The sequence below is a fragment of the Photorhabdus hainanensis genome (assembly GCF_018448965.1).
Classification (GTDB): domain Bacteria; phylum Pseudomonadota; class Gammaproteobacteria; order Enterobacterales; family Enterobacteriaceae; genus Photorhabdus; species Photorhabdus akhurstii.
Map to the genome: position 1 here is coordinate 115,344 of NZ_RCWD01000008.1, position 45,544 is coordinate 160,887.

Genomic DNA, 45,544 nt, shown 5'->3' on the forward strand with positions numbered 1-45,544 from the left:
ACATTAAGTGATTCTCACCGAGCCTCCAACCCAGAATAAATGACAATAAATCCACATTATTTGCCCCTAAATCTGCATTCCATCCCGACCAACCTAGATTATTTGCAAATGAAAAAAATGCTTCATTATCGCGTCAAGGTTCGATGTAATGGGACGTAGAAAAATGAACACTGTAAAAGAACACCAAATGTCACAATTTTTGGCAAAAAATATGCAAAGTCATCAATGTTCAAAGAATCCTCGTTTGCTGGAGGCTGATGCTCGTCACTTGGATTATTTAATGACGTCGTAGATCGATTTTTCATTCAGGAAATTGGAGGCCAGTCCTGAAGCCGGTGAAAATGGACTCCCCTTTACTGAAGAAAAGTTGGCGTTACTTGTGCCATGAGAAACTTGGCGCTCTCCTTTATTGCTTTCGGTAATTAAAGTATAAGAATTACTATGCATTTTTGTATACAGGTCTGCATTTCTTTCCATGTCTTTATGGAGCTCCAGTAGCTGCGCATCATCCAAATTAAGCTTTTTATCCAGATTGCATCCCCATCTTGTCAAGCATACTTCGGCAAAATGACGGACAATCATTCCTGGCTCATACAAAACTTTACCACTGCTGATCCCATCAAGGGATGCGTTACCGACAAGTGTGGCGTGCCGGCCGGGCATTGGATAAATATGTACAGCCGTTGATTTATCCGTTTCCGGGATCACGCAAGAAAAACCTTTTGAACGTTCATCCTTTGCATAAAATGCCACGTATTCTCTGACGTTTTTCCCTAAAGAAACCCTTTCTCGTTGGAAATTTCCTAGGCCAGGTACTGGGTCTATTACAAAAATATTCACCGGGATCGCTTCTAAGTCAGGATCTTCAAGCATCGAATTGGCGAGCATATGGCAACTTATTCCTCCCCGACTCCAGCCTATAAGGTTGACCTGTGTTGGAAGTATTCCGTCCTTACGAAAAGTTTTAATAATTTGCTGCTGTAGTTGTTGCTGCGTAACTTTTCGTTTGCCATAGTCATAGTGTCGCCAGAAAAAGGAACCTGTGACTTCAACATCCTTAATTGGAATTCCCGATTCTTTGAGCTTATTATATTGTTGTTCAGTTAACTTTTCGCGTTGCCAGCCGAAACTACCTTTAATAATATGGGCGGCATGCTTGACATTTTCTTCCCAGCCGTAGCCGAGTGTTTTGCCTGCCCAGTCGTAATGTTCCCCGCTTTTTTCCCAAAGTTCATCATCCTGAAGGTTGCCGCTACCTGGACCATCGATGATTAACCATTCGGCAAACTCGCGTCCCAAGTTATGTGACGCCAGAGTGGAAACCAATTCCCCGTTCCAATAATTAGGGTTTGAATCATCAAACTTGGTGGCTGCTGTCCCGCAGAAATAAATCGTCATTACTGTCATAATAACCTCTGTTGTTTTATCTGTGTGTCAGACTCTGCCTGGTAAAGCGTCTCCCCGGCGGGAGATAAAGCTTAATCGAAATTATTTCTGCACAGCCGGCGACCATTTGGCAGAATGGTTGTTAAGTGAAAACCATATAGTTTATTGCCGACTTTTTTTCCGGCCCGCAATATCTACAAATGAAAACTTATATCGACTCGAAAATAATCGACTTTAAGCCATGCTTGTTCTGGGGAATTAATGTCCTTTAAAATGGGTACTGGGATTTTTTCCTCCGTGTATAAGGTGGAAAATAATTAACCACAGTAAAATATATGTTGATTTTAAATTATTAGGGACTTACAACATGATTAATGCCAATTGTTTTTTCTATTATTTTATTTACCTGTTATATTAATAGGCTACGATGAAGTTTTTAATAACATTAATGTTTTTATTCAAAAATTCAATAAACTAACCTTTGCTCATCTAATTAAATTTTAAGTTGACTATTGATGATAAGTTTTATCCTTAATTCTCAAAAAGACATTACTATTTTTATCTGTCATGTCATTAATTAAGTATAGCTAAAGATCTATTTATTTCCACTAAATTTTAAGATTATTTAATAGCATCCTATTAACCTTCATATTGAGATATGGAAAGCCAATAAAGTTATTTGGTTTTCAAAATAAAGTTAGTGAATCATTGTTCTATTTGCATCGATAAGAAATATAAACAGGATAATATTATGTCATGCTTATTATTATTATTTTTAATAGAATTAACCATCCTAACAATCGTCATATTTAGGTGTATTCGCAATTAATCTTGGAATTATTTTAGTGTTGATGACTTATTAGACGTAGGGCCGATTCGGTATCCTCATCGTAAATGCAGTGGTATTCCTGATACGTGCCGTTCTGATCGTCCATCCCACTGAACAGCATCAGGGTAGGTTAGCCTTTATCCGGATCAATCCACTCCAGTACATAAATGTGTTTCAGATCGGAAGGTGACATATCAAACTGCCAGTAACTCAGTGCTGTGGGTTGACGGTCTATCGTGATGAGCGTGATACTTCATCTACAAAACAGTGGCTTACTGGATGGCGTATGGGGAGTTGTACAATGGTAAACACACCTCACTTACGCTCTGACACGGGATTCATTTTCTGCAAGGCACAACAGGTTATAGATTTCATTTTCAGTTATTGTGGGTCGAAAAACACGATAAATGCAGGTTGCTACAGTCACGCCCGGATTTTTAACTCTACATTTGTGAGATATCTCTTACACTTCATGTAAGAGATATCATTGTTTACTTTTGTGAGTTTCACATTAGTTTATTATTTTCATTTTATTTCAATAGGCTATAAATAATCACAGATTTTATTCCCTGCCCTCATTTACTGGTTCCATTATGTGTAGCTTGTTTCATCGAACGAATTAATTCATGCTGTCCTCAGCAGGAAAGGAATCATTGCGCACAATTTCTCAAGGACAGATAAGTGATGATGGTCAGGATGACACAATGCATAACAGGATCGTATGCAACATAAATAAAATGATGGGTAAGGGATAACCAACAGGGACAATTTGTCAAGGAGTGAGCAAGGAGCATATTATTAGCGGGACTGCTATAAAATCAACTTAAGGGGAGCGCTTGTTCGCTCCCTTCTCTTATTTGGTGGAGCAAGCAAATTTTCAGCTTAAGGGGTATCGATGGTATTCTTGCGAACTTGGTTGTTTTGAGTAAAAACTGAGTCAGGCTGAAAATATGAGTACTGCAAAACAAATTCTGCATAAATTACAGTTAATTGAAGAAGCCATGAGGGAAATTGACCTGTGGCGGAGCCATCCGCCTAAACCGAAAGCTTTCGAAAGTGTTGAGCCATTTTCCATTGATACGATGTTAGCTGAAGAGTGGTTACAGTGGGTATTGATTCCGAGAATGTATGCATTATTGGAGCAGGGATTGGCGTTGCCTACGGCATTTGCTATCGCGCCTTACTTTGAGGAATCTTATAAAGAAGATACTACCGGGCGTTACCAGCGACTGCTTGAACATCTTCGTGCGTTGGATCGCTTATTTATGCAGGATAACGTCTGATATGTTGGAAGTATTATATCAGGATGATTATATTGTGGCAGTTAACAAGCCTGCGGGATGGTTAGTTCATCGTAGCTGGTTGGCGCGTCACGAAACTCTCTTTGTCATGCAGACATTGCGTGATCAGATTGGCCAGCATGTTTTCCCGGTGCACCGTCTGGATAGACCAACGTCAGGTGTATTGCTGATGGCGCTTTCCAGTGATGTTGCCCGTCAGCTTTCCCAACAGTTTGAACATCATCAGTTACAAAAAACTTATCATGCCGTCGTGCGCGGTTATGTGTTGGAATCAGCTATTATTGATTACGCTCTGGTTGAGGAGTTGGATAAGATCGCGGATAAATTTGCACAGGGTGATAAAGAGGCTCAACCCAGTGTGACTTATTACCGACCACTGGCAACGGTGGAATGTCCGGTAGAAATAGGTCGTTATCCTACATCACGTTTTAGTTTGTTGGAATTGACACCGAAAACAGGCCGAAAACATCAATTAAGACGCCATATGGCACATATTCGTCACCCAATTATTGGTGATACGACACATGGTGATTTACGGCAAAACAGAGGGGTTGCCGCTCATTATCAAACCAGTCGATTGATGCTTCATGCCAGTTGTCTTGAGTTAGATCACCCTGTTACGGGTGAAAAATTATCGCTTACGGCAAAATGGGATGCGTCATGGCAGCATTTAATACAACAATTTGGCTGGCAAGGTATTATCCCGGATTTGGAGTGTGATAATAATTAGAGAAAGCCGTCGTCGACTCTCGCCACCCACTAGTACTACAAGCATGACCGCGATATCAACGCGGCGATCAACATCCAGCGTAAGGGCATAACAGAATTACAGGCGGCGGGATTCGTCGTTTCTGCCCACGGAGGCCAGCGTAAATCCGTCATAAAGACGGTGGCGGCCTGAGAAGTGGGAAGCCTCGCCATTTTTTACGGCGGGGAGCAGTCACTAAAGCTACAAGAGAAACGATCTGCTCAAAGTATTATTGCGTTGAGTTAGGCGTAAATTTAAGAACCAGTCTGGTGATACTGCTGAAATTCTGGCTTGTATATGATCTGACTTTGAATATGTTTCGTGCGGAAACAACAAAAAAGCCAGTATTCGCGGCAAACGAAAACAGGCCAACATGAATAGCGCCTATATGGATAAAGTACTGATAGTTGGTTTTAATACGATGAGTAATAAACAAACACTCAGTTTCTACCTTGTTTAGATTAAAAGTTTCCTAGTGTAATATTACGTTAGTATTTAAATAAAAAATGCATGATTTTTTTAAAAAATGGATTTAAATATTATTTTTGTAAATATTTTGTTCGATTTAAAAAAAGATGTTTTTTTCTACAAGGAAAATGTAACTTTTTGAAATTTATGAACAAGATAAGATTTTTTAAATAATAAAAATGTAAATAAATGTAAAGGAAATTTTGTTTTAAACTAAAAAAATATAAATTACCTGAACCAAATTGGTTTTTATTATATTAACTATATTAGAGTAGGAAGATGACATATATTAAGGAAATTAAACCTGATCAAAATGAAAGTAAAGTGATTAAAGGTTTAATAGATCATATTGTTTTTGATGAGAAATTAGATAATCAATATGACTTTCTAGAAAGAGCTCCAATTTTCGCACAAGAGTTGCCTCGTAGTATTAGAGAAGAGTTTTATCATTTTAAGCGGCATGAGAAATATGCTGCTATTCATGTTAAAGATAACCCTGTTTTACTTAATGGTGTTCAACCAACTCCGAGAAAATTAATAGAATTAGAAGATGGATATAAAATTAATGATGCAAAAATATTATTAGGTCTATATGGATCTTTATTGGGAGAAGGTATGGGATTTACCTCCCAACGAAATGGTAGTATATACAATAATATTATCCCTTTCGAAGAATTACAAAATGTCCCTAATTCAAGTAGTGGTTCAAATAAAGATTTTGGGTTTCATGTAGAAGATGCCTTTCACCCAGCAAGAGCTGAATTCTTGGGGCTTGTCTGTATGCGAAATGAAGAAAGAGCACCAACAACAATTTCTTGTATTGACGGTATTGAACTTACTGACAAGGAAAAAGAACTGCTTTTTCGGGACAGGTTTTATATTTCTCATAATCCAATTCATTCAACTTCAAATATTGTTGATGAAGAAGGTCAAGCAATATTATTTGGTGCAAAAGAAGAGCCTTATGTAAGAATTAATGCTGCTGCTTTGAACCTAGATAACAATTCGTTAGATGAAATAAAAGCAGTCAATAAGGTAATTGATTTTTTTAATAAAAATAAGGAATCAATTGTTTTAAATACTTCAGATTGCATATTTGTTGATAACTTTAGATGTGTACACGCCAGGGATGCATATGAACCTTTCTTTGGAGAAAAAGCACGTTGGTTAGCAAGAGTTGTCTTTACAACTGATTTAAAGAAATCTCGAGGAATGCGAGGATCTGTTCAAAGTCGAGCTATCATTGCGTAAGAGGTTTTTATGTTAGTTGAAGATACGATTATTTTAGAAAAAAAAAATATAGAATTTTACAATTCTAATGGTGATTCTGTAGAAAAAATAAATACCGATACCCCTAGAATATTGATTTTTGATTCGGGAGTTGGTGGTTTATCAGTATCTAAATATGTAGAGAATTTTTTTTTAGGTACTGACGTCGTTTATATTGCTGATAATAAGTTCTATCCTTATGGAAATAAGGATAGAACTTTACTATTAGAAAGAATAGAAGATCTGTTAGAGCAAGCAGTACAAGTATTTAAGCCAATTGGTTTAATTATTGCCTGTAATACAGCATCAACTTTATTGAGTAACAGTTTTATAGAAAAACTAAAATTGCCTTGTATTAAAGTGCTCCCTCCTATTTTAGAAGCCTTTCAGATCTCTTCAAAAAAAAATGTTCTTCTGATTGCTACACCTAATACAATTAACAGTGAATATGTTAATAATATATGTGAAAAGTTAATTTATGATAAGTTCATCTTTAAAAAGTTAGGTTTAACAGAGCTGGTTAACTTTTCAGAGATGAAATCAAGAGGAATACTATTAAAAACCAATGACATAGAAAGTTTAATACTAAAATCAATGACAAAAGAAGAGATTGATAATGTAGATGTAGTGATTTTAGGGTGCACTCACTTTCCTAATATTAAAGATGAATTAAAATATATTTTTAAAAATGTTAATGAATGGGTGGATCCTGCCTATGATGCCGTTAACTCCCTTTATCAAGCGATTAACCAAAGTAACTCTCAAAAGGGAATTCAGAAATTTTTATTCTTAACAGAACAAAGTAAGGCCGATAACTTTACTTCTCCATATTCTTATAGTGGTTTTTTATAAAGATCTTCTAGGATAGTTAATTCGTGATAAATCAAAATATTGAAAATTATAAATGGACAGTGTTATTTATAGCTACGATAACTCAGGCATGTGCGTGTTTTTTTGTTCAAGGGATAGGTTCTATCGCTCCACTATTGCAACAACAGATGTCGTTATCTGCATTCCAAATTGGGTTACTAGTATCGTCTGCTCAACTTGCACCATTAGTTGGTTTACTAGTAGCTGGAGAATTACTTGATAGGTTTAATGAAAAGTACGTGGTAAGTATAGGTGTTTTCTTAGTTGGAATGACTCTATGTTTTACCCTATTTTTTGATAACTATTATGTGATTCTCATACTCTTATTTATTCTTGGGATTGGGTATAGTTCTGCGCAACCAGGTGGGGCCAAGTCTGTTTCTAATTGGTTTCCAAAAAGCCAGTTAGGTTTTGCTATGGGGATTAGACAAGCAGGATTACCTCTAGGAGGGGCTTTAGCAAGTTTAATCTTACCATTTTTGGCAATACGTTTTAATTGGCATTTCGCTTTCTTTGCCAGTGGATGTATTGCTATTTTTGGGGCTACACTTTTTTTTATTTTTTATAAAGATAAAGATCCTAGAGCAAAGCAAATACGGCACATTAATATTATATCGACTATCCGAAATAAAATGTTAATGGTTAAAGAACCTGCTATGTTTAATATTATGTTGTCTGGGGCTTGTTTAACAGCCATTCAATATAGTGTGGTTATTTATCTGATTTCTTATTTTTATGAAGAGCTAAAGATTTCTCCATCTATAGGTGCAACTTTATTATTCTCAGCTCTTGTCTCTGGGGTTGTAGGAAGAATAGCCTTAGCTGCTTGGAGTGACAGAACAAAAACAAATAGATATTTTCAAGTATTATGTTGCTTATTTTTCTCTTTAATTGGAATCACTATTTTATTTTCTATTAAAACTGATAGTTATTATTTTTTATTCCCATTAATGATCTTACTTGGTTTCTTTGGAGTAGGTTGGTATGGCCCTTGGGTAGCTTATATAGCAGACACAGCCCCTAAAGATAGGATGGGATTTGCTTTGGGTTTGGCTATGACTGCTAATCAAGTATCTGTGATTGTTATTGCGCCATTAGTAGGGATATTAAGAGATATTACAGGTAGTTATAACTTAAGTTGGATATTACTGATACTTTTTACTTTCTTTACTTTACTAAGTACTTACTTTAGAAATAAAAAGGTATTAGCAAGCTAATGTAGGGTATGATTATTGTCTCTTTACTGCTTATCATCAATGGTTGTATAAAAAGCACTTTAGGGTGCTTTTTATCCTTCATAATTACCAAACTAACCATTTGTAATAGCGTATCTTTCAATTGTGTGGTATCTATATCATCATCATCACTTGGCATAAAATAAATACTTTCTGTAAGTATAATAAGTATTTGAATTTTTTAGATGATATAATTGAAGAGTATGAATGTTTCTTCTATTGAGAAAAGGAAGTTTGGTTGTATTATTAGTCAGTTCGGTTGATTTGTATTCGGGTGAAATACCTATCATTATTATGCTTCTTCATCGCTCCATAAGTATTTTAATATAATAATTACGCTGGCTTTATTGCTTTTTAGAGTTAATGGCAAAGAGAAAAACAGTAGAGATAACTATTGAAGAAATTAATAATATTATAAATACAGAAATAATTTCTTCAACGCCAACACCTAAATAAATAGTATAAAAAAGAATGATCATAGTAATAAATACATAAATCCCTGATTGCATACCCAAAGTATAAAGAGAGTTTTTTGAATACAATCCCAAATAAGAGAAAAAAACAGGTTGTATAATGGTATTAGCTAAAAATACCATAATTGTAAATAGCAAATAGAGTATGCCAGAATTTATCATAATGCTAAGTAAGCAGAATCCGAGAGAAAATAATTGTAGGATATTACCTATCATGATTCTTTTGGTTAAAAGTGCGGATTTAATGATTTTCATGATCCCAATTGCACAGGGGAACCATATAACCACTAATATGATATACATTTGAATTATATCAATATGCTCAAAATATTTTGTTCGCATCGCTGGCATAATCATTAAGGATAGGAAAAAGCAAACATTGATTATAACTAAACTGGAAAAGGCAAAGAAAATAATTGATTTATTGGTTGTTTTCACAGAATATTTAATATCCTGTTTTTGTTTTTTTAAATTATGGCTTTTAAAGCCAGTGAAATAGATAATTGAAGCAATAGAGTAAATAAAAGCAGCAAAAAAGTCTGCTGATGTACGGGAATTTAAACGTAAAAGAGAGAAAATAATAGGGATTAAAAATGGTAGACTTAATAACGCCAGGCTTAAAATAGAAAAATCACTATTAGTTTTCTTTTCATTTCCTGCGGTTATAAGGATATTTCTTCCCATTATGACAATAAATCCACTTATTACTCCCCATAATATTCTATGCAGAGCATCCAACCAAACTGGAATAAGAGTTATTTCTTTTGCAAAGAGAGTACAGTTTATCGTTGCTAGTAATAAGAAGAAGCCAAAAATATTTCTTTCAAAAAAAACAATATTCATTTTTCGAATAAAAAAGGATATGGTCATACACCCCAGAGATAATCCCAATAAATAGGAAAAAACAGGAACGTAAGCGTTTAAAATCATGCCTCCATCTTTAAGCACGGTATCTACCCAAATCATTAGACCCGATGAGCCGGTAATATTTGCGGTACTTAATAGTATACTCAGCACAACAGCTCTATTGTTAAACATAGTGATGGTTTTCCTTTATTTAGTGTTTATTTTCGTTATTCTATTAACCTCATAATACTATTTCTCATCTTGAAATAAAGTATATGGTCATTTTTCATATTAATATCAATAATATCAGTTAAAGTTGTTTAAAAAAATGATTTTAATACTGAATTATTATTGGTTAAATAACTTGATCTAAGACGACATCACTTCTGTCACTTTATCTTGGTTGTTACAGAAAACGAGGCTTTTGATGATTATCTGTTACCGTTTTATGTAGAATAACCACAGTTATTGATCGATACGTCTGTTCGTAATTAGCTTAACAGATATATGATTAGTCATTAGTGCTGATGGGATACTGTTTACATGACAGAATGAGCTTAATAGTGGCAATATTTGATTTGATACGACGACTTAGCTGGTAAAGGTAATTATCCCTGATTTGGGAAGGGTTGAGTTTTCTGCTGTTGCCAGCGAGGATAACTAATAATTCCTTTAAAAAGAGATAATAAGTTATGGCAAAGATAGGTATTTTTGTTGGTACTGTTTATGGTAACGCGCTTGCTGTTGCAGAAGAAGCACAGCAGATCCTTGAACAACAAGGTCATGATGTAGAAGTCTTTGAAGAAGGGGAGCTGGAACAGTGGCAATCCTATCTTGATCAAATGGTTTTAGTTATCACTTCAACTACCGGGCAAGGAGATTTGCCCGATAATATTCGGCCTCTTTACTGTGCCTTGCGAGATGAGCAGGGGTATCAGCCTGAATTACGCTATGGCGTGATCGCTTTGGGTGATAGCAGTTATGAAAATTTTTGTGGCGGGGGACGCGCTTTTGATGAGTTGCTACAAGAACAAGGGGCGATAAGAATCGGTGAAGTTTTGATGGTGGATGCGGTGGAAGAAGCTGAACCGGAAGTTTTTGCTCAGTCTTGGATCAAGCAATGGGGAGAGTTAATTGAATAATCTCAATACACCGCTTATACCAAATAAGATATAGGCGGTGTAATTAATAGAACCGTTTTATTTACGGGTTAGTTTTTCCAGATCGGCTTCAATCTCGGCAATCTTGTTGGCAACAACGTGCTCAAGATGACGCAAATCATCGAGAATTTTGTGTTTCAAGTCGACTTCTGCTTGGTCGCGTTTGCAAATTTGATCTAACTCTTCAATCACATAACGCAGGTTAGTGTTGATTTCGTTGATCTCTTTGTATCCTTGCTCTGTATTGTTTGCAGTTACAGTCTTGCGTTGACGCGGATATTTGAATTTCACGCTTTTAGCAAAAAATTCACCTTTATCCTTGCGGAAATAGATTTTCAGAATATCGTTGTTAGCTTCCTGACGCAGACTATAGCGGTCAATTTCTTCGGGATATGTGATCCCCAGGCTCTTTAAGTTATCGTACATAGCACCACCTTAAGGGTATTTTTCCCAGTAGGTTATTTTATGTGTCATTTTGAATCCAGAGCGTCGCTAAACGCCTTACGTACTCTGTGTACGTTTCGGGTTGTGCACGTTGTCTGCATTCAAACTCCCTATATTAATAACACTGACTGAGGTCGGTAATGATGATAAAAAGCAAAAAAATAGCGGACTTATTTATTATCCGCTATTTTAAAGTTTAATCTATCGATCTGAGTAGTTCATTAATGCCCACTTTTCCTCGTGTTTTGGCATCCACTTTTTTGACAATGACAGCACAATACAGGCTGTAACTACCATCTTTTGATGGGAGGTTGCCAGAGACAACAACGGAACCCGCAGGGACGCGGCCATAATGGATTTCGCCTGTTTCACGATCATAAATTTTGGTGCTTTGACCGATATAGACACCCATTGAAATCACTGAACCCTCTTCGACAATGACACCTTCCACAATTTCAGAACGAGCGCCAATAAAGCAGTTGTCTTCAATAATAGTTGGGTTGGCTTGCAATGGTTCCAATACGCCGCCGATGCCGACGCCACCGGATAAATGGACGTTTTTACCAATTTGGGCGCAGGAGCCGACAGTCGCCCAGGTATCTACCATTGTCCCTTCATCAACATAAGCGCCGATGTTGACATAGGAAGGCATCAGTACGCAGTTACGGGCAATGAAAGCCCCTTGACGTGCTGCCGCAGGAGGTACCACGCGAAAGCCCTCTTTTTCAAATCTTGCCTGATCATAATCAGAGAATTTCATCGGAACTTTATCGAAATAACGGCTTTCTGTGCCATCGATGATCCGATTTTCATTAATACGGAAAGAGAGCAGTACAGCCATTTTTAGCCATTGATGAGTGACCCACTGACCGTCAATTTTCTCTGCAACGCGCAGTTTTCCACTATCCAGCAGGTTGATGACTTGAGTAACTGCATCCCGTATTTCATGGTTGACTGTTGCTGGAGTAAGCGTTGCGCGGTTTTCAAATGCACTTTCGATAATGGATTGTAATTGCTGCATTGCATCGGGTTCCTTGGTTATCGTCCGAATCATGGGCTTATACCCGTCATCTTTCAAGTTGCCTCTTTGTTGGCTGCACTCACTCACCCCGATCACATAGTTCTCTATGCTCTCGGGGATTCGCTCCCTTGCCGTCGCGATGCATCTTGAAATCCATAGGGTATATACTGAGTTATATTTTATCCTTTGGATTTAGGGTTGCTGTCAACCTTTCTGATAATTCTTCTCTGACTTTTTTATTTAATGCTTTGTGGTCCTTATCCGCCAGAACAAAAAAATCTTCGACACGTTCACCGATGGTGGTGATATGCGCGCCATGTAGTGAAACCTCCATTTCAGCGAAAATATTACCGACTCTTGCCAGTAATCCCGGTTGATCCAAGGCAAATAGTTCCATATAGGTTCGTCGTTCGTTATGGGTAGGTAAGAAGGTCACTTTTGTTGGTACGTTGAAGTGGCGCAATTTGGTTGGTAATTTTCGTGTTTTCGGTGTCTTGGTGTAAGGGTCCAGAACGACTTGTAAAAGTGCGTTACGTATTATTTCATGGCGATCCAATGCTAAAGGATGACCATTGGGTTCCAGTACTACGAAGGTATCCATTGTCATACCATCACGATTGGTAAATATTTGAGCATTATGAACACTCAGGTTACGTCTATCCAGTTCGCCGACAACAGCTGCAAACAGGGAAGGACGATCTAAGCTCCAGATAAAAATTTCTGTGCCGCCGCGGGTTGGCTTGGTACTTATCAGTATCAGTGACTCTTGAGAATCATGTTGCACTAGATGACGGGCGTGCCAGGCAAGTTGTTTTGGCGTGTGGCGAAGGAAATAATCTGCGTGACAACGACTCCAGAGCCGATGAAGTTTCTGTTCGTTAATATTATCTTGGCGCAACAGAGCAAGTGCTTGAAAACGGTTGTGACGGATACGTTCACGAAAATCTGGTGTATTTCCCTGGCGTAATTGATGCTCTGTAGAAAAATAGAGTTCCCGTAACAAGCTCTGCTTCCAACTATTCCATAGGTTGATATTGGTTGCGCAGATATCAGCGACTGTCAGGCATATTAGGTAGCGTAACCGTGTTTCATTGAGGATTTGATGGGTAAATTGCTTGATGATTTCTGGGTCCTGAATATCTCGTCGTTGAGCTGTGACTGACATTAACAGATGATGACGAACCAGCCAGGAGACCAAATCAGCTTCTAGTGAGTTAAGCCCGTGTTGCAGTGAAAACGCTAGCGCATCGTCAGCGCCAAGTTCAGAATGGTCGCCGGTACGCCCTTTGGCGATGTCATGAAATAGCGCAGCAAGGCGTAGAAGCTCAGGTTGAGGCAGACGAGGGTATAGCTCAACACAGAGTGGATGGGCTGGACGGTTATTCTCATCGGCAAAACTTTCCAATTTTCTCAGTACGCGGATGGTATGTTCATCGACAGTATAGGCGTGAAACAGATCAAACTGCATCTGACCGACAATATTGCCCCAAAGCGGTGTGTAAGCGCCAAGAACACTGTGACGATGCATGGGCACAAATGCGCTTTCAACCGCCCTGGGGTGACGTAGAATATCCATAAAGATTTGGCGAGCTTCCGGCAATTCACACAATGGCTGAGACAGGTTGCGGCGCGCATAACGGAGGTGGCGTAACGTAGTAGAATAAATGCCTTGAACTTCCTCATATTCTGCCATGCGATAAAACATCCGCATAATAGCTGCGGGTTCTTTGATAAACAGGGTTTCGTCGATGAGATCAATAAGTTGCCCCCGTAGCTGGAATTCACTGTCCAGTGGGCGGGATTTTTCATTGGTTTCCAGTGCCAGAATAGCTTCATCAAACAGTTGCAGTAGCATATTGTTGAGTTCGCTAACGCGGCGTGTCATCCGATAGAAATCTTTCATCATTCGTTCTACCGGTTGATTACGTTCCCCTTGATAACCTAATAATTGAGCAATACTGAACTGGCGATCAAATAACAAGCGATTATCATAACGGTTGACTACCAGATGAAGAGCAAAGCGGATACGCCAAAGGAAGCTTTGGCATTCATTTAATTCATTACGTTCTTCCACTGTTAGGAAACCAAAGTCGACCATTTCATCTATGGAGGTTGCACCAAAATGGCGACGGGCGACCCACAGTAGGGTATGAATGTCTCGCAACCCTCCGGGGCTGCTTTTGATATCAGGTTCCAGATTATAACTTGTACTGTGATAGCGCTGGTGGCGTTCGTGTTGTTCAACAATTTTGGCATCAAAGAAGTCAGTAGAAGGCCAAAAACCATCACTGAAGGTATGTTGCTGTAATTGAAGAAAAATGGCTGGATCGCCACAAATTAACCGTGATTCGATTAAATTCGTCGCGATAGTTAGATCTGACAGCCCTTCCAGCAAACACTCTTCAAGTGTGCGAACACTGTGACCGACTTCCAGCCGGATATCCCATAGTAAAGTGATAAATTGTCCAACATTCTGAGCTTGAGGCGGTGTGAGCGACTGTTCGCTGAGTATCAGTACGTCAATATCAGATAGCGGATGCAGTTCCCGTCGGCCATATCCGCCGACGGCAATCAATGAAAGTGATGAAATCTTATCAAATCCATAGGCATGCCATAATTGTTGTAATAACTGGTCTATGTAATCACTGCGTGCAGAAATCAAGGCTTCTGCGGAAATCCCCGCTTTAAATGCATGCTCTAGCCAAAGTTGAAATTCTTCGAGGTGCTGTTTCAACACAGGGTAGCGAAGTTCTTCACTAGAAAAATCAGCGGGAGAAAGTGGCGGGATAGGGGCCCGAATTGTGGCGATATCTGCTGGCATAAGCATAAACCTATGAGAAGGGCGAATCATAAGGCCAGATTACTGAGAAAGTAGGGGGTTAAACAAGAGGATATTGCAGAGAAGAGATGAGAAGCCTTGTATGATTTCAGCAAGGCTTCGTAGTTTGCTATTTTAATTATTCATTTACCAAGACTGCGGAAAGCTCTGGCTCTTCTTCTTTACGCAATGTCATGATTTCACAGCCGTTATCAGTAACAACAATGGTATGTTCATACTGTGCGGACAGGCTGCGGTCCTTCGTTTTGACTGTCCAGCCATCTTTCATGGTACGGATGCGGTAGTCACCGGTGTTAACCATTGGTTCAATAGTGAAAGCCATACCTTTTTGCAGAACAACACCACCATCATCGGCGTCATAGTGCAGTACTTGTGGTTCCTCATGGAAGCCTTCGCCGATGCCGTGACCGCAATATTCACGGACCACAGAAAAATCGTTGGCTTCAACAAATTGTTGGATGGCTCTACCAAGAGTGCGTAGACGAATGCCGGGTTTCACCATTTTTAAGGCCAGATAGAGGCTTTCCTGAGTGATGCGGCATAGGCGCTCACCTTGAATGGTTGGTTTACCGACAATGAACATTTTTGATGTATCACCGTGGAAGCCCTCTTTGATGACAGTCACATCGATATTAACAATATCGCCATCTTTTAATGCTTTATCATCACTTGGGATACCGTGACACACTACGTCATTAACAGAAATACAGACGGATTTTGGGAAACCGTGATAACCAAGACAGGCAGAGACAGCTTGTTGTTTATTGGTGATGTGATCGTGACAGATACGATCTAATTCACCTGTTGTTACACCGGGTTTGACGTAAGGTTCAATAATTTCCAACACTTCTGCCGCCAGTCGACCGGCGACGCGCATTTTTTCAATATCTTCAGAGGTTTTAATTGAGATTGCCATGAAACTTGTCCATTCAATGCCAGCGAATCTGCTGGTTGTATGTTTTTCAACAAGGAAAGAATTATTGAACTAATGGTATCAGCCTACAGAATATCTGCCAATAACAGTTGGCGGCCCTATTTCCCTCGTTACCTTTTTGCCTATCAAGAATACCTTTCGTAACCCTGCCTTTCTTTTCACATTGAGCTATCGGAAAGCGGCAACAAAAGTTGGTGTCTTAGGCGGGTTTATGATATAAAGCGCGCCGGCGTTCTCTGTATTTGCCACTGAGGTAAAACAGAGTGACGTTAAATATACTCATTGTGTAATAACACACACGGGTCGGCACATACACCGGGGTGCTCTCATGCGGAACATGCAGCTAAGGAGTCGGTGTTATGGGGCTCGTGGAGGCATAACCCCAACTTAATATTTTACAGAGGTTTACAATGGCAACTGTTTCCATGCGCGATATGCTGCAAGCGGGCGTTCACTTCGGTCACCAGACTCGTTACTGGAACCCAAAAATGAAACCATTCATCTTTGGCGCTCGCAACAAAGTGCATATCATCAACCTGGAAAAAACTGTTCCAATGTTCAATGATGCGTTAGCTGAACTGAACAAAATTGCTTCACGCAAAGGCAAAATTCTGTTTGTTGGTACTAAGCGCGCTGCGAGCGAAGCGGTTAAAGAAGCAGCTCAGGGCTGTGATCAATACTTCGTTAATCACCGTTGGTTAGGTGGTATGTTGACTAACTGGAAAACCGTTCGTCAGTCCATCAAACGTTTGAAAGATTTAGAAGCACAGTCTCAGGACGGTACTTTTGACAAACTGACCAAAAAAGAAGCGTTAATTCGTTCTCGTGAACTTGGTAAGTTAGAAAATAGCTTGGGCGGTATCAAAGATATGGGCGGCTTACCTGACGCTCTGTTTGTTATCGATGCTGAACATGAACACATTGCTATCAAAGAAGCAAACAACCTGGGTATCCCAGTATTTGCGGTTGTTGATACTAACTCTGATCCAGATGGCGTTGATTTCATCATCCCTGGTAACGATGACGCAATCCGTGCAGTAAAACTGTATCTAGGTGCTGTTGCTACTGCTGTTCGTGAAGGTCGTTCTCAAGATCTGGCTGTTCAGGCAGAAGAAAGCTTTGTAGAAGCTGAATAATAAGGCAAGCTCATTATTGAGCCCTTATTAACCAGGTATTGAAATATATTGGTTAGGGGGGCCTGTTATGGCCCCCTTTTACGTATCTAATATAAGAACTATCCATGCGGAATACTCTCTTCCTGCGGGATACATCGAGGAATAAAACAAATGTCTGGAATTACCGCTGCTTTGGTAAAAGAACTGCGTGAGCGTACTGGCGCAGGTATGATGGAATGTAAAAAAGCGCTGGTTGAAGCTAACGGCGATATCGAGTTAGCGATTGACAACATGCGTAAATCAGGTCAAGCGAAAGCGGCTAAGAAAGCTGGCCGTGTTGCTGCTGAAGGTATCATCCTGGCGGAAGTGGCTGCTGATGGCAAATTCGGCGCTTTGGTTGAGCTGAACTGTGAAACTGACTTCGTTGCTAAAGATGCTGGCTTCATCGCTTTCGGTAAAGAAGTTATGGCGGCAGTATTGGCTGATAAAGTTTCTGATATTGAAACGCTGAAAGCTAAGTTCGAAGAGCAGCGTACTACACTGGTTGCTAAAATCGGTGAAAACATCAACATTCGTCGCGTTTCTGTATTAGAAGGCGAACAACTGGGTACTTACCTGCATGGTGCGCGTATCGGTGTTCTGGTTGCGGCTGAAGGCGCTAATGAAGAGCTGATTAAGCATGTGGCTATGCACATCGCTGCAAGTAAGCCAGAATATGTTAACCCAAGCGATGTACCTGCTGACGTTGTTGAGCGTGAGCACCAAATCCAACTGGATATCGCAATGCAGTCTGGTAAGCCACGTGAAATCGCAGAGAAAATGGTTTCTGGCCGTATGAATAAATTCACCGGCGAGATCTCTCTGACAGGTCAGAATTTCGTGATGGATCCGAGCAAAACTGTCGGCGATCTGTTGAAAGAAAACAATGCTAAAGTGACCAGCTTCATCCGTTATGAAGTGGGTGAAGGTATTGAGAAAGTTGAGACTGATTTCGCAGCAGAAGTTGCTGCAATGAGTAAATAGTCTTAATTTTTACAAACAGGGCCGCCAAATGGCGGTTCTGTTTTATCTAATCTAAACTGCCTATCCCAGTAGGCATTGAGTTTTAGCGTCTGGTCAGAATGACCCGGATGTATGTAAATCCCCAATATACTTTTCTGCTTAGGACAGAACATCATGGCAACCAATGCAAAACCCGTATATCAGCGTATCCTGCTTAAACTCAGTGGCGAAGCCCTGCAAGGTGCAGAAGGTTTTGGTATAGATGCCAGCGTTTTAGATCGCATGGCTCAGGAGATCAAAGAACTGGTTGAGTTAGGCGTACAGGTCGGTGTCGTCATTGGCGGTGGTAATCTGTTTCGTGGTGCTGGCTTGGCAGAAGCAGGAATGAACCGTGTAGTCGGCGACCACATGGGCATGTTGGCAACAGTAATGAATGGTCTGGCAATGCGGGATGCATTACACCGCGCCTATGTGAACGCCCGTCTAATGTCTGCAATTCCTTTAAATGGCGTTTGCGATAACTATAGTTGGGCAGAAGCGATTAGTTTGTTACGTCATGGTCGTGTTGTTATTTTCTCTGCGGGTACCGGCAATCCGTTCTTTACTACAGATTCGGCAGCGTGTTTGCGCGGTATTGAGATTGAAGCAGATGTTGTGCTAAAAGCAACTAAAGTAGATGGTGTTTACTCGGCTGATCCGGCGAAAGATTCAGAAGCGGTATTGTTCGATAAGCTCTCTTATCAGCAGGTATTAGAGCGTGAATTGAAAGTTATGGATTTGGCGGCATTCACTCTGGCTCGTGATCATAGCTTACCCATTCGCGTATTTAACATGAATAAGCCGGGGGCGTTACGTCGTGTGGTGATGGGGGAAAATGAAGGTACCCTGATTTCTCATGAGTAATGTTCAAAGACACCAGAGATGTTTGGCGGTATGATGAGTCGCCTGATACGCCAAATTTAACAAATCATGGTCATAATGATTTATGGCTTGAAAACAACCAGTTCCCAAGGGTTTGTAACGTGATTAATGAAATCAAAAAAGACGCACAAGACCGTATGGAAAAGAGCGTCGAAGCACTTAAAAACCAAATTAGCAAGGTTCGTACCGGCCGAGCTTCTCCTAGTCTGCTGGATGGTATCACTGTTGAGTATTATGGTGCGCCAACGCCTTTGCGTCAGCTTGCTAACGTTGTTGCTGAGGATGCACGTACCCTGGCTATCACGGTATTTGATCGTACTATAACGCCGGCGATTGAAAAGGCAATCATGGCTTCTGATTTAGGGCTGAATCCATCTTCTGCGGGGACAACGATCCGCGTTCCTTTGCCGCCATTGACAGAAGAACGCCGTAAAGATTTGATTAAGGTGGTTCGTGGCGAAGCTGAGCAGGGGCGTGTCTCTGTGCGTAATATTCGTCGTGATGCTAATGACAAAATCAAAGCGCTGTTGAAAGACAAAGAGATCAGTGAAGATGACGAGCGTCGTGCGCAGGATGATATTCAAAAGCTGACGGATAATTTCATCAAAAAAGTTGATGAAGCTTTAACGAAGAAAGAAGAAGAACTGATGGAGTTCTAATCTCTTTCATAAGATAGATCAAGCGCTGCTATCTTGTGGCGCTATTTTTATTCGGCATTTCTCTGAAGTCATGAGCGTTCATAGCCAGGCAAATCAGACAAGTATTAACACACACCAAATAAAACAATTCAGAGCATCAGTATGAAAAGGTTGACCATCCTTGGTTCCACAGGTTCCGTAGGCAAAAGTACACTTACTGTAGTTCGCAATCATCCGGATAAATTTAAAGTAACAGCGCTTGCCGCTGGAAAAAATATTCAGGTTATGGCTGAACAATGTCTGGAATTTCGGCCTCAATATGCTGCAATGGTGGACGAAGTTTCCGCAAAAGAGTTGCGTCAGTTGCTCATTGAACAAGGCTGTAAAACCGAAGTATTTTTCGGGGAACAGGCTGCGTGTGATTTGGCTGCTTTGAATGATGTTGATCAGGTTATGTCTGGGATTGTCGGTGTTGCTGGTTTATTACCAACGCTGGCTGCCATTCGAGCGGGTAAACAGATTTTACTTGCTAATAAAGAGTCGCTGATTACCAGCGGCCGGTTTTTTATGGATGCGGTGGCGCAACATAATGCTCAATTATTACCCATTGACAGTGAACATAATGCTATTTTCCAGAGTTTACCTGAGGTCATACAGCGAAACCTTGGGCGCGGAGATCTAAAACAACATGGAATTGCTAATATCATTCTGACAGGATCTGGCGGGCCTTTTCGTCATACCCCTTTGGAACAATTAGCTTTTGTCACACCGGACCAGGCTTGTGCTCATCCGAATTGGTCGATGGGGCGTAAGATTTCGGTAGATTCTGCGACAATGATGAATAAGGGGTTGGAATATATTGAGGCGTGTTGCTTGTTCAATGCATCTGCTGCGGAAATGGAAGTAGTAATCCATCCTCAATCGGTCATTCACTCTATGGTCCGTTATCAGGATGGCAGCGTTATTGCTCAATTAGGAACGCCGGATATGTGTACACCGATTGCCTATGCAATGGCGTACCCAAATCGTATTGCTTCTGGTGTTGAACCTCTTGATTTTTATTCTTTAGGTACACTGACGTTCTCGAAACCAGATTATGAACGGTATCCATGTTTGAAACTGGCTATTGAAGCTTGCCACGCAGGCCAGGCTGCAACGACAGCCTTGAATGCAGCGAATGAAGAGATCGTTAAGGTTTTTTTACAAAATGGAATCTCTTTCACAGATATTGCAATTATAAACCGGCAGGTTGTAGAAAAATTAAATTTGCCGGAACCTCAGAGCATTGAGGAGGTCTTACAGATTGATAATCTCGCAAGAGAGTTGGCTATGAAGACTATTCGTTCATTTATCAGGTAGTCTTGGATTGGCAAATGGGTATTTGTCCGCATTTTTACCTGATGGTATAGTTTGCGTATAACTGTTGGTTGATATAATTAACGGTCCAGATTTTGGAAGTTCTCTTCCAGATAATTAGGCTTTTACCCAGGCCGTGGATACCAGACACGGCTTTTTTACGTTTGGATGCCTGAACTTGTAAGAGAATTACCCTGACCAGTAAAGGATTAATTGAGTGATATTATCCAGCAATCATCATCAGAACGATTTATCGTCATTATTACCTAAACATGTTGCCATTATTATGGATGGTAACGGCCGTTGGGCAAAGAAGCGAGGGAAATTAAGAGCCTTTGGTCATCGTGCGGGGATTAAAGCGGTACGGAGTGCGGTGAGTTTCTCGGCTAAACATAAAATAGAGTCACTGACGTTATACGCTTTCAGTAGTGAAAACTGGAATCGACCAGAGCAAGAAGTCAGTTCTTTAATGGAATTATTTATTTTTGCACTAGATAGCGAAGTCAAAAGTTTACATAAGCATAATATTAGATTATCTGTTATTGGTGATATCAGCCGGTTCAGTGAGCGTTTACAGGATCGTATCTGTCGCTCAGTTAAGTTGACTGCTAATAATACGGGGCTGCGACTTAATATTGCTGCAAATTATGGTGGTCGTTGGGATATTGTTCAAAATATTCAGAAAATTGCTCAGCAGATTAAAGATAATTCCCTTGAGCCACAGGATATTACTGAAGAATTAGTTAATAATTATATGAATCTAAGCCAGCAGCCTCAGGTTGATTTAGTCATCAGAACCGGAGGTGAGCATCGTATCAGTAATTTTCTGTTATGGCAGATAGCTTATGCAGAATTCTATTTTACCGATATACTCTGGCCTGATTTTGATGAAACTGTTTTTGAAGGTGCAATTAATGCCTTTGCTAAAAGAGAACGCCGGTTTGGCGGAACAATACCAGACGATGCCGATGTGGGATCATAGGAGGAACTCTTGCTGAAGTACCGCCTTATAACGGCTGTGATATTAATCCCTCTTGTGATTGCCGCTCTGTTTTTGCTGCCGCCAGTAGCGTTTGGGCTGGTTATTATCGCTGTTTCAGCCCTTGCCGCATGGGAATGGGGGCAATTCGCTGGCTTATTCAGCCAAACGAAACGGGCTATTCTGGCGGCTCTGTTTGCTATTGGTTTATTAGCCCTACAGTATACTCTGCCGGACTTCACTGATTTGATTGGACAGCCGCAAATCACTTTTGCCCTATGGGGGGGGATGATTTGGTGGATTGTCGCGACGCTTCTGGTTGTTACTTATCCTTCTTCCGCTGCAATTTGGAAGAAATCCATTTTATTGCGCCTTTTGTTTGGTATCCTGACATTAGTGCCGTTTTACTGTGGAATGATGGTCTTACGAACTCAGGGATATGGTGATAATTCGTATTATGGCGCATGGTGGTTACTGTATGTCATGTTGCTGGTATGGGGGGCGGATTCTGGTGCTTATCTTTTTGGGCGTACTTTAGGTAAACGTAAAATGGCGCCGAAAGTTTCTCCAGGAAAAACGCTGGAAGGATTAATCGGAGGATTAATGACATCGGCCATTATTTCATGGTTGTTTGGGAAATATGCTCCAGTACCTGCAATGCCTGAAAAACTTATGTTGTGTTCTGCTATTGTTGTTATCGCTTCTGTATTTGGTGATTTAACTGAGAGTATGTTCAAACGTGAATCAGGTGTTAAGGATAGCAGCCAGCTAATTCCGGGGCATGGCGGTGTTATGGATCGTATTGATAGTCTGACTGCTGCGATCCCTGTTTTTGCCGGCATGATATTGCTGGTGTTTTGATCTCTCTGTTTGACGGCGTTTAAAAAATATGATGGGAATTCTCTGGAATCTGGCGGCTTTTATTATTGCGCTAGGCATATTGATCACTGTGCATGAGTTCGGTCATTTTTGGGTAGCCAGAAAGTGTGGTATTCACGTTGAACGTTTCTCCATTGGTTTTGGTAAAGCGCTATGGCGGCGTATGGATCGCCAGGGTACGGAGTATGTTATAGCCCTTATTCCACTGGGGGGATATGTGAAAATGCTTGATGAGCGTGTTTCACCTGTTTCTCCTGAACACCGTCATATGGCATTCAATAATAAAACGCTTGGTCAACGTGCCGCGGTTGTCAGTGCCGGGCCAATTGCTAACTTTTTATTGGCGGCTGTGGTTTATTGGTTAGTTTTTATTATTGGCGTGCCGGCAATACGTCCTGTTGTTGCGGATATCAAACCAGATTCTATCGCCGCGCAAGCAAATATTTCATCGGGAATGGAACTAAAATCCGTAGATGGTATCGAAACGCCTGATTGGAATTCAGTTCGTTTTGCTCTGGTGGGCAAGATTGGTGACGATAATATGGCCGTTCAGGTTATCTCTCCTGGTTCATCATATCCGGTAGAGAAAATTCTGGATTTGCGGCAATGGAGCTTTGATCCTGATAAGCAGGACCCTGTGTTATCTCTAGGGATTATGCCTGTCGCTCCTCATTTGGATTCTCTGGTGGAAAAAGTTATTCCTGGTTCCGCAGCGGAAAAAGCGGGTTTGCAAAAGGGGGATAGGATAGTTAAAGTCGGTGACCAGGAAATAGATGCTTGGCATACTTTTACATCCTTTGTCAGCAATAATCCTAATGTCCCGCTGGAACTTTCCGTGGATCGGGCTGGTCATATTATTTCTCTCTCTATGACGCCGGAAGTAAAACAACAATCCGGTGGCAGGAAAGTTGGTTTTGCCGGTGTGGAACTGCGAGTTGTGCCATTAGCTGATGAATATAGAATCGTTCAGCAATATGGGCCTTTCTCTGCCATGTATCAGGCTGGAGATAAGACTTGGCAACTGATGCGATTAACTGTCAGTATGATTGGTAAGCTGATCGTTGGTGATGTGAAAATTAACAACCTGAGTGGGCCTATCTCTATCGCCAAAGGAGCGGGGGTGTCGGCTGATTCCGGCTTGGTGTATTATTTGATGTTTTTGGCGCTGATAAGCGTCAATCTTGGGATTATTAACCTAATCCCATTACCTGTGTTAGATGGTGGACACCTGCTCTTCTTGTTTATCGAAAAGATAAAAGGGGGGCCGGTTTCCGAGCGTGTACAAGACTTCAGCTATCGCATCGGTGCCATGATACTGGTGTTATTGATGGGGCTTGCACTTTTCAATGATTTCTCCCGTTTTTAAAGCGGAAGACTGGTTAGGAAGACGCATTACAACGATGGCGATGAAAAAGTTACTCATAGCGTCGCTGCTGTTCGGCAGCGCCACTGCATACGGTGCAGACGGATTCGTAGTTCAGGACATTCACTTTGAAGGTCTTCAACGCGTCGCCGTAGGTGCAGCATTATTGAATATGCCAGTTCGCGTAGGTGATACGGTCAGCGATGAAGATATCGGTCGTACCATTCATGCACTATTTGCTACTGGTAACTTTGAAGACGTTCGTGTCCTGCGTGATGGCAATACACTTATTGTTCAGGTAAAAGAACGGCCGACTATTGCCAGCATCACTTTCTCCGGCAATAAATCGGTGAAAGATGACATGTTGAAACAAAACCTTGAAGTATCTCATGTTCGGGTCGGAGAAGCCCTTGACCGCACGATGCTGTCCAATATCGAAAGAGGATTAGAGGATTTCTATTACAGTGTGGGTAAATACAACGCCAGTGTAAAAGCGGTTGTTACGCCACTTCCACGTAACCGTGTCGATTTAAAACTGGTTTTCGCTGAAGGTGTTTCGGCAAAAATCCAGCAAATTAACATTGTCGGTAATAAATCATTTTCTTCTGATGAGTTATTGAATCGTTTCCAACTTAGAGATGATGTGCCGTGGTGGAATTTGACTGCCGATCAGAAATATCAGAAACAAAAACTGACTGGTGACCTTGAAGCATTGCGCAGTTTTTACCTTGATCGCGGTTACGCCCGTTTCAACATTGATTCGACTCAGGTCAGTTTGACGCCAGATAAAAAAGGTATTTATGTCACGATAAATATAACTGAAGGGGATCAATACAAAATATCAGGTATTGACCTGAACGGTAATATGGCGGGTTATCAGTCAGAAATTACTAAACTGGCTGTCATTGAGCCTGGATCTCTGTATAACGGGACTCAGGTGACTAAAATGGAAAATGACATCAAGAATTTGCTTGGTCGCTATGGTTATGCTTACCCACGAGTGATGACGCAACCTGAAATCAATGATCAAGACAAGACAGTAAAACTGCATGTCAATATTGATGCGGGTAACCGTTTCTATGTTCGTAAAATTCGTTTCTCTGGTAATGACACCACTAAAGATTCTGTTCTGCGTCGTGAAATGCGTCAAATGGAAAGAGCATGGTTAGGGAGTGATCTGGTTGAACTGGGTAAAGAGCGTCTTAACCGTTTGGGGTATTTCGAAACGGTAGATGTTGAAACTCAGCGTGTACCAGGCAGCCCTGATCAGGTAGATGTTGTTTATAAAGTGAAAGAGCGTAATACCGGCTCTTTGAACTTTGGTGTTGGTTTTGGTACAGAAAGCGGCGTTAGCTTCCAGGTTGGCGCTCAGCAAGATAACTGGTTAGGTACAGGTAATGCTGTGGGGATTAATGCTAGTAAGAACGATTATTCAACCTATGCAGAGCTCTCCTTCACTGACCCATACTTCACAGTTAACGGAGTGAGTCTTGGTGGCCGGGTATTCTACAACGATTTCAGAGCCGATGATGCTGAATTATCCGGCTATACCAACCAAAGTTATGGTATAGATGGTTTCCTCGGTTTCCCGGTTAATGAAAATAACTCCCTGCGTTTTGGGTTAAATTATGTGCATAACTCACTGTCTGATATGCTTCCTCAGGCAGCTATGTGGCGCTATCTGAATTCTATGGGTGAGAAACCAGATTATAAAAGTAAAGCTGAGTTCAAAGCGGATGACTTTGCTTTGAATATAGGTTGGACATATAACAACCTTGACCGTGGCTTCTTCCCAACATCCGGCGTGAAATCGACTCTGAATGGTAAAGTGACTATTCCTGGTTCGGATAACGAATTCTATAAAGTGACTCTTGATACTTCTGCGTATTATCCGATCAATGACGATCATACTTGGGTGATTTTAGGGCGTGGTCGTTTAGGTTATGGGGATGGATTAGGCGGTAAAGAGTTGCCATTCTATGAAAACTTTTATGCAGGTGGCTCTAGTACGGTTCGCGGTTTCCGTTCTAACAATATTGGGCCTAAAGCGATTTATCTGAATGGAAAAGATGATCCTAAGAAAGATAGCCCATCTCGCGATGCCGTGGGGGGGAATGCAATGGCGGTAGCTAGCCTTGAGCTGATTACTCCAACGCCGTTCCTTGATAGTAAGTATTCGAACTCTGTCCGAACTTCATTCTTTATTGATTCAGGTACGGTTTGGGATACCTATTGGAATGATTCTGCTGCTATGAAGAGCAGAGGCATACCTGATTACAGTAAACCAGGTAATATCCGCGTTTCGGCGGGTATTGCATTGCAATGGATGTCTCCTTTAGGTCCGCTGGTATTCTCTTATGCTAAGCCGATCAAAGACTACGAAGGTGATAGATCAGAGCAATTCCAATTTAATATTGGCAAAACCTGGTGATAATGCGTTTTTATCTTATTATTGATAGAGCAAGCTCTGAAATCGTAGGTTTCAGAGCATTGACTAAGTTTTCCAATAGGTTACAGATAGCGTGGTTTAAGGAGTTTATAGTGAAAAAATGGTTGTGTGCAGCAAGCTTTGGTATTGCATTAGCTTTCTCTGCTGGCGTTCAGGCAGCAGACAAAATTGCCGTTGTAAATGTTGGCGAGATTTTTCAGCAGCTGCCAGCCCGCGAAGCAGTTGCGAAGCAGTTGGAAAATGAGTTTAAAAACCGCGCATCTGAATTGCAACGGATGGAAACTGACTTGCAATCCAAGATCCAGAAATTACAGCGTGATGGTTCCACTATGAAATCCAGTGAGCGTACTAAGCTGGAAAAAGATGTGATGGCTAAGCGTGAAGAATTTGCCAAAAAAGCTCAAGCTTTTGAACAAGATCACCGTCGTCGCGAGATGGAAGAACGCAACAAAATTCTAAGTCGTATTCAAGACGCAATCAAAGTAGTTGCTGGCAAAGAAGGCTATGATGTCGTTATTGATGCGAATGCTGTTGCTTATTCAGTATCTGGCAAAAATATTACTGCAAGTGTATTGAAACAGGTTAAATAATAGATGTTTTCAATTCGATTGGCTGATTTAGCTCAGCAGTTGAATGCACAATTACATGGTGATGGCGATATTGTTATCACCAGTATTGCACCAATGCATTCTGCCAATAGCGAGCAGATCACTTTTTTGTCTGACAGTCGTTACCGTGAACGTTTAGGTGAATGTCAGGCAGCCGCTGTCGTTCTCCAGGCGTCAGATCTTCCTTATTGCAATATTCCTGCGTTGGTTGTCGCCAATCCTTATCTGGCATATGCCTATATGGCTCAGATTATGGATACAACACCGGTTCCCGCACAGGATATTCACCCTTCTGCGGTGATTTCACCTCTGGCAACTTTGGGTAAGCATGTCGCTGTTGGAGCCAATGCGGTTATCGAGTCTGGCGTTGTGCTTGGTGACAATGTGGTTATCGGCGCAGGCTGCTTTATTGGTAAAAATACGCGTATTGGCGCGGGAAGTCGTCTTTGGGCGAATGTCTCTGTTTATCACAATGTTGAAATGGGTGAGCAGTGTCTGATTCAGTCAGGAGCAGTGATTGGGTCTGATGGTTTTGGCTACGCGAATGATCGTGGCAAGTGGGTTAAAATCCCTCAATTAGGTTCAGTCATTATTGGTGACCGGGTTGAGATTGGCGCTTGTACGACGATCGATCGGGGCGCTTTGGATAATACCATTATTGGCAATGGCGTCATTATCGATAACCAGTGTCAGATTGCTCATAATGTTATCATTGGTGACAATACGGCGGTTGCTGGCGGTGTGATCATGGCCGGTAGTCTGAAAATTGGTTGTTACTGTATGATTGGCGGCGCTAGTGTAATTAATGGACATATGGAAATCTGTGATAAGGTAACAGTCACGGGAATGAGTATGGTGATGCGTCCTATCACTGAACCTGGTGTATACTCCTCTGGCATTCCGGCACAACCAAATAAAGTTTGGCGTAAGACGGCAGCTTTAGTCATGAATATCAATGAAATGAATAAACGTCTTAAGTCAATGGAGAGTAAACTGGAAGGCGAAAACGAGTAATTGCACTATATTTAATTGTACTAGATTTAGTTGCACTATATTTTTATTTTTGGTTGTGTCTTATTTTGCGGCCTGCCTGGGAACTCTGGATTTGGGGTTTAAGCGGGCCGTGTCGTTAATACAATTAGTCCTTTTTGACAGGAAGAGTATTTAGATGAGTGATAATCATACTCTGCACATTGAAGAAATTTTAGATCTACTTCCACATCGTTATCCATTTTTATTGGTGGATCGCGTTCTTGATTTTGAGGAAGGTAAATTCTTACGTGCAGTAAAAAATGTATCTTTTAACGAACCCTTCTTTCAGGGACATTTTCCCGGCAAACCTATTTTCCCTGGCGTTCTGATCCTTGAGGCTATGGCACAGGCTACCGGAATTCTGGCATTTAAGAGTGTGGGTAAATTAGAGCCAAATGAGCTCTATTATTTTGCCGCTATCGATGGTGCCCGTTTTAAACGTCCGGTAGTGCCTGGGGATCAAATGATATTAGAAGTAGAATTTATTAAGGAGCGTCGAGGGGTTGCGCGTTGTAGAGGCGTAGCGAAAGTCGATGGAGAAATAGCTTGCGAAGCAGAAATGATGTGTGCTCGCCGTCGTGAGGTTTAGTCTATGATTGATGAAACCGCTTATATACATCCTAGCGCTATTATAGAAGATGGCGCGGTTATCGGTGCTAATGTTCGTATTGGACCGTTTTGTTGTATTGGTTCTCAGGTTGAAATTGGCGAAGGTACAGAGCTGAAATCTCATGTTGTTGTCAATGGAATAACCAAAATCGGTCGTGATAACCTGATTTTTCAATTTGCTTCTATTGGAGAAATGAATCAGGACCTGAAATATCACGGTGAACCAACCCGAGTTGAAATTGGTGATCGTAATCGTATCCGCGAAAGTGTCACCATTCATCGTGGTACCGTGCAGGGTGGTGGTGTAACGAAAATCGGCAATGATAATTTGTTGATGATTAATGCCCATATCGCTCATGACTGTATTGTCGGTGATCGTTGTGTCATTGCGAATAATGGTACTTTAGGGGGGCATGTTATCCTGGGCGATTATGTCATCATTGGTGGTATGAGTGCGATTCATCAGTTCTGTCAGATAGGCTCTCATGCTATGGTGGGAGGGTGTTCCGGCGTGGTACAGGATATTCCGCCATATGTTATCGCTCAGGGGAATCACGCAACACCTTTTGGCACCAACGTCGAAGGTCTGAAACGTCGTGGTTTTGATAAAGATTCATTGCATGCAATTAGAAATGCGTACAAGATTTTGTATCGTAACGGAAAAACGTTAGAAGAAGCACAACGAGAAATTGCTGAGCTGGCTGAAAATAATCAGCATGTAAAAATTTTCAGCGATTTTTTGGCAAATTCTACCCGCGGCATTATCCGTTAAGTAGATGAAGGATACTCCTTTGGCTACCATTTCTTCTATTGATAGTCTGCGTCCGTTGACTATTGGATTAATCGCCGGAGAAACCTCCGGTGATATCCTTGGTGCAGGTTTAATTCGTGCTTTAAAAGCAAAAGTACCTCATGCCCGTTTTGTTGGTGTGGCAGGTCCACTTATGCAGGCTGAAGGTTGTGAAGCTTGGTATGAGATGGAAGAGCTAGCAGTAATGGGGGTTGTTGAAGTTCTCGAACGTTTGCCTCGTTTGCTGAAAATACGTAAGGATCTGACAACCCGTTTCACTGAACTGAAACCTGATGTATTTGTGGGCATCGATGCACCGGATTTTAATATCACCCTGGAAGGTCGGTTAAAACAGCGAGGCATTCGCACTATTCATTATGTTAGTCCGTCGGTATGGGCTTGGCGGCAGAAACGTGTTTTCAAAATTGGTAAAGCTACAGATATGGTGCTGGCTTTCTTACCTTTTGAAAAAGCGTTTTACGATAAGTTTAATGTTCCGTGCCGGTTTATTGGACATACGATGGCGGATGCCATGCCATTGCAACCAAATAAAGCAGCGGCGCGTGAACTATTAGGTATTCCTCCAGAGGCTGTTTGCTTGGCTTTATTGCCGGGGAGTCGCCATTCTGAGGTTGAGATGCTGAGTGCGGATTTTCTTAAAACTGCTCAGTTATTGCAGCGAAGCATACCAGATCTGCATGTATTTGTGCCGTTGGTGAATGCTAGACGGCGTGAACAATTTGAGCGCATTAAGCAGGAAGTTGCGCCAGAACTGAATGTTCATCTTGTGGATGGCAAAGCGCGAGAAATCATGATCTCAAGTGATGCCGCACTTTTGGCCTCTGGTACCGCTGCTTTGGAATGTATGTTGGCAAAATGTCCAATGGTAGTTGGTTACCGGATGAAGCCATTAACTTTTTGGTTGGCAAAACGTCTGGTAAAAACACCTTATGTTTCATTGCCTAACTTATTATCCGGTGAAGAGTTAGTTAAAGAATTATTGCAGGAAGAATGTCAGCCGCAAAAACTTGCAGATGAGTTGTTGCCGTTATTACAAGGCAATGAAAGAGTTGAAGTATTGAAACAGACATTTTTGCATTTGCATGAAAGCATTCGTTGTAATGCTGACGAACAAGCAGCACAAGCCGTGTTGGAATTGGCAGGAAAATGATGGAATTTATATATCCTCAGGTGGGTCTGATTGCTGGGGTTGATGAAGTTGGTCGAGGCCCATTAGTGGGGGCAGTTGTGACTGCCGCTGTGATTTTAGATCCGTTACGGCCGATAGTGGGTTTGGCTGATTCTAAAAAACTGAGTGAAAAACGCCGTGAGGCACTGTACCTGGAGATCACAGAAAAAGCATTGTGCTGGAGTTTAGGACGTGCAGAACCGGCAGAAATTGATCAATTGAATATCCTGCATGCGACTATGCTTGCGATGCAGAGGGCGGTGGCTAATTTGCCTATTTCTCCTGAATATGTGCTGATTGATGGTAATCGTTGCCCTAAATTACCCATGCCAGCACAAGCGGTGATAAAAGGTGATGGACTGGTTGCTGAAATCAGTGCCGCTTCTATTGTGGCGAAAGTTACCAGAGATCGGGAAATGGCTGAGCTTGATCAACTGTTTCCCGAATATGGATTTGCTAAGCATAAAGGCTACCCGACAGCATTTCACTTAGAAAAGTTGGCGCAGTTGGGAGCGACAGAACATCACCGTAAAAGCTTTGCGCCGGTTAAGAGAGCAATTGGCCTTTAAGTAAACTGGTTGACTGAATACAGCTATTCTTCAAACTAATACCATCTGGATAAATATATGGCCGAACCCCGTTTTGTGCACTTACGTGTTCACAGCGACTATTCAATGATTGATGGCTTAGCCAAAACCAGCCCTTTAGTGAAAAAGGTTGCGCAGTTAGGTATGCCGGCTTTTGCGATCACTGATTTTACTAATTTGTGTGGGTTGGTGAGATTTTACGGCAGTGCTCATGGAGCAGGAGTAAAACCGATTATTGGTGCTGATTTCTATGTAGAAAGTGAACTGCTTGGTGATGAGTACGCTAGCCTCACCATTCTTGCGCGCAATAATACCGGTTATCATAACCTGACGCTGCTGATATCAGAGGCTTATCAGAAGGGATATGGTGCGATTGGTCCGACAATTAAACTAGAATGGCTGATAAACCATAAAGAAGGTTTAATCTTACTCTCTGGTGGCCGTATGGGGGATGTGGGTAAATTCCTGCTACGTGGTAATCAGGTCATGGTGGACCAATGCCTTGAGTTTTATCAAGAGCATTTTCCCGGCTGTTATTATTTGGAGTTGATCCGCACTGGGCGTGCGGATGAAGAGAGTTATCTTCATGCCGCGGTTGCACTGGCAACGGAAAAAAACCTGCCAGTCGTTGCAACTAATGATGTTTGTTTCATTGATAGCGAAGATTTTGATGCACATGAGATTCGCGTAGCGATTCATGATGGCTATACTTTGGCCGACCCCAAACGCCCGAAAAATTACAGTCCTCAGCAATATCTGCGTAGTGAACAGGAAATGTGTGAACTATTCGCTGATATTCCTGAAGCGCTGGAGAACAGTGTAGAAATTGCTAAGCGCTGTAATGTCACTATTCGCCTTGGTGAATATTTCCTGCCGCAATTCCCTACGGGAGAAATGAGTACTGAAGATTATCTGATAGATAGATCTAAACAAGGGTTGGAAGAACGCTTGGCATTTCTCTATCCAGATCCTAAGGTACGTGCAGAAAAACGTCCTGAATATGATGAGAGGCTCGATATTGAACTTCGGGTTATCAACCAGATGGGATTTCCTGGTTACTTCCTGATCGTGATGGAATTCATTCAGTGGTCGAAAGACAACGGTGTTCCTGTAGGTCCTGGACGTGGTTCGGGGGCAGGTTCTTTGGTGGCTTATGCCCTGAAAATAACCGATCTCGATCCTTTGGAATTTGACCTGCTATTTGAACGATTCCTAAACCCTGAACGTGTTTCCATGCCCGATTTTGACGTCGATTTCTGTATGGAAAAACGCGATCTGGTGATTGATCATGTGGCTGATATATATGGCCGTGACGCCGTATCTCAGATCATCACATTCGGAACAATGGCAGCGAAAGCGGTAATCCGGGATGTTGGCCGAGTGCTAGGGCATCCATACGGATTTGTTGACAGGATTTCCAAATTGATACCGCTTGATCCAGGTATGACGTTGGAGAAAGCATTTGCCGCGGAGCCTCAACTTCCTGAAATCTATGAAGCGGATGAAGAAGTTAAGGCGCTGATAGATATGGCGCGTAAATTGGAAGGTGTTACTCGTAATGCCGGGAAACACGCGGGTGGGGTGGTTATCGCTCCAACTAAAATCACCGATTTTTCGCCTCTCTATTGTGACCCGGAAGGTTTGAACCCGGTTACTCAGTTTGATAAGAACGATGTGGAATATGCAGGGTTGGTGAAATTTGATTTCCTCGGACTGAGGACACTGACCATTATCAACTGGGCATTAGAGATGATCAACGCGCGTAGAGCGAAGAAAGGTCTGGAGCCGATTGATATTGCAGCAATTCCGCTGAGTGACGCTAAAAGCTTTGATATGTTGCAACGCGCTGAAACAACAGCGGTATTTCAGCTTGAATCCCGTGGTATGAAGGATCTGATTAAACGTCTGCGTCCCGACTGCTTCGAAGATATGATCGCGCTTGTTGCTTTATTCCGGCCAGGTCCTTTGCAATCAGGCATGGTGGATAACTTCATTGACCGCAAACACGGCCGGGAAGAGATCTCATACCCGGATATACAGTGGCAGCACGAATCTTTACAGCCTGTGTTGGAGCCAACTTACGGCATTATCCTTTATCAAGAACAAGTGATGCAGATTGCTCAAGTATTGGCGGGATATACTCTCGGTGGTGCAGATATGCTCCGACGAGCGATGGGCAAGAAAAAACCGGAGGAGATGGCTAAGCAGCGTTCTGTCTTTGAAGACGGAGCAAAAAAACTGGGTATTGATGGCCAACTGGCAATGAAAATCTTTGACCTAGTAGAAAAGTTTGCCGGTTACGGATTTAACAAATCTCACTCTGCTGCGTATGCCTTGGTTTCTTATCAAACCTTATGGTTGAAAGCACATTACCCGGCTGAATTCATGGCTGCGGTGATGACTGCTGATATGGATAATACAGAAAAAGTTGTTGGTTTGATTGATGAATGCTGGCGCATGGGGTTGAAAATCTTACCACCTGATATCAATAGTGGCTTGTATCATTTCCACGTTAATGATGACGGGGAGATCGTATATGGTATCGGTGCAATTAAAGGGGTAGGTGAAGGGCCGATTGAAGCGATCATCGAAGCTCGTCAGAAAGGCGGTTATTTTAGAGAACTGTTTGATTTATGTGCCCGTGTCGACATCAAGAAGTTAAATCGCCGAGTGATGGAAAAACTGATTATGTCAGGGGCATTTGACCGTTTGGGGCCGCACCGTGCAGCACTGATGTCTACTCTGGAAGATGCCCTAAAAGCGGCGGATCAACATGCTAAAGCGGAAGCGACTGGTCAGACTGACATGTTTGGCGTATTAGCTGAAGAGCCAGAAGAAGTGGAACGCTCTTATGCCAATATTCCTCAATGGCCGGAACAGATTGTTCTTGACGGTGAACGGGAAACGTTGGGTCTCTATTTAACCGGGCATCCTATTACCCGTTATTTAAAAGAAATTGAGCGCTATACTAATGGATTGAGGTTAAAAGATGTGAATCCAACACCGCGCGGTCAGGTAACGACTGTGATAGGGTTGGTGTTAGCGTCCAAAGTGATTATAACCAAACGGGGTAACCGGATTGGTATTTGTACCTTAGATGACCGTTCAGGACGTCTAGAAGTTATGTTATTTTCCGATGCCTTGGAGAAATATCGGCATTTGTTAGAACAAGACCGGATATTAATTGCTACAGGGCAGGTCAGCTTTGATGACTTCAATGGCGGTCTTAAAATGACAGCTCGTGAATTAATGGATATTAGTGAAGCGCGTGAAAAATATGCGCGTGGGCTTGCTATCTCGCTGTCAGACAGGCAAATTGATGATCAATTGTTGAACCGTCTTCGTAGTGCATTGGAACCACACCGTTCGGGAACGATACCAGTTCATCTTTATTACCAGAGGGAAGACGCCCGCGCCCGTTTAAGATTTGGCGCGACGTGGAGGGTAACGCCAACGGATAACCTTCTGACAGATTTGCGAACTCTGCTGGGTAATGAGCAGGTAGAATTAGAATTTGACTAAAATAGGAATGTTATGAGTCTGAATTTTCTTGAATTTGAACAGCCGATTGCCGAGCTGGAAGCGAAAATTGATTCGCTAACCGCAGTTAGCCGTCAAGGTGAAAAATTAGATATAAATCTGGATGAAGAAGTACAGCGTTTGCGAGAAAAAAGTCTGGAATTGACTCGCAAAATCTTTTCAGATTTAGGTGCCTGGCAAATTGCTCAACTTGCTCGTCACCCACGTCGTCCTTATACGTTGGACTATATTCAGCATATTTTTACTGATTTTGAAGAGCTTGCGGGTGATCGTGCATATGCTGACGACAAAGCGATTGTGGGTGGTTTGGCTCGTATTGATGGGCGTCCAGTGATGGTTATTGGTCACCAAAAGGGCCGTGAAACCAAAGAAAAAATTCGTCGTAATTTCGGTATGCCAGCGCCAGAAGGCTATCGTAAGGCTTTGCGCCTGATGGAAATGGCAGAACGCTTTAAACTGCCAATTATTACTTTCATTGATACTCCTGGTGCATATCCAGGGGTTGGTGCAGAAGAGCGCGGTCAATCTGAGGCGATTGCTCGCAACTTGCGTGAAATGTCCCGCCTGTCTGTACCTGTTATTTGTACTGTGATTGGTGAAGGCGGCTCTGGTGGCGCATTGGCGATTGGTGTTGGTGATAAAGTGAATATGCTGCAATACAGTACTTATTCTGTTATCTCCCCAGAAGGTTGCGCTTCAATTTTGTGGAAAAGTGCGGAAAAAGCACCTTTGGCGGCAGAAGCGATGGGGATTGTCGCATCTCGTTTGAAAGAATTGGAATTGATCGATACTGTGATCTCAGAGCCATTAGGTGGCGCCCATCGTGACTATGAAGCAATATCCGCGTCGTTGAAAGCTCAGTTGTTGGTTGATCTGGCAGAGCTTGATCATCTGACATCTGAAGAGTTAATTGACCGCCGATATCAGCGCTTAATGCAATATGGTTATTGTTGATATCTGAACTCATTGTTTGAATGAGGGATGGAAATGATTGTAACTGATAAATTTCAGCTATTTCCATCCCTTGCTGTTTCTGCTTTATTTATTTTGTATTTTTAATGAAAGTGACGGAAAGTATTATTAACGGGCAGTGATCTTAAACTGAATAAAATAGGCGATCACGAATTCATATTATTGCACATTAGAGAACGCTTGAATCTGTAATGACAAACATTAATGAGCGACTATTTGTCACTTTGGCTAAACAGCTTGGTGAATATAAGAAAATTCTGGTTGGATTCAGTGGTGGGTTAGATTCCTCTGTTTTGCTTCATTTACTGGTTAGTTGGCGTAATCAACATAATCAGGAAATCCAACTAAGAGCAATGCATATTCACCACGGTTTAAACCTAAAAGCAGATCAATGGGTTGAACATTGCCAGCAGATCTGTGATGACTGGCAAGTGGAGTTTCATTCTGCAAGAGTCACGATAGATGCTCGTCAAAAGGGGATTGAGGCTGCGGCTCGCGAGGCTCGATATCAGGTATTCAAGCGCGAATTACAAAAAGACGAAATTTTGGTAACCGCTCAACATCTTGATGATCAGGCGGAGACTTTTTTACTGGCATTAAAGCGAGGTAGTGGTCCGGCAGGTCTTGCTTCTATGCCTTCAATCGCTGTATTTGCTGATACATTATTGTTACGTCCGTTACTTGACTATAGTCGGAATGAATTGGAAATGTATGCCAGTAAACATCGTCTGAATTGGATTGAAGACGACAGTAATCAAGATGATCGTTATGACAGAAATTTTCTGCGTTTACATATCATGCCGTTACTGAATCAACGTTGGCCGCATTTCCCTCAGTCGGCTGCTCGTAGTGCAAGTTTATGTGGTGAACAAGAACAGCTTCTAGATGAATTACTGAATGAGTCTTTGAAAGAGTTGATAACCCAAGATGGTGCTTTGGATATTTCGTCTTTGGTTGTATGTTCAGAAGCCAAACGAAATGCTTTGTTACGCCGTTGGTTTGGTTACCATGAGATAAAAATGCCTTCACGAGAACAGCTTAGCCGGCTTTGGCATGAGGTGGCTCTTGCTCGTACTGATGCTGAGCCTCGGCTACAATTTGGTAAATATGATGTACGCCGTTATAAGCAAAAACTCTGGTTGGTTCCCCAATGGCAATCTTTGAGAGAGACTATTCTTGAGTGGGATATTTGCAATACTTTGGTATTACCGGATCGCTTAGGAGAATTGAATATTGCTGATTGCGGTATTCAAGTAAGGGTTCCGGCTGATAATGAACGAGTGACTATTCGCTTTGGTGTCCAGGGAATGATAAGTATTGTGGGGCGTCAACACTCCCGTCATAGTAAAAAATTGTGGCAAGAGCTTGGGGTCGCTCCGTGGCTTAGAGAACGAATTCCATTGCTTTATTACAACGAACAATTGATAGCGGCGTTAGGTGTTTTTGTTACCAAGGGAAGTGAAGCGGTAGAAGGAAGAGAGATGTTAACAATTAACTGGCATAAAACGCTGTTAAAATAAAACGTTAAGCCGCCAAAGGCGGCTGTTTTCTATCAAGATTCAGAGTGTTCAATAGTAATAGTGCCAATTTTAGGGTGACTGAAACTGGCAATATGATCTAACCGCAATTCACGGGGTTTACCTTCTGTTTCAATTATCAAATATTCAACTTTTTTTCTTAAAACCAAATCACAGGCTTTTCCTTCAATAACTTCCCCGCCCCGCAACTTTATGTGGAGATGGAGCTGATGTTGGCAAGTTGACTCAAGATTGTCGTAGTCGTCACAGTTAATTGGTTGATATTCAGTATTTATAGACATATTCGCTCACCACTATGGTTAGTGGCGGTTATTGCCGCCCGTGGTTGTTAAAAATTGTAACTCAAAAGCACTGTTAATGACTATAGCACAGGAAATCAATCGTGATTAATGAATAACTTTGGTTATTCATTCTGAACAGTAAATAAATAAAAGTCTTATTTCACAGCAAGTTCCTGACAAAAGTATTAAAATCAGCCCACGTTATTTTACTATTATTGGGTAACATCCTTAAGAAGGACAGTACTTACGCTATTAGGCTTGAATAATCGCTATGTTCCTTGTGTTACTTATAAGATGAGAATTATAGAGTTCATTATACTGTGTGGAGATAAATGTGAATAAAAAACTTTTGACAGCGTTAGTTGCAGTGGGCGTGTCTGCTTTGATGGGATGTAAAGGTAACTCAGCACAGCAAACGAGTTCACAGCCAGTAGATCAAACTTTTCATGGTACTCTTCCTTGCGCTGATTGTTCTGGTATTGATACCACACTGTTATTGGATAATGACGGTACTTATATTCTGGAACAAACTTATCTTGGTGCTCGTGATGGTGACCAGTCATTCTTTGAATCCGGTCTATGGGCGAAAGATGGAGAGAAAATTCGCCTGACAAAATCAGACGACCAGAAATCTTATTATCTACCGGAAGGTGAAAACTTGGTAATGCTCGATATTGAAGGCAATAAAATTGAATCATCATTCAATTATGAACTGCAACGGGTAAAACCGAAGAAACTGGCGGGTGAATACAGTTATATGGCTGATGCTGCTTTGTTTACAGATTGTAGCACAGGTAAGCGGTATGCTGTAACGGAAAGTCTGGATTTGGAGCAAGGTTATCACCAAGTCGGTGTGGAAGGTGGAACGCCGGTTTATGTTGAAGTTGAAGGTTATTACAGCGTCCGCCCTTCAATGGAAGATGGGCAATTTGATCCCGCTTTGATTCAGACAGGTAAAATCCATTTCGATAAATCAAAATCTTGTAATATGAAGAAATAATTCTAGTTTCAGTATATATGGTGATAATGGGCAAGAAACGTAAAATGCTCTGTTGCGATATGACCATTATCACCATATTATTCAATAAATTACTGCAATAATCCTAATTAACAACCAAGTTGTTGCTTCAAGTAATCAACAACATCGTCTAGTTTCAGCATCTGTTTTTCATCACCGCGACGATGTTTATATTCTACTTCTCCATTATCGAGATTACGGTCACCAATAACGATAGTGTGTGGTACACCGATAAGCTCCATATCGGCAAACATCACGCCTGGACGTTCCTTGCGATCATCAAAAATAACATCAATGCCGCTAGCGCGTAGATCGGCATACAGTTTCTCTGCAACTTCTTTAACACGGTATGACTTGTGCATATTCATTGGCAAAATAGTAACTTGGAATGGTGCAATTGCATCAGGCCAGATGATACCGCGGTCATCGTGATTTTGTTCAATCGCTGCGGCGACAATACGAGTAACACCAATACCATAACAGCCCATAGTGACTATCTGATTGTGACCGTCTTCGCCTTGAACCGCCGCTTTCATGGCATCAGAATATTTGGTGCCAAGTTGGAAGATATGACCAACTTCAATACCTCGTTTGATGAGTAATGTCCCTTTACCATCCGGGCTGGCATCACCTTCAACAACATTACGGATATCAGCAACTTCTGGTAGCGGCAGATCACGCTCCCAGTTGATGCCGAAATAGTGTTTGTCATCGATATTGGCGCCTGCGCCAAAGTCACTCATTACTGCCACACTACGGTCGACAATAACGGGTATTGGCAGATTGACAGGTCCCAATGAACCCGGGCCTGCGCCAACAATTGAGCGAATCTCTTCTTCGGTAGCAAAAGTCAGTGGGCTGGCAACTAAAGATAATTTCTCTGCTTTGATTCCATTAAGTTCGTGGTCGCCGCGAACCAGTAAGGCAATCAATTTATGACCTGTTCCTTCTGATGCGTGAACCATCAGGGTTTTAACGGTTTTCTCAATTGGCAGATTGAATTGCTCAACCAGTTCTGCAATTGTTTTTGCATTTGGAGTCTCTACCAAATGCATCTCTTCTGTTGGTACAGCGCGATCATGAGCCGGGGCAACAGCTTCGGCTAATTCAATATTAGCTGCGTAATTGGATTCAGTTGAGAAAACGATATCATCTTCTCCACTGGCTGCCAGAACCTGAAATTCATGGGAAGCACTACCACCGATGGAGCCGGTGTCTGCCAGGACAGCACGAAAATCCAAACCTATACGGGTAAAAATTTTGCTGTAGGCTTCGTACATGTTGTCGTAAGTTTCTTGTAATGATGCTTGGGTAGCATGGAAAGAGTAAGCGTCTTTCATTAGGAATTCACGGGAACGCATCACACCGAAACGAGGGCGAACTTCATCGCGAAATTTAGTCTGAATCTGGAATAAAGTCAGTGGTAACTGCTTATATGAACTGACTTCATTGCGAATCAAATCGGTGATGACCTCTTCATGAGTTGGACCTAGTACAAAAGGACGATCACCTCGGTCAACAAAACGCAGTAACTCTGGACCATATTGTTCCCAACGGCCACTTTCTTGCCATAGGTCTGCCGGCTGTACGACGGGCATAGATATTTCAATCGCTCCGGCATTGTTCATCTCTTCTCGAACAATTTTTTCGACTTTTTTGAGTACACGGATACCTGTAGGCATCCAATTATACAGACCTGAAGCGAGTTTACGGATCATGCCCGCACGCAGCATCAGCTTATGGCTGACAACCTCCGCATCGGCAGGAGTCTCTTTTAATGTAGAGAGCAGATATTGGCTAGTACGCATTGTTAGGTTCCATTAGAGCAGCAAATTGCTTCTGACTGGCAAAAATTTGCCAGCCAATAAGAAAACGAAAATAAGCCTTTAGTCTACCAGTGAGTTTAAGATGCCAAAAGGGTATATGCTGATTTTTAATGGGGATCTATGGAGACCACTTCGGTTAATGTGTCACAGATTCTCCAGCGTACATTAAAATCCAGTAAATGAGCTGCATATTCCCGATTTTCCTGTTCTCCTCTCCGGTAAGCAGGACGAGGATCTTGAGCCAAAACCTGACTAATAAAACGGCGTAAGTTCGGATAAATATTTTGAACTGAAATGAGCTGTTGCTCAGCGGCAGGCGAAAATATCACTTCCATATCGGTAGAAGGGGCTTGCTGTGCAAAACCTGCCACTGCATGTGGCTGACATTCAGCAAAAGGTAAATAAGGCTTAATATCAATAACAGGCGTGCCATCAACTAAATCCAGGCTACCCAGTTCCAGAGTAACTTGACCTTTCTTGTATTCGATCCCTTTAAGTTCAATCAGAGACATACCAATTGGGTTTGGTCGAAAAGTCGAACGGGTTGCGAATACGCCCATTTTTGCATTGCCGCCTAAACGAGGAGGACGCACCATTGGTTTCCAGCCGCCTTCTATTGTTTGATGGAAGATAAAAATAACCCACAAATGACTAAATTGTTCCAGACCACGGACTGCATCCGGCTGATTATAGGGAGGGAGAAGCACCAATTTCCCGTCACCATCTTCAATAAGACCTGGTTGGCGGGGAACGGCAAATTTTTCTTTATAAGGGGAGTGGATAACCCCTATCTTCGTGAAATGGAAATCGGTCATTGGGTGATAAGCAGGGCTGAACCTTCACATATTGCTATTTGGTAGCATCCTTGGCCTGATAATATTTCGCATTGATGCAATAAAACAGCGTTAGCATCCAAATAAGCTGCTTTGGTTATCATCTGGTTGCGAGCCACGGTGATATTCGCTGGTGGATCTTGTAAAGAGTTGCGACATGATTGACCAGAAACAATCCCTAAATCTTTAAATGAGGCACTTAATAATTCTTCACTCTTGGTATATAACTTTACGGATGAGGAAAAATGTTTTTTTTCGCCAGTTGATAGTCTTGTGAGTCTCATATCTGATAATTGGGAAGAGTCAGTAAATGTTGTTTGTTGTATTGAACATCCTGTTATGGACAGTGCTAACAAAGAGGCAAGTAGCTTACGCATTATAGATCCTCGAATTTTTACTGCTAGAGTTAAGCGAGTAGATCAGGTTAACAAATAATACCGAAAATATGATGCCATAATAAATCAGGCGGACAACCTGTCCGCCTGATTATTCTAATATTGATGAGCGTAATATGAAAGATTACCAACCTTTCACAGCACCACCATTAAAGATCTTATTGGCAGCTTCATCAACTTCGTCAGATTGATATGCTTTAACGAATTTCTTAACGTTTTCAGCATCTTTATTATCTTCTCGACTAACCAGTAGGTTTACATATGGAGAATCTTTATCTTCAACGAATAAACCATCTTTTGCTGGAGTCAGGCCAATCTGGCTAGCATATGTTGTGTTGATGATTGCCAGAGCAATTTTTTGATCATCCAGTGAACGTGGTAATTGTGGAGCTTCCAGTTCGACTAGTTTTAGATTCTTAGGGTTTTCAACAATGTCTAAAACTGTTGGCAATAAACCTATACCATCTTTCAGTTTAATTAGACCTTGTTTCTGTAACAGTAATAAAGAACGGCCTAAGTTCGTTGGATCGTTTGGTAACGCAATTTGGGAACCATCCTGTAATTCATCCAAAGATTTAATTTTTTTGGAATAACCCGCAATTGGATAAACAAAAGAGTTGCCAACTATGACCATCTTATAACCACGGTCTTTGATTTGCTGATCCATATAGGGTTTGTGCTGGTATGCATTCAGATCAATATCACCTTTACTCAGCGCTTCGTTTGGTAATACAAAATCATTAAAGGTTACTAACTCTACATCAAGACCGTATTTATCTTTAGCAACTTTTTTCGCAATTTCAGCAACTTCCTGCTCTGCGCCGACGATAACGCCGACTTTAATATGGTTTGGATCTTGTTTTTCTTGCCCACAACCCGCCAAAATTAATGAGCCTAAAAGAGCGCTGATAGTTGCGATTGTTCTTAATTTAACAGACATACTTTACCCCTATAGAATACTGATTTATTAGTACCGACACAGGTACTGCTATTAAAATGATCTTATTATTTATGTGTTGTGGCCTTGACTAAACGGTCACCACTTAATTGAATTAAATAAACTAAAATAACCAGTAATACTAATACGGTATTCATTACTGTTGCATTATAGCCGATATAACCGTATTGATAACCAATCTGGCCTAACCCACCTGCACCTACAGCACCTCCCATTGCGGAATAACCGACTAAAGTAATGAGGGTAATTGTGGCTGCATTGAGCAAACCAGGTAATGCTTCAGGTAACAGAATTTTCTTTATAATCTGGAATGGAGTTGCTCCCATTGCTCTGGCGGCTTCAATTAGTCCTGATGGAATTTCTAACAAAGCATTTTCTACCATACGAGCAATAAATGGCGCAGCACCTATGGTTAATGGGACAATGGCAGCTTGTAAACCGATCGATGTTCCCACAATTAGTCTGGTAAAAGGAATCATCCACACCAGTAAAATAATAAATGGAATAGAACGGAAAACATTGACTACCGCTGAAAGAAAACGATAGAGCTTGCTATTTTCCATAATCTGACCGGGACGGGTGACATATAACAATACACCTATCGGCAACCCGATAATGAAGCCAAAGAAACCAGAAACAAAAGTCATTACTAGAGTTTCCCAGACGCCTTTAGCCAGTAATAAAATCATTCCTTCAGACATAACCGAGAACCTCTACTTTCACATGATGATCTTGTAAAAACTTAATCGTTGATTCAACGCCGCCATTTTCACCGTGTAACTCCGCTAGCATCACACCAAATTTTACGCCACCGGCATAGTCGATTTGAGAACTTAATATATTCATATCAATATCAAAACGACGTACCGCCATTGAAATCAGTGGAGCATCTACAGACTGACCGGTGAACTCTAATTTCAATAATGGACTAAGATCTGGTGCTGGGTGGCTTTGCATTTTTTGTACATAATCTTCAGGGATATCCAGATGCAAAGTTGACTGAATAAATGCCTGAGCGATAGGTGTTTTGGGATGAGAGAACACTTCACTAACAATGTCTTGTTCAATCAATTGCCCACCACTAATAACGGCTACCTGATCACAAATACGTTTGACGACATCCATTTCATGTGTAATCAACAGAATGGTTAGTCCCAGACGGCGATTAATGTCTTTTAATAATTCCAGAATAGAACGTGTTGTTGCGGGATCCAGAGCGCTGGTTGCTTCATCACATAAAAGTACTTTAGGTGAATTAGCCAGAGCGCGAGCAATAGCAACACGTTGCTTCTGTCCGCCAGAGAGATTTGCTGGATAAGCATCATGCTTATCTGCAAGACCAACAAGCTCCAATAATTCGTCTACCCGCTTTTTGATTTCGGCCTTTGGAATGTTATCCAATTCCAAAGGTAAAGCTATGTTGCCAAACACTGTTCTTGAAGACAGCAAATTGAAATGCTGGAAAATCATGCCGATACGACGACGTGCACGGGTTAAATCACTATCAGATAAGATAGTTAAATCCTGACCATCGACCAGTACTTGCCCGGAAGTTGGACGCTCAAGCATATTTACACAGCGAATCAGTGTACTTTTACCTGCGCCGGATGAACCAATGACCCCGTAAATTTGCCCTTGCGGAACATGTAGGCTGATATCTGAAAGCGCGTTAATAGAACGGGCACCCTGCTGGAATATTTTATTGATATGAGACAGTTTTATCATTTTTATTCTTATTTATTTTTATAAAAATTTTGAAAATTGATAGCTTGAACATTTTTGAGAAAGCAAACCACCCGTTGAACCGGATGTTAAGGTGTCTAGACGTCTAAGTCAACTGTGAATAAATTAATTGCTGCATTCTCATTCATGGCTAAATCGTGCGATACTGAGGGCTTCTTACATTCTTGGAGCAATCGGGTGACACAAGGTATTCCTGCCGTATTTTTAGATCGTGACGGAACAATAAATATCGATCATGGTTATGTACATGAAATAGATGATTTTCAATTTATCGATGGTGTCATTGAAGCCATGATTGAATTGAAAAAGATGGGGTATGCACTGGTATTAGTTACAAATCAGTCAGGTATTGCTCGTGGCATTTTCAATGAAGATCAGTTTTTGCAACTGACAGAATGGATGGATTGGTCGCTAGCAGACCGTGGCGTAGATTTGGATGGCATCTATTATTGTCCTCATCATCCAGATGCAATTGAAGAGCAATATAAGAAGAGTTGTGACTGCCGCAAACCACAGCCGGGTATGTTGCTGGACGCGCAGAGGGAACTTGGTATTGATATGACAGCTTCTTTTATGATTGGTGACAAACTCGAAGATATGCAAGCTGCGACTCTGGCAAAAATTGGCACTAAGGTATTGGTTCGCACAGGTAAACCCGTTACCACTGAAGCTGAACAAGCGGCTGATTTGATAATAAATAGTCTTGCAGACTTACCTAAAGCAATTAAAGGCATCAAAAAATAGGCTTTTTGTTCTTTATGTCATCATGTTGAAGAAAAAATCTTCAAATGAAAGTTTTTTTTCAAATAAATGCTTGCCAGCGCCAGAGAACTCCCTATAATGCGCCACCACTGACCGACACAACGCTGATAAACATTGTGAGGTCAGGCAGAGAGAAAGCCAATAAGCGCTTGACTCTGCGGGCGAACAGCGTAGTATACGCAGCCCGGCTGAGCGAGAATATTAAATTTTAATTCAGCCTGCTCTTTAACAATTAATCAGACAATCTGTGTGGGCACTCACAAGACCGTATCACAAAAAAATACGTTTTAAAGTCTTGAAGAGTGAACAACAGTTAATTCATTACGAACTAATTAGTC

39 protein-coding genes and 2 pseudogenes are annotated in these 45,544 nt (G+C 41.6%); 27 read left to right on the plus strand and 14 right to left on the minus strand.

The window, feature by feature from the left end:
- Window positions 1-273 precede the first annotated feature (273 nt).
- Together EAE92_RS07130 and EAE92_RS24465 are read right to left on the minus strand one after the other, a co-directional pair.
- Window positions 274-1,407 (minus strand): hypothetical protein, encoded by a 1,134-nt coding sequence (locus EAE92_RS07130; RefSeq protein WP_214067576.1) that lies wholly within the window; start codon window positions 1,405-1,407, stop codon window positions 274-276.
- A gap of 836 nt (window positions 1,408-2,243) precedes the next feature.
- A pseudogene (locus tag EAE92_RS24465) lies at window positions 2,244-2,420 on the minus strand (IS481 family transposase); the annotation flags it as partial.
- A gap of 745 nt (window positions 2,421-3,165) precedes the next feature.
- Here EAE92_RS24465 and EAE92_RS07135 point away from each other — a divergent pair.
- From EAE92_RS07135 to EAE92_RS07160, 6 genes and pseudogenes are all read left to right on the plus strand, one after another.
- Window positions 3,166-3,498: a YqcC family protein gene (locus EAE92_RS07135; RefSeq protein ID WP_214067577.1), complete on the plus strand. Its 333-nt coding sequence runs from the start codon at window positions 3,166-3,168 to the stop codon at window positions 3,496-3,498.
- A 1-nt stretch (window position 3,499) separates the two neighbouring features.
- Window positions 3,500-4,246 carry a tRNA pseudouridine(65) synthase TruC gene (truC, locus tag EAE92_RS07140; protein WP_214067578.1) on the plus strand — a complete coding sequence of 249 codons (747 nt, stop codon included), beginning with the start codon at window positions 3,500-3,502 and terminating at the stop codon, window positions 4,244-4,246.
- 39 nt (window positions 4,247-4,285) lie between these two features.
- Window positions 4,286-4,417: pseudogene (locus EAE92_RS07145) on the plus strand (RNA-guided endonuclease TnpB family protein); the annotation flags it as partial.
- Between the two features lie 594 nt (window positions 4,418-5,011).
- On the plus strand, window positions 5,012-5,983 hold the full coding sequence (locus EAE92_RS07150; protein WP_214067579.1) for a Fe(II)-2OG oxygenase family protein: 972 nt from the start codon (window positions 5,012-5,014) through the stop codon (window positions 5,981-5,983).
- 9 nt (window positions 5,984-5,992) lie between these two features.
- On the plus strand, window positions 5,993-6,853 hold the full coding sequence (murI, locus tag EAE92_RS07155; protein ID WP_214067580.1) for a glutamate racemase: 861 nt from the start codon (window positions 5,993-5,995) through the stop codon (window positions 6,851-6,853).
- A 23-nt stretch (window positions 6,854-6,876) separates the two neighbouring features.
- Complete coding sequence (locus tag EAE92_RS07160) at window positions 6,877-8,088, plus strand: MFS transporter (RefSeq protein ID WP_040151408.1); 1,212 nt, start codon at window positions 6,877-6,879, stop codon at window positions 8,086-8,088.
- 362 nt (window positions 8,089-8,450) lie between these two features.
- On the opposite strand, the gene EAE92_RS07165 is transcribed toward EAE92_RS07160, so the two are convergent.
- The gene (locus EAE92_RS07165; RefSeq protein WP_214067581.1) at window positions 8,451-9,617 is read right to left on the minus strand and encodes a hypothetical protein; all 1,167 of its coding nucleotides are present in this window, start codon (window positions 9,615-9,617) and stop codon (window positions 8,451-8,453) included.
- Between the two features lie 500 nt (window positions 9,618-10,117).
- On the opposite strand from EAE92_RS07165, the gene EAE92_RS07170 reads away from it, so the two are divergent.
- Window positions 10,118-10,567, plus strand: a complete 450-nt coding sequence (locus EAE92_RS07170) for a flavodoxin (RefSeq protein ID WP_214067582.1) — start codon at window positions 10,118-10,120, stop codon at window positions 10,565-10,567.
- Window positions 10,568-10,624: 57 nt separating this feature from the next.
- Here the strand turns inward: EAE92_RS07170 and EAE92_RS07175 are convergent, their stop codons facing one another.
- The 4 genes from EAE92_RS07175 to map form a co-directional block, all read right to left on the minus strand.
- Window positions 10,625-11,011 (minus strand): DUF3461 family protein, encoded by a 387-nt coding sequence (locus EAE92_RS07175; protein WP_036781518.1) that lies wholly within the window; start codon window positions 11,009-11,011, stop codon window positions 10,625-10,627.
- A 214-nt stretch (window positions 11,012-11,225) separates the two neighbouring features.
- Complete coding sequence (gene dapD / locus EAE92_RS07180) at window positions 11,226-12,050, minus strand: 2,3,4,5-tetrahydropyridine-2,6-dicarboxylate N-succinyltransferase (protein ID WP_040151399.1); 825 nt, start codon at window positions 12,048-12,050, stop codon at window positions 11,226-11,228.
- Window positions 12,051-12,222: 172 nt separating this feature from the next.
- Entirely contained in the window at window positions 12,223-14,871 is a 2,649-nt protein-coding gene (gene glnD, locus EAE92_RS07185) for a bifunctional uridylyltransferase/uridylyl-removing protein GlnD (RefSeq protein ID WP_214067583.1), read from the minus strand.
- 136 nt (window positions 14,872-15,007) lie between these two features.
- Window positions 15,008-15,805 carry a type I methionyl aminopeptidase gene (map, locus tag EAE92_RS07190; protein ID WP_036812107.1) on the minus strand — a complete coding sequence of 266 codons (798 nt, stop codon included), beginning with the start codon at window positions 15,803-15,805 and terminating at the stop codon, window positions 15,008-15,010.
- 428 nt (window positions 15,806-16,233) lie between these two features.
- On the opposite strand from map, the gene rpsB reads away from it, so the two are divergent.
- From rpsB to tilS, 18 genes are all read left to right on the plus strand, one after another.
- Window positions 16,234-16,959: a 30S ribosomal protein S2 gene (gene rpsB, locus EAE92_RS07195; protein ID WP_214067584.1), complete on the plus strand. Its 726-nt coding sequence runs from the start codon at window positions 16,234-16,236 to the stop codon at window positions 16,957-16,959.
- 150 nt (window positions 16,960-17,109) lie between these two features.
- Window positions 17,110-17,961, plus strand: a complete 852-nt coding sequence (gene tsf, locus EAE92_RS07200) for a translation elongation factor Ts (protein ID WP_046394359.1) — start codon at window positions 17,110-17,112, stop codon at window positions 17,959-17,961.
- A 153-nt stretch (window positions 17,962-18,114) separates the two neighbouring features.
- Entirely contained in the window at window positions 18,115-18,843 is a 729-nt protein-coding gene (pyrH, locus tag EAE92_RS07205; RefSeq protein ID WP_036781253.1) for a UMP kinase, read from the plus strand.
- Window positions 18,844-18,962: 119 nt separating this feature from the next.
- Window positions 18,963-19,520: a ribosome recycling factor gene (frr, locus tag EAE92_RS07210; RefSeq protein ID WP_036781275.1), complete on the plus strand. Its 558-nt coding sequence runs from the start codon at window positions 18,963-18,965 to the stop codon at window positions 19,518-19,520.
- Between the two features lie 141 nt (window positions 19,521-19,661).
- The gene (gene ispC / locus EAE92_RS07215) at window positions 19,662-20,858 is read left to right on the plus strand and encodes a 1-deoxy-D-xylulose-5-phosphate reductoisomerase (protein WP_214067585.1); all 1,197 of its coding nucleotides are present in this window, start codon (window positions 19,662-19,664) and stop codon (window positions 20,856-20,858) included.
- A gap of 283 nt (window positions 20,859-21,141) precedes the next feature.
- On the plus strand, window positions 21,142-21,837 hold the full coding sequence (ispU, locus tag EAE92_RS07220; protein ID WP_246545066.1) for a (2E,6E)-farnesyl-diphosphate-specific ditrans,polycis-undecaprenyl-diphosphate synthase: 696 nt from the start codon (window positions 21,142-21,144) through the stop codon (window positions 21,835-21,837).
- A 9-nt stretch (window positions 21,838-21,846) separates the two neighbouring features.
- Window positions 21,847-22,695 (plus strand): phosphatidate cytidylyltransferase, encoded by an 849-nt coding sequence (gene cdsA, locus EAE92_RS07225; RefSeq protein ID WP_214067586.1) that lies wholly within the window; start codon window positions 21,847-21,849, stop codon window positions 22,693-22,695.
- A 28-nt stretch (window positions 22,696-22,723) separates the two neighbouring features.
- Window positions 22,724-24,079, plus strand: coding sequence for a sigma E protease regulator RseP (gene rseP, locus EAE92_RS07230; RefSeq protein ID WP_214067587.1), 1,356 nt, complete (start codon window positions 22,724-22,726; stop codon window positions 24,077-24,079).
- Between the two features lie 34 nt (window positions 24,080-24,113).
- Window positions 24,114-26,507 carry an outer membrane protein assembly factor BamA gene (bamA, locus tag EAE92_RS07235; protein WP_214067598.1) on the plus strand — a complete coding sequence of 798 codons (2,394 nt, stop codon included), beginning with the start codon at window positions 24,114-24,116 and terminating at the stop codon, window positions 26,505-26,507.
- 110 nt (window positions 26,508-26,617) lie between these two features.
- A complete protein-coding gene (gene skp / locus EAE92_RS07240) occupies window positions 26,618-27,115 on the plus strand; it encodes a molecular chaperone Skp (RefSeq protein ID WP_036812315.1) in 498 nt (165 codons plus the stop codon).
- A gap of 3 nt (window positions 27,116-27,118) precedes the next feature.
- Entirely contained in the window at window positions 27,119-28,147 is a 1,029-nt protein-coding gene (lpxD, locus tag EAE92_RS07245; RefSeq protein ID WP_214067588.1) for a UDP-3-O-(3-hydroxymyristoyl)glucosamine N-acyltransferase, read from the plus strand.
- A 154-nt stretch (window positions 28,148-28,301) separates the two neighbouring features.
- Entirely contained in the window at window positions 28,302-28,754 is a 453-nt protein-coding gene (gene fabZ / locus EAE92_RS07250; RefSeq protein WP_214067589.1) for a 3-hydroxyacyl-ACP dehydratase FabZ, read from the plus strand.
- Between the two features lie 3 nt (window positions 28,755-28,757).
- Window positions 28,758-29,546, plus strand: coding sequence for an acyl-ACP--UDP-N-acetylglucosamine O-acyltransferase (gene lpxA, locus EAE92_RS07255; RefSeq protein WP_214067590.1), 789 nt, complete (start codon window positions 28,758-28,760; stop codon window positions 29,544-29,546).
- A gap of 4 nt (window positions 29,547-29,550) precedes the next feature.
- A complete protein-coding gene (gene lpxB, locus EAE92_RS07260; protein WP_214067591.1) occupies window positions 29,551-30,735 on the plus strand; it encodes a lipid-A-disaccharide synthase in 1,185 nt (394 codons plus the stop codon).
- Complete coding sequence (rnhB, locus tag EAE92_RS07265) at window positions 30,732-31,322, plus strand: ribonuclease HII (RefSeq protein WP_105398862.1); 591 nt, start codon at window positions 30,732-30,734, stop codon at window positions 31,320-31,322. Before lpxB ends, rnhB begins: the two co-directional genes overlap by 4 nt.
- A 57-nt stretch (window positions 31,323-31,379) precedes the next feature.
- Entirely contained in the window at window positions 31,380-34,862 is a 3,483-nt protein-coding gene (dnaE, locus tag EAE92_RS07270; protein WP_105398861.1) for a DNA polymerase III subunit alpha, read from the plus strand.
- Between the two features lie 12 nt (window positions 34,863-34,874).
- Complete coding sequence (accA, locus tag EAE92_RS07275) at window positions 34,875-35,834, plus strand: acetyl-CoA carboxylase carboxyl transferase subunit alpha (RefSeq protein WP_105398860.1); 960 nt, start codon at window positions 34,875-34,877, stop codon at window positions 35,832-35,834.
- 209 nt (window positions 35,835-36,043) lie between these two features.
- On the plus strand, window positions 36,044-37,372 hold the full coding sequence (gene tilS / locus EAE92_RS07280; protein WP_110091246.1) for a tRNA lysidine(34) synthetase TilS: 1,329 nt from the start codon (window positions 36,044-36,046) through the stop codon (window positions 37,370-37,372).
- A 32-nt stretch (window positions 37,373-37,404) separates the two neighbouring features.
- Here tilS and rof read toward each other — a convergent pair whose 3' ends face one another.
- The gene (rof, locus tag EAE92_RS07285; RefSeq protein ID WP_036781226.1) at window positions 37,405-37,671 is read right to left on the minus strand and encodes a Rho-binding antiterminator; all 267 of its coding nucleotides are present in this window, start codon (window positions 37,669-37,671) and stop codon (window positions 37,405-37,407) included.
- A 334-nt stretch (window positions 37,672-38,005) separates the two neighbouring features.
- On the opposite strand from rof, the gene nlpE reads away from it, so the two are divergent.
- Window positions 38,006-38,671 (plus strand): envelope stress response activation lipoprotein NlpE, encoded by a 666-nt coding sequence (gene nlpE, locus EAE92_RS07290; RefSeq protein WP_105398858.1) that lies wholly within the window; start codon window positions 38,006-38,008, stop codon window positions 38,669-38,671.
- A gap of 107 nt (window positions 38,672-38,778) precedes the next feature.
- Here nlpE and proS read toward each other — a convergent pair whose 3' ends face one another.
- The 6 genes from proS to metN form a co-directional block, all read right to left on the minus strand.
- Complete coding sequence (proS, locus tag EAE92_RS07295) at window positions 38,779-40,497, minus strand: proline--tRNA ligase (RefSeq protein WP_040154161.1); 1,719 nt, start codon at window positions 40,495-40,497, stop codon at window positions 38,779-38,781.
- Between the two features lie 125 nt (window positions 40,498-40,622).
- Window positions 40,623-41,330 carry a tRNA (N6-threonylcarbamoyladenosine(37)-N6)-methyltransferase TrmO gene (tsaA, locus tag EAE92_RS07300; RefSeq protein WP_040154159.1) on the minus strand — a complete coding sequence of 236 codons (708 nt, stop codon included), beginning with the start codon at window positions 41,328-41,330 and terminating at the stop codon, window positions 40,623-40,625.
- Window positions 41,327-41,725 (minus strand): Rcs stress response system protein RcsF, encoded by a 399-nt coding sequence (rcsF, locus tag EAE92_RS07305; protein WP_214067592.1) that lies wholly within the window; start codon window positions 41,723-41,725, stop codon window positions 41,327-41,329. Before rcsF ends, tsaA begins: the two co-directional genes overlap by 4 nt.
- 142 nt (window positions 41,726-41,867) lie before the next feature.
- Window positions 41,868-42,683: a MetQ/NlpA family lipoprotein gene (locus tag EAE92_RS07310; protein ID WP_036812082.1), complete on the minus strand. Its 816-nt coding sequence runs from the start codon at window positions 42,681-42,683 to the stop codon at window positions 41,868-41,870.
- 65 nt (window positions 42,684-42,748) lie between these two features.
- Window positions 42,749-43,402: a methionine ABC transporter permease MetI gene (locus tag EAE92_RS07315; RefSeq protein ID WP_040154155.1), complete on the minus strand. Its 654-nt coding sequence runs from the start codon at window positions 43,400-43,402 to the stop codon at window positions 42,749-42,751.
- Window positions 43,395-44,426 carry a methionine ABC transporter ATP-binding protein MetN gene (metN, locus tag EAE92_RS07320; protein ID WP_036781210.1) on the minus strand — a complete coding sequence of 344 codons (1,032 nt, stop codon included), beginning with the start codon at window positions 44,424-44,426 and terminating at the stop codon, window positions 43,395-43,397. The genes EAE92_RS07315 and metN overlap by 8 nt, the downstream gene beginning before the upstream one ends.
- A 195-nt stretch (window positions 44,427-44,621) precedes the next feature.
- Here metN and gmhB point away from each other — a divergent pair, with 195 nt between their 5' ends.
- Complete coding sequence (gene gmhB, locus EAE92_RS07325; RefSeq protein WP_105398855.1) at window positions 44,622-45,188, plus strand: D-glycero-beta-D-manno-heptose 1,7-bisphosphate 7-phosphatase; 567 nt, start codon at window positions 44,622-44,624, stop codon at window positions 45,186-45,188.
- Window positions 45,189-45,544: the final 356 nt, after the last annotated feature.

What these genes read in the sequence shown, in the direction of transcription:
- EAE92_RS07130 (WP_214067576.1), bottom strand. Translation starts at nt 1,407, where the DNA reads ATGACAGTAATGACGATTTATTTCTGCGGGACAGCAGCCACCAAGTTT.
- EAE92_RS07135 (WP_214067577.1), top strand. Translation starts at nt 3,166, where the DNA reads ATGAGTACTGCAAAACAAATTCTGCATAAATTACAGTTAATTGAAGAA.
- truC (WP_214067578.1), top strand. Translation starts at nt 3,500, where the DNA reads ATGTTGGAAGTATTATATCAGGATGATTATATTGTGGCAGTTAACAAG.
- EAE92_RS07150 (WP_214067579.1), top strand. Translation starts at nt 5,012, where the DNA reads ATGACATATATTAAGGAAATTAAACCTGATCAAAATGAAAGTAAAGTG.
- murI (WP_214067580.1), top strand. Translation starts at nt 5,993, where the DNA reads ATGTTAGTTGAAGATACGATTATTTTAGAAAAAAAAAATATAGAATTT.
- EAE92_RS07165 (WP_214067581.1), bottom strand. Translation starts at nt 9,617, where the DNA reads ATGTTTAACAATAGAGCTGTTGTGCTGAGTATACTATTAAGTACCGCA.
- EAE92_RS07170 (WP_214067582.1), top strand. Translation starts at nt 10,118, where the DNA reads ATGGCAAAGATAGGTATTTTTGTTGGTACTGTTTATGGTAACGCGCTT.
- EAE92_RS07175 (WP_036781518.1), bottom strand. Translation starts at nt 11,011, where the DNA reads ATGTACGATAACTTAAAGAGCCTGGGGATCACATATCCCGAAGAAATT.
- dapD (WP_040151399.1), bottom strand. Translation starts at nt 12,050, where the DNA reads ATGCAGCAATTACAATCCATTATCGAAAGTGCATTTGAAAACCGCGCA.
- glnD (WP_214067583.1), bottom strand. Translation starts at nt 14,871, where the DNA reads ATGCCAGCAGATATCGCCACAATTCGGGCCCCTATCCCGCCACTTTCT.
- map (WP_036812107.1), bottom strand. Translation starts at nt 15,805, where the DNA reads ATGGCAATCTCAATTAAAACCTCTGAAGATATTGAAAAAATGCGCGTC.
- rpsB (WP_214067584.1), top strand. Translation starts at nt 16,234, where the DNA reads ATGGCAACTGTTTCCATGCGCGATATGCTGCAAGCGGGCGTTCACTTC.
- tsf (WP_046394359.1), top strand. Translation starts at nt 17,110, where the DNA reads ATGTCTGGAATTACCGCTGCTTTGGTAAAAGAACTGCGTGAGCGTACT.
- pyrH (WP_036781253.1), top strand. Translation starts at nt 18,115, where the DNA reads ATGGCAACCAATGCAAAACCCGTATATCAGCGTATCCTGCTTAAACTC.
- ispC (WP_214067585.1), top strand. Translation starts at nt 19,662, where the DNA reads ATGAAAAGGTTGACCATCCTTGGTTCCACAGGTTCCGTAGGCAAAAGT.
- ispU (WP_246545066.1), top strand. Translation starts at nt 21,142, where the DNA reads ATGGATGGTAACGGCCGTTGGGCAAAGAAGCGAGGGAAATTAAGAGCC.
- rseP (WP_214067587.1), top strand. Translation starts at nt 22,724, where the DNA reads ATGATGGGAATTCTCTGGAATCTGGCGGCTTTTATTATTGCGCTAGGC.
- bamA (WP_214067598.1), top strand. Translation starts at nt 24,114, where the DNA reads ATGGCGATGAAAAAGTTACTCATAGCGTCGCTGCTGTTCGGCAGCGCC.
- lpxD (WP_214067588.1), top strand. Translation starts at nt 27,119, where the DNA reads ATGTTTTCAATTCGATTGGCTGATTTAGCTCAGCAGTTGAATGCACAA.
- fabZ (WP_214067589.1), top strand. Translation starts at nt 28,302, where the DNA reads ATGAGTGATAATCATACTCTGCACATTGAAGAAATTTTAGATCTACTT.
- lpxA (WP_214067590.1), top strand. Translation starts at nt 28,758, where the DNA reads ATGATTGATGAAACCGCTTATATACATCCTAGCGCTATTATAGAAGAT.
- lpxB (WP_214067591.1), top strand. Translation starts at nt 29,551, where the DNA reads ATGAAGGATACTCCTTTGGCTACCATTTCTTCTATTGATAGTCTGCGT.
- rnhB (WP_105398862.1), top strand. Translation starts at nt 30,732, where the DNA reads ATGATGGAATTTATATATCCTCAGGTGGGTCTGATTGCTGGGGTTGAT.
- dnaE (WP_105398861.1), top strand. Translation starts at nt 31,380, where the DNA reads ATGGCCGAACCCCGTTTTGTGCACTTACGTGTTCACAGCGACTATTCA.
- accA (WP_105398860.1), top strand. Translation starts at nt 34,875, where the DNA reads ATGAGTCTGAATTTTCTTGAATTTGAACAGCCGATTGCCGAGCTGGAA.
- tilS (WP_110091246.1), top strand. Translation starts at nt 36,044, where the DNA reads ATGACAAACATTAATGAGCGACTATTTGTCACTTTGGCTAAACAGCTT.
- rof (WP_036781226.1), bottom strand. Translation starts at nt 37,671, where the DNA reads ATGTCTATAAATACTGAATATCAACCAATTAACTGTGACGACTACGAC.
- proS (WP_040154161.1), bottom strand. Translation starts at nt 40,497, where the DNA reads ATGCGTACTAGCCAATATCTGCTCTCTACATTAAAAGAGACTCCTGCC.
- tsaA (WP_040154159.1), bottom strand. Translation starts at nt 41,330, where the DNA reads ATGACCGATTTCCATTTCACGAAGATAGGGGTTATCCACTCCCCTTAT.
- rcsF (WP_214067592.1), bottom strand. Translation starts at nt 41,725, where the DNA reads ATGCGTAAGCTACTTGCCTCTTTGTTAGCACTGTCCATAACAGGATGT.
- EAE92_RS07310 (WP_036812082.1), bottom strand. Translation starts at nt 42,683, where the DNA reads ATGTCTGTTAAATTAAGAACAATCGCAACTATCAGCGCTCTTTTAGGC.
- EAE92_RS07315 (WP_040154155.1), bottom strand. Translation starts at nt 43,402, where the DNA reads ATGTCTGAAGGAATGATTTTATTACTGGCTAAAGGCGTCTGGGAAACT.
- metN (WP_036781210.1), bottom strand. Translation starts at nt 44,426, where the DNA reads ATGATAAAACTGTCTCATATCAATAAAATATTCCAGCAGGGTGCCCGT.